This is a genomic window from Gemmatimonadaceae bacterium (assembly GCA_037721215.1).
GTDB lineage: Bacteria > Gemmatimonadota > Gemmatimonadetes > Gemmatimonadales > Gemmatimonadaceae > UBA4720.
On the sequence record JBBJNV010000010.1, the window covers coordinates 57,672 to 114,295 of the forward strand.

A 56,624-nucleotide genomic window follows, 5' to 3' on the forward strand; every position below is an offset into this window, starting at 1 on the left:
AGCGGTCAGCATCGTCGCAATCGTGCGCGTCCAGACAGCGAGCGCCGCATCGAGGCTCAGCGACCCACCGCGCGAACCCGCACGTGTCGTCTCCACTTCGACCACGTCCACAGGGAACAGCTGCTGGCGCCTCAGGTCCTCGATTGCCGACCGTCGCGAGCCGGCCTGCAGCCGCCCTTCGACAACCCGTCCGTCCGCGCCCGCGGCACGATAGCGAAAGCTGGAGCTCAAGCCGCTTCTTCTTCGTTTACGACTCTCATCAGCTCAGCGACAGTAGTGGCACCCGACCGTACCACTCTCCAGCCAGCCGCCTGCAGAGATTCCGTCCCATTGCGCCGCGCGAGCTTCCGCAGCGCGTCCAGAGGAGCACCTCTCGCAATCAGCGACCGGTGCTCATCGGTAATCTGCAGCATCTCGTAAATGCCAACACGGCCCCGGTATCCGCTTGACGAACATTCATCGCAGCCTTTTGCGCGGCGATATTCATCAGCCGGCCCGCCGGATGCCGGGGCTCCGGCAAGCTCACTGGCTGCTGGCTGATACTGCTCTGCACATGCATCGCAAAGCAGCCGCACCAGCCGCTGCGCAATTATGCCCTGAACAGTTGCCGCTACGAGATATGGCTCGATACCCATGTCGACGAGGCGCGTGATCGCGCTTGCCGCGTCGTTGGTATGAAGCGTCGACAGGACGAGATGCCCCGTAAGCGCCGCCTGAATCGCGATCTCCGCCGTTGCACGGTCCCGCATCTCGCCCACCATGATGATATCCGGGTCATGCCGGAGAATGGAGCGAAGCGCCCCGTCGAAGTTGAATCCCGCTTTTGGATTCACCGGGATCTGAATCACGCCGTCGATCTGGTATTCAACCGGCTCTTCGACAGTGACGATCTTGACACCGGCCGTGTTCACTTCCGACAGAGCCGCGTAGAGTGTAGTCGTCTTGCCTGAGCCTGTCGGTCCCGTGACGAGCACGATCCCGTTCGTTCTTCGCACGATGGCGCTGAATCGCTGCTGCACATCAGAAGGCATTCCCAATTCTGCCAGGCCGCGTCCATGCCCCGCGTGGTCGAGTATCCTGAGAACCACGCTCTCGCCATGAAGCGCCGGCAGTGTCGACACCCGGAGGTCCACTTCCCTGTCGGCAAGCTTGAGACGCGCGCGACCATCCTGCGCAAGCCGCCGTTCGGCGATGTTGAGGCCCGCCATGATTTTTATCCGGCTCACGACAGCCGCGCGGTACTGATCTGCAAGCTGCGACACCTCGCGCAGAACTCCGTCGAGCCGATACCTGACCCGGAGTCCGCTGGCGAGGGATTCAACGTGAATGTCGCTTGCGCCGAGCCGCAGAGCGTCGAGCAGCAGAACATTCACGAGTTTGATCACTGGTGCCTGGTTCGCCAGGGCCTGAAGGTCGTCGAGAGCGAGCTCTGCGGCGTCAGACGCGTTTCCCGCCGCGGTGATCGGTTCCGCCTGCACCGTTCGGCGTGCCGACATGATAGCTGCGATGATCTCGCCGGCAGGAACATCCACAAGACGCAGCTTGCGCTGAAAGACGCGTGACAACTCATCCTCCACCCCTGAGTCGATCGGACCGCCGATCGCGGTCGCGAGGGTGCCGTCAGGATCGATGCCAAGCGGGATCAGGCAATGCTCTTCGAGATAGCGTGGCGAAAGCCGCGATGCGAGCGGACCCCCGGCTGCCTCGCGGAGATCGCGGCTGCCTGTGGTCACGGCGCGCGGCGCACCGGTGGAATCGGGCGCTGAAGGCTGTCGGAAAAAATACCGGGGGCCTGCAGCTCCATCCTGCGCCGGACGCGCTCGCGAACCTGGTCGGCGGTTTCGTCGGTGCGAATGATGTGCGGGGTGACGAAGATTGCGAGCTCGGTCCGATTGCGGCTGCGCGTCTGCCGCTTGAACAGGTTGCCAATGATCGGAATGTCCTTGAGAAACGGTATGCCGCTATCCGAATACTCGTCGGAATCACCGATCAGCCCGCCGATCACCACCGTCTGCCCATCACGGATCGTCGCGCGTGTGGAGGCCTCTCGAGTCGAAATCACGGGTGCGTTCAGCGCCGACGGGATGGTCTGTGACGTGAGCGTACTCACTTCCTGCAGAATCTGAACGCTGACGTAATCATCCTGGTTGATTGTGGGAATTATCGTCAGGTTCGTGCCGACGTCCTGAAACTGCACGGTCCGATCGATCGCGATGTCGTTGCCCAGCCGCGTCGAAACCACGAATGGGACTTTGCTTCCAACCAGGATATGCGCCTCGCGGTTGTTCGTCGCGAGGATCTCTGGAGTCGATAGAATCCTCACATTGAAGCGGGCCGCTAGCGCCCGCAAAACTGCGCGAAGCCGGTAGCGGTCGAGCGACACCACGCGGAAAACGAAGTCGTCGATAACCGATGCCGTGTCGGGCGCAAGCGGTGTTCCACTTCGCGTCGAGGTTGTGCCGGACAGAAACGACCAGTCCACTCCAAACTGCTGCGATCGCCCGAGCGCTATCTCGGCGACAAGCACTTCCAGCAGCACCTGCGGTGGACGTTTGTCGAGAGCTTCGATGGTCTCGCGAATCAGTGGAAGATTAGGCGGAACGGTGCGAATGATCAGCGAGTTGGTCGGAAGGCTTGCCACAATCGTCGTGCGGCCCACCAGATTTCCGCTCGTGCCTGCGCGACCCAACTGGTCGGTGACATCTGCCGGCGAGGAAATCGCTGGCGTCGGTACGGCTGGAGGAGTGATGGGAATGTCGCGCCTCATCTGGAACGCTTCAGCTTCACGCTGGCGGAAGGCGTCGAGGTTTCTGGAGAGGCTCCGGTCGTCGAGAGATTGAGTTGCCGACGATGTCACCGCCGACCCATAAACCTTGCCGAGTGCCGCGGCCAGATCATCGGCGGCAGCGTACTTGAGCGCGATGACGTAGGTGTTGAGTGCCTGCGCGGGGGCGCGATCGAGTGGCATCACCTGCGCCACAGCGCCCTTCTGAATGAGCGTCATGTCGTGGCTCTCGAGAATGGATTCGAGAATCGCTCTGACGTCCTCGCCACGAACCGGGGCGGCAGTGGTAAACGTGATGCGTTTGTCAGGCACGTCGCTCATCACCACATTGAGACCTAGGGTCAGCGCAAGCGACCGGATGACGTCGGAGAGTCTTGCGTCGACAAAGTTGAGTGCCGTTCCCTGTGGGCGGACCGGCGTTTGCGCGTGCATCCTGGCGACCGGCAGGCACCAGAACCCTGCGGCAAACGCAATGCCCAGTCTCGACAGGCGACGACGGGTCATCTTCCGGGAGCCTCTCTGGATTGGATCTTCAGCTCGTGACGACCCGATGGCCCGCGCACGACGACGGAGCCGCCGGTAATCCGAATGATGCGATACTGTCCCACCTGGTCACCCTCGCGATAGAGTCTTCCGCTTGCACCGGCCGAATCGGACTGAATCAGAGCGGTGGACCCGCCAGGCCCGGTCATCGTTCCGAATACCTGTGGCAACGGGGTTTCGACAATCATCGCAGCATTGGCGGCTTCGCTCATCGACGCCACATCCCGCTCGTCGCCTGCGCCGGGGGGAGTATAGCGCACGCGCGGCGCCGCGCGAGTGGATGAGAAAATGTTCGCATCGACGATGACTCTGTTCTCGACCACACTGGGAACGACTGACACGGATCGCGGTCCGGGCGCAGGCGAAACCAAATCGGGAGCTTTCGCGGCTGCCGGCAACGGTGGCTGCCAGATCCAGAGGCCTACTCCCGTCGCAGCCAGCGCAGCGGTGAGCACGGTCAGTACTAACTCGATTCTCCGCATCCTCATCGCCCGTCGCTCATTCGATCACCGATGGCGCGCGCAGCGTGAGGGAGAGCTGGAGCAGACCATCGCGGAGAGAGGAATTTGAAACGATCGTCATCTCCCTGATCTCCACGACCGGTGTTCCTGTTTCGAGCAACGAAAGGAATTCCGACACGCCGTGCACGTCACCGACCGCCGAAAGAGACGCTGGAATCATCGGCAGAATCGTACCGGTGGTATCCGGCGCCCCGGCGACATCGAGCCGGTTCACTGAAACGCGTGACCGGAGAGCATAACCCTGAACCGCGGATTGAAGCGACGCAGCCGCTAACGCCGCAGTACGGCCCGTGACGATGCTGCGAGCACCCGCCGATGATTGCTCACGCGTCGCCAGCAGACTGAGAAGCTCGTCTTCACGATCGACCAGTGACCGCAGTCTGTTCAGTTGCCCGACGCTCGATGCGATCAGCGCCTCGCGTTGCGACCACCGCCGCGCCAGTGGCAGCACCCCAAACGCGATGAGCAGCGCGAGTGCGCTCACAACGACACCGGCGATTACGGTTCGTCGCTCACGCGCGGTCAAATCAAGGTACGGCACGCAGGGCAATCGAGAACGTTTCGTAGCTCCTGTTGCCCTCTCGGAATCTCGAGCTCGCCGAAAGGAATCGTACATCCTCGAAGATTTTGTCCGCGGCCAGTGCCGGTATCAATGCACCTGCATCTCGCGCCGTGCCCTCGATCTGCCACACGAGTCCGTCCGCCCGCACACTCATCACTGTCGCACCAGCGGGGAGACGGCGGCTAAGTGCCGCAAGAACAATGACGGGGCTGACCCTTGCCGCGGTCACACTTCGAGTAGCGGCCAGCTCGACATTCAGCGACGCGAGTCTGGTCTGCAGCGATGCCCCCTTCGCGGCGCGTGGCGTGACCATCGCGATTTCCTGCTCCACGGCGGCAAGCTGTCGCGATCGCGAACGGTCGAGCGCTGCAAGCACAAATGCAACAGCCAGCGCGAAGTTCAGCGCCCCGCGAGTGACGCCGGCCATCCGGCGCCGGCTGATTCTCGCATGGCCGGAATTGGACACGAGCATCTGGTCGGGGGAGTCATCGGCGCCAAGAACGGCCCCGAACGCCGAAGCGAACTCGGGCGCGACGCCGCGAATCGCCGGAGGATTTTGTTGCTGACCCTCCGCAGGTCCGCTTCCAATGCGCCGCGCCGACACGAGCGCACCCCCACGCAGCTCCGCGGTCGCGCGCTCGTCGGCTGCTGCAGGCAGCTGGAACGTTCCATCACGCACGCCTCCTCGCCGCAGGGCGCGGGCAAGCGATACCGGGCTTGCCTCGACGGTATCGACAGGAGCCCATCGCTCGAACGCGGTGACCCACGATTCAACCAGTCGTGCATCAGCGGCAAAGACAATATCCGAACCACCACTGACCGACACCACCACTTCGCCGCTCTCGATCGGAAAGAAACGATCGGGTTCCAGCGTCAGAATGTTTCGCCTTTCCATCGTGGATACGGGCGGAAGTTTTACATGCTTCACGTGCAGAAACTCAATGCCCACAGACAGCGCGATCCCGGAGATATTGCCAAGGTGCTGACGAAGGATGGCGACGCCATCGGCTGGTGCAGTCGGATCCCACCGGAGCTCGAAGCTCTCGAACGGAGCGCTCAGCCAGCGGCTCACGGTCACCGCGCGCACCCGGTCGCCCGTCAGTTCGAGACCGACGCGTCTGCTCACAGGTCCCGCTCGCGCCAGCGTACCAGCACCGCCGAGTTGCCTTCGATTGCATATACTGCCTGAATTTCGTGAGTCAGGGGATGCCCAGCCAGCCACCCGCGAGCGACAATCATGATTCGGGATGGTTCGTTCTGGAGGCTGCCGGCCGCGGCAGCGAGAACTGTGTCCGACGCCGTCATGCGGTTGATACGTCCGTCGCCATCGACGGTAAGATATGGTGCTGCAGCGAATGCGAGCCGTTCCGGTACGCCCCTTATCGTGCGAAGCGTCTCCAGCGTTCTGAGAGGGCGCGACACAGGCATCTGTGGAAAGGAGAGATCCGTGCGCGAAGTGGTGTACCGCCGGGAGGCATCTGCGCCATACTCATCGCCGCCAACCCACTCCCGGATACCCGCCGCAGCTGCCGCAGCTTCACCGGGGCCGACGAAAAACAGGAAGAATCGCGTCAACTGCGCTTCACTCGCCGCGTTAACGTCAAGCCGTGAGTTGACATCGACATAGGTCAGGTGAAAACGCGCTCCGCCCAACGCCACCTCCCCGGTTGCGGAGCCCAGTGCCTGAAGATTGTTGAGGAAGGTCTGACGGCCTTCGGCATCGGAAAAAGACTGGAGATCGGAGCGCAATGTCCGGGATGCGAACACGATACCGCTTTCAGCCGCATACCGGCCCGCGGCTCGCGCACGCAGGTTCGTTGCGGTCCCTGTCGCCGAGCGCGCAGCACTCGCGACCCCTCCGGCGATCATGCCAAGTACCACGATCAACCAGAGCACGAGCATCAGCGCCACTCCCCGTCGCTCAGCCGCCTTCATTGCCCGTTTCCATTGAGGTTACAACCACCGTGGGGGCGCCGATCTCGCGGTTGTCCCGGTCGAAAAAACGCAGCTCGACTGCATGGGGCACCCGGCTGCCCGCTTCCCACGTTCCGATCCACTCGAAGTTCGAAACCGGTGCCATTACCCGAACGCGCATTCCCCTGATCGCCGCCACGACGGAGACTATCGGAAGTTCTGGCGTCGCCTCCAGTGGAGAAGCCGAAAACCGTAATCCGTCTGGCGTCGGCTCGAGCACGACGTTCCATAGCGCGCCGGCACCATAAGGAGGAGACACGCCTCGTGAGACGAACTGAAGGCGATCGTCATTAAGACCACTGCCCTCACCCCGCGAGAGCAAAAACGACGAAGCAACAGGCGCGGACGCGGATGCGGGATGCCGCAATGCGTCCACCACGATGCTGCGCAGCAATGCCAGCGACTCCACGTCCTGACGATGCATCTGAATGCGACCACCGGCGTCCAGCCCCGCCTGCAGTGAACCGTAGGCAAGCAACGCCACGACCCCGCTTACCACCATGGCGATCGTCACCTCGATTAGCGTAAAACCCCGCTGGTTGCTCATTGCGCGTCAATGAGCCGGTGAAGCACGAACTGTGCTCCCCCCTGCATCGTGACAGTCACAACCACATTCTGCATGCCACGGGGCCAGGGCTTCAGCTCTATGCTTCTTGAAAAACCAGCCGGCGCCGGGTTCGATGCGCTCGCATCCAGAGCCTTCTGGCCAGCTTTCACGGCCTCAACACCTTCCTCCGCATATGCAACCGCCGTCACCCAGGTCTGGGCATCCCTCGTGCTTCGATTCGTGGTCTGGAACAGCTCGAGAAATCCAACCGATGCGAGGCCCAGAATTACAAGGGCGATAACCGCTTCAAGAAGACTCATTTGGGGCTCTCCGCGCGATGTCCAGGCAGACACGTCAGCGGATCGAACACAAGGCCCGGAGCAACGCCGGAGTCAGCCTCCGTTAGACACAGGCCGAGCGGAGTAATCCTTAGATGGACGTTGCGGTCTGGAGGCGCGTCGAGTTCGCCGCTCAGGATCACTTCGTCATCTGCCCTCTCCGCTCCCGCCACCTGCCAGCCACCCGATGCATCGATGTCCAGTCTCACGGTTTGCGCGCGCTGCATGGCGGCGCGGCGCGCTGACGTAATTACGCGCTGTAAAGACTCATCAGGTGACGGGGGGCGCAACACAAGCGATGGGGCGACGATTGCTATCGCGAGACCCATGAGCGCCAGCACCACTACGAGCTCCAAAAGCGTAAAAGCGGCGCGGCGCCGTGTGGCAATGGCTCTCACGGACGTGCGACACAACGGCCGCCAAGGGTCACCAGACGGGGTCTGCTGCCAGCAGATCACCGACGGCGTCGGCGGGAATCGGCGCGGAGAAAAGGTATCCCTGACCCTGCTCGCAATCGAGCGAACGCAACTCCCGCAACTGCTCTGCCGTGCTGATACCTTCTGCCTCGGCACGGACTCCCACAATGCGCGCAAGTGTAAGAATCGTACGCACCAGGCGCGAATTCTTCTCGTCGATATCCATGTTGCTGACGAACAACCGGTCAATCTTGATGGCATCGATTGGAAGGCCGTGCAGATAACTCAGCGATGAATAGCCGGTACCGAAATCGTCCAGATAAACCTGCGCGCCGAGGCGTTTTATTCCGGCGAGAATGGCGGTGGCGTATCGCCCCTTGTCGATAATAGCAGATTCGGTGATCTCGAGCCTGAGGCAGTGTGCGGCAACACCACTTCGCGCAATGGCCCGGGATATCTGATCCAGCAAATCCGGCTGTGAGAATTGCTTCACTGACAGATTGACGCTCATTGTAAGCTGAGCATCGACGCGCATCGCCTGCCAGACCATCAGTTGCCTGCAAGCTTCGGCAAGCACCCACCGGCCGACCGGAACGATCAGTCCGGTTTCTTCAGCAATCGCGATGAATTCCGCGGGGGGAACGAGCCCGCGTTCCGGGTGGTCCCACCGCAATAGCGCTTCGAGCCCGGTAATGCGCCCGGTGCGCAGGGAAACCAGTGGCTGGTAATAAAGGCGGAACTCCCGGCGCACTACGGCGCGTCTGAGGTCGGATTCCAGCTGCACGCGCGTCAGAGCGTCGGTATGCATGGCGCGGTCAAACATTTCGTAGCGAGCGCGGCCCGCGGCTTTGGCGCGATACATCGCCATGTCGGCACTGCGCAGCAGCTGCTCCGGCTGATCGTGTGCCATCGAGCTCGTCACGATCCCCATGCTGGCGGATGTGGCCACTTCCGCGCCAGCGAGACTCACAGGAAACGACAGGGCTTCTTCGATGCGCTCGGCCACGATGCCAGCGTCGCTGGGCTCCGCAATACTTTCAAGAAGAATCGCGAATTCATCACCGGAGAGGCGGGCGACCGTATCCTCAGGCCGGAGGCACGCTTCGAGCCGCCGGGCAACAGCTCGAAGCAGCTCGTCGCCCGCGAAATGACCGAGCGTGTCATTGACCTCCTTGAAGCGATCGAGATCCAGGAACAGCACCGCAAAAAGATCGTCAGGGTGCCGCGTCACCCGCCGCATCGCATGCCTCAGCCGCTCGGTGAACAACGACCGATTGGGTAGGCCGGTAAGGGGATCATGAAGCGTGCTGTACAGAAGGTGTTCCTGCGCCTGCCGCTTCAGAGACAGATCGCTGCGAAGCTCGAGTTCGGTCACGAGCGCCGCCGCCACATCCGTCAGACTACTGAGCTCCAAGTGCGTCCATCCGTGCGGCGATGAGTCAATCGCGCACAGAGTTCCGATCACTTCACCGTTCGAGGCGACAATCGGAGCTGCGGCATATGCAACGCCGTCGGGAGTCTGAGGCTGCGCACCTGTGCTTCCGCCGAACTGGATCTCGATATTGCTCGCGGCGACGAGCCGGCCCGTGGCGACTGCCTGTCGTGAGTACTGAAGCGCCAGCGGCACCTTCTTCCAGATGCGCGACCGGCCCGTCAGGCCGACGCTGCTTTTTACCACATGCTGGTCCTGGTCCAGCATCGAGACGATCGCGGACGGAGCATGCATGACTCCCGCAACCAGGCGCGCGACCCTGTCAAACGACTCTTCGGGGAAGGCACCATACGGAGCCTCCGGGCGGATGCCCACCGAATTCTCCCGGTCGTGGTCATCCGTTCCTGGGCGTTGCGACGTGCCCTTGGGGTCGGTCATCGGGGGCGCAGGTGCACTGCTTTCTGGTCCGGGTTCATTGCCAGCTGTAACCCGTGGGAGGGTCCGCGGAAAGGCGGAGCTTGATGCAGCGAGCCGCCAATGTAGTGCCAGATTCGGGAATATCAAAGCACCTCAGAATATTGCATCATGAATGTGATCTTTGCCTATAGAAGACCCTTTATCCAGCCCCCGTCCACCGCTATTGACGTCCCAGTGATGTAGCTTGCGCGCTCCGAGGCGAGGAAGGCGGCCAGAGCAGCCAGCTCACGGGGCTCACCAAGACGGCCCATCGGAATCTCGGCTTTCCAGCCGCCGAGCGCTTCACTGACCGACGAGCCTTCGCGCGAGGCGATTGCCGTCGCCAGCTCCTCAACACGATCGGTGCGGGTGTAACCCGGCAGAATGTTATTGACGGTAATTCCCTGGGGCGCAACTTCGTTTGCCAGGGTACGCGCAAAACCCGTCACCGCCGAGCGAACGCTGTTCGAGAGCATCAGACCGTTGACAGGCTGCTTGACCGCAATCGACGTCACATTAATGATCCGCCCCCATTTTCGCTCCTTCATGCCGGGCAATACGCCCCGCGCAAGATTGACGGCGCTCATCAGCGTCAACCGAACTGCGGCGTCCCACATTTCTGCGCTGAGCGATTCAAAAACGCCGCCCGGCGGCCCCCCGGCATTGGTCACGAGAATATCGATGCGGCCAAACTTTCTCAGCCCCTCGTCGACAACCCTCGTCACGTCCGTTGGAACCGATACGTCCGCTACTACGGAAAGGGCATCTACGCCCGACATTTTGACAATGGCGTCACGCGTGGCATCAAGAGCCGGTTCCCCACGTGCGCAAAGAATGAGGTTTACACCTTCTCCCCCCAATTCTTCAGCAATCGCCCGACCGAGGCCTTTGCTCGCCGCCGCAACCAGAGCGACCTTACCGCCTAGTCCAAGATCCATCGTTTATTTCCGCAGGTAGTCGTCTGTCTTGTTAAGCCAGTCTTCCCTCGGCGGGCTGAAGATGTCGACATCCAGAGTGTCTTCAAGCGCCTCTGCCATATGCGGCACGTGCGACGGGATGTGGAGTACTTCACCCGCACTGACGACGACCTCCTCCATCTGATCTTCGCCGAGGCAGAACCGGAGTACCCCTTCGAGGATGTATGTGAGCTGCTCGTTCATGTGGGAGTGCTTTGGAACGATGCACCCCTTCTTCAGATAGACGTGCGCCAGCATCATGCTGTCGCCGGTAATGAGACGGCGGTCCAGGAGATCGGTGACTCGCTCTCTCGGCATCGCCTCCCATCTGTAGTGCGTAACGCCTGAATTCAGTTTCTCCACATTATCTCCATCGCGGGGTCAGCAAGCATATATCGATTGCCCAAATGACGACGGGCTCCCTTGCGGGAGCCCGTCGAAAGAAACGTCCAGATTTCTCAGGAGGCCGTCAGAACCCGCTGACGTTGAGGCGACCACCAGTCACAGTCTTGCCCGCGAGTGACGCGGTTGGCACGGCGCTGTTGAGGATCGCAGCCTTGATCGTCGCAGCCGATGACCCTGGATGGTATGCGGCATACAGCGCCGCGGCCCCACTGACACGCGGAGTTGCCATCGAAGTTCCGCTATAGCTCGAATAGCCGGAAACAACCTTGCCTTTGGAGCTTACGGGAACAGTAGACCAGATGCCGCTTCCCGGGGCGCCGATATCGATCGTCGTCACGCCGAAATTCGAGAACGAGCTGATTGCTCCGGTATTTGTGATCGAGGCCACGGAGATCACGTTCGCGTTTGAGTACGAAGCGGGATAGCACGCGGTCGTCTCGCAATTGTATGTGCTGTTACCGGGAGCCGCAATGAACAGGATACCTGCAGCATTGGCGCGACCGATCGCATCCCCCAGTGCCTGAGAGAACCCGCCGCCGCCCCAGGAATTGCTGGTGGCCACGAGATTGAGACCGTGACGCGTCTTAAGATCTGTGAAGTAGTCAACCGCCTTGACGGCGTTCGCGGTGGTCCCGCCGTTGCGGCCGAGGAATTTTGCATTCATGAGCTTGACGCTCCAGCAAACGCCGGCAACGCCTGAACCGTTGCCACCCACACCGCCGATCGTGCCTGCGACGTGCGTGCCATGATCGTCGCCTGAACCATCGAATATGGAGCTGTTGCTACCGTCAAAGTCCCAGCCGTACACGTCATCCACGTAGCCGTTTCCGTCGTCATCCGCGCCATTGCCCGCGATCTCGCCAGGATTTGTCCCCGCGTTGGCCGCAAGGTCTACGTGATTGTACATATAGCCTTCGTCGATGATTCCCACGTAGACAGCACTACAGTTGGTCTTTCCGGCCGCCCATGCCTCGCCAGCCTGACTTCCCCACTGATTCGCGGGCGCCGTGGCATCGCCGTACATCCCCCAGAGCGACCCGTTGGTGTAATAGCTGTCATTCGAGGTCGCGTTATGCTGGTAGATGTAGTTTGGCTCGGCGTATTCAACATCTTCCGAGCCGCGCAGTGCGGCGATCGCGGCTGGAACTGCCGCCGATGTGTGCACGATCGTCAATCCCTCGCTGTCGCCAGAACGCCGCATCATGGCAGTAAGAATCCGCTCGCCAGCCTGCCCATTTGCCCGTCCCAGCGCCGCCGCACGGCCCTCGGCAGAGGTACCCTCGCGGAACTTGACAATCACCTCGCCCGGTACAAAATCGGATCCCTCTCCAGCGGAGAGGCTCGGCGCATCGGGGGCATTCAATGCCGGACCGGTGGGTGCTGGCGCGTCACTGCACGCTGCGAGCGCACCAAAGGTGGCAACAGCGAAGGCAAACTTTTTGTTCATCGACGATTCTCCGATCAGGGTGGCAAAGCGACCATATCTGCCAGACTAAAGCACAGACAGGGACAGCGCGTTTTGAAACGCGTTTATGTTATCGGCCGCACACAGTGCGACCGCTAAGGGCTTGCGTTGTTGAATCGTCGTGCCGGAGGGTCAAGCGACGATCGGCCGGCAAAACCATGCCGGCCGATCGGTCCGTTTAACCGTGACTGTACAATAATCGGCCCAGGAGCCCTTCGCAAGACATGTGTTCCGATGGAAAAACCAGTGGTCTGCCGTTACGAGAGGCGGGTCGAAATAAGGCCGCGTAGCAGTTACTTGATGCTGAAATCCTTGGTGCCGGCGGACTGTCCGTCGAGCATCACTTCGACCTTGTAGTCGCCCTTCGGCCATGCGCTTGATTTCTGCATGTGGAACTCGTGCCGCGTTTCGCCGCCCGAGGGCGATATGGTCTGCGTCGACTGGCTCACAGGTTGCCCGTCCTTGTAAGTCCACTTTGCGTCGAGCTTGGCGCCGGTCGACGCCCCGTCGGTCTCGACGACCGCGTAGATAGTGTCGCGAACCTTGAAGTCTCCGGTCTGGTCCTTCAGCGTCATGTCAGAGTTCAGACCTTTGCCAATCTCGATGTCGTTCACACGCAAGGCCCCCGTACCCGCCGTTGCAACGCCACCAGCCGGTTCAGCCGTCGCGGCCGGCTCCGTATAGGCTCCATCGGAGTCACCCTTCTTGTTACACGCAGCGGCCAGCGGAACGATCAGGGCTATCAAAAGCGCGCGGTGCGCCGCGCCATGGGTGAATCGATACATGATTTCTCCTGGAATTGATTTGTCAGGCGTCCGGAATCGTGAACTGCTGGCCCGGGTGGATGAGATCGGGGTTGTCGATCTTGTCACGGTTTGCTTCAAAAATGCGATTCCACTTGCTGCCGTCGCCGTAGAAATGCTTAGCGATCTCGCTTAGCGAGTCTCCACTCTTGACGGTGTAGGACTGACCCCCCCCACCCATGCCATACTCGGGCGTTTCGGAAGAGCTGCCACTCGAGACGTCAGAGAAGTCTGCCGTGCGTTCCCCGCCCCCTGCCGTCGAACTCGTGTCCGATCCGACGTCGGAAAAATCAGCGTCATCGTCCTTTTTCTTCCGATTGAGAATGCCGCCGTCGGGATTGTCACCGAATATCCCGCCTGGCTTGTTATCGAAGATTCCCATCGCTCCCCCGTAGTGTGAGTCCGGGCATTCATGCCCGGCTTATGCCATGACAAGCACGTTGCGTACCAGTCATGTGGGAGTGAGGAATGATCGTAGCAAGTCGCGCACTGCCGGCCACTCCGTATCAAGGATGCTGTAGTAGACGCTGTCCCTGAACCGGCCCTCCTGAGCAAGCATATGTTTACGAAGAATGCCCTCTTCAGTCGCGCCAATCCGGAGTATCGCCGCGCGGGACTGGGTGTTGAGAACATCGGTCTTGAGCTCCACACGCACGCAATCCCATACTTCGAAGGCATGCCGAAGCATGAAGTACTTCGCTTCGGAATTGACATACGTGCGCTGCAACGCCGGGGTGATCCACGTCCATCCGATCTCGGCCCGGCGGTTCGCCGCGTCGATGTTGCCGAAGCGCGTGCTGCCTGCGACTCTTCCAGACGGCTTGTCGATGGTAACGAACGGAAGTGCCGTACCCTGGCGCTGCTCACGCAGCGCCGACTCGATGTACTCGGCCATTCCCTCCCGGGTTTCCGCTCGGGTGCGTGTCAGCCTCCAGAGGTCATCATGAGCGCCGGCTTCGCTCAGGGCGTCGAGATGGGCCAGCGACAACGGCTCGAGCCGGATTCGATCACCGTCGAGCGCGACTGGCTGGACAATCACGCCGGCTTGGGCATCGCATTCATTGTCGTCGTCGGATGCAGTCGATGAAAACCTGTTGCCGACTGGTAGGCATGCGCCACTGCCATGAGCTTCGCTTCCTGAAACAGGCCGCCCAGAAATGTCAGTGATACCGGCGTTCCGTCGTCCCGGAACCCATGCGGAAGAATTACCGCCGGATGGCCAGTGAGATTGGTCGCCACGAGCTGTGACAGATTGGCCGCACTGGTGGGGGTCACGATGACATCCACTTTTTTCATCAGCTCATGCCACGCGGCGATAGCGGTGCTGCGGAGCCGGTTCGCGTTTATGTAGTCAACGGCTGGTATGAACCGCGCTGTCCGAAATGTGTTTGCCCAGTCGTTTCGACCTTGCTGGACGAGCTCACTGTCCCGGTTCGAGCGCGTGAGATCATCGAACGCCGCGGCTGCCTCCGCCGTGAGGATGATGCGCATTGAATCATAGGGAAGGTCCGGCAGCTCGACGGGAATCAGCGATATGCGCATTGACCGCAGCACTCCGAGCGCAGCGTCGTCGAACTTTTTGCTGCCATGAAGCGTACGTTTTTCATCCTTCGGGTCGAGTATGGGAAGATCGAACGCACTTTTGACGTACCCAATCCGCAGACGCGACGGATCGAGCGCGGCATCCCAGTTGAACGACGCCGGAATAGCGCTCAGATCCTTGCCGTCGGGACCGTGGATGGCATCAAACACCAGCGCACAGTCCTCCACGCTCCTGCAGATCGGCCCGAGTTTGTCCATACTCCAGGAGAGTGCCATCGCTCCGGACTTCGGAACGCGGCCAAACGTCGGGCGCAGCCCGGTAGTGCCGCAACGCGTCGACGGCGAGGAAATCGAGCCAAGCGTTTCGCTTCCTATGGCGAATCCCACCAGTCCGGCAGCAGTGGCCGACGCGGGGCCCGCCGACGAGCCACTCGAGCCCTGATCGAGCTTCCATGGATTTTTCGTCGTCCCGCCAAACCACACATCGCCCTGCGCCAATTCCCCAAGGGTCAGCTTGGCGACGAGAATTGCCCCTGCGCCATCGAGGCGCTCGACGACCGTCGCGTCGTCATCGATAACCTGGTTCCTGTAAGGGCCAGCGCCCCATGTCGTCTTGTGCCCGCGCACAGCAAGGAGATCCTTTGCACCCCATGGGATCCCATGTAACGGCCCGCGGTATTTTCCGCGCGACATCTCAGCGTCTGCAGTTCGCGCCTGCGCCATCGCTCGCTCCTCCATCAGCGTCACGACGCACTTGAGTGCCGGATCGTATTTCCTGATCCGCGCGATATACATACGGGTCAGTTGGGTTGCCGTGATCCGGCGCAGCCGCATCATCTCCGACAGCTCGGTCACCGGCAGAAAAGCAAGCTCATCGAGATTACCGGGAACAGCCCGGGGTGAGACGCGTGCACGCACCATCGGCCGCTTCGCGTCGCGCGGAACCCGCATTCCCGCCGGAACCGGATTGAATATGAGTGCCGGGGAGGTGGAATTCGCGATCTGAGCCTTGTGCAGCGTCTCGATGCGTGAGTGCTGCTGCTTGAGTCCCTCGAGCATCATTGTCCGCTCGGCGTCATCAAACTTGAGCCCCGCCATTTCCTCGGCGGCAGCAATCGAGGCGTTGGTGATTTCCGCTCCGTTGGCGACCGCCGCCCACAAAACCCCGGGGAGAAGCGTGCCTCCAAGGCCGATACCGGCGAAATAGGTCATGAAGGAACGCCGGTCGTACTCGCGGGTGGTATCCATTTGGTGATTAACCTGTTAATTGGTAACTAAGCGGAATTCCGGGGAAGTTACGCGAAACGCATCGGGCGCGTTTTTTGAATGGCACTACTCTCCACGACCTTCATCAGGCTGGGTAAACATGCGCAAACCTGCAATTCTTCTGGTCGCACTGGTGGTCCTGTCAGCCTGCGACGCTTCGACTCGATCCCAGGGTCTGCCTTCGCCAGTGTCGGCGGTGTCGGACAATCCTGACAGCGTCTTCCAGGCCATGGATCACCGGCACGGAGACATTGTCGGGATGGACCCAATGGCAATGGCCCACCAGTTCGAAGCGCTGCCGGAAGGGGGCGACATCGTTCTGGAACGTCAGGCGCATGACGATTTCGGCATCAGCCAGATCCGGCTGCATCTCCTGCAGATATCCAAGGCCTTCAAGCGCGGGAATTTCACCATTCCGGGATTCATTCACGCGCAGGCTGTGCCGGGTGCGGAGATGATGGCGGAGAAATCCGGAAAGATCGACTACATGATTGAAGACTTGCCGAGTGGGGGTGCCATACGCATTCGCACGAGTGATCCTGAGGCGTTGCGGGCCATTCATTCGTTCATCGCATTCCAGATTGCGGAGCATCGGACGACGAAGTAAACCGGGGATGCGGGGAGTGGGGCGTTCTGGACACCGAGACCACCGGGACCACCGAGAACGGAGGGCTGGGAGTTAGGGGAGCCACAGCGCGCACCTGCGTAAATTCCAGGAGCGCGCCACCAAAGTCAGCCAATGCTTACTGGAACGCCTCGATGTATTTGACGCCGGCTCCCGTATTGAAAAGAACGACACGCTCATCCAGGGCTACATCGCCGGCGGCAATCAGTTGTTTCAGCGCTGGGAGGCATGCACCACCTTCGGGCGCCGCGAACACTCCTTCAAGCGCGCCAATTTCCTTGACGGCTGCCATTAGCTCAGCGTCGGTGACGGCGAGCGCGGTGCCGCCGGATGCACGAATTGCATCGAGGATCATGAAGTCCCCAATGGCTTTCGGAACTCTCAGGCCTGACGCAACGGTTGCGGCATCGGGAAACATCTCCGCGAACCGCCCCCCCTTTGCGAATGCCCGTACGATGGGCGCGCATCCCGCTGCCTGAACGGTGACCATCCGCGGCCTCGCGCTGCCGATCAACGCCATCTGTTCCATCTCGTCGAACGCCTTCCACATCCCGATGAGGCCGGTTCCGCCCCCGGTCGGGTACACAATTGCATCGGGCAGCGTCCATCCCATTTGCTCGGCCAGTTCGTACCCCAGCGTCTTCTTCCCCTCTACGCGATAAGGCTCCTTCAGCGTCGAGACATCGAACCAACCCTCGGCGTCCTTTCGCCGTGCCACTTCTGCACCACAATCGGTGATCAGCCCGTCGATCAGGGTCACATGTGCGCCGAGCTGCGCGCATTCGACGACGTTTGCACGCGGCGTGTCGCGTGGCATGAAGAGGTAGGCCGGCAGGCCTGCCCTGGCTGCGTAGGCGGCAAGCGCGCCGGCGGCATTGCCCGCCGACGGTGCGGCAACCGCCTTAACTCCAAGTGCCTTTGCCATAGACACGGCGGCAGACATCCCGCGGGCCTTGAAGCTCCCGGTGGGATTCAGGGATTCGTCCTTTATGAAGAGGTGCGGCATTCCCAGCGACTTTCCCAGGCGTTCGGCGTGAAGCAGCGGCGTGAAACCTTCGCCGAGGGAAATGATGCTTTCGTCTTTGTCGACCGGCATTACTTCCCGATACCGCCACATGTCGGGGCGACGCCCGGAAAGTGCACTGGCGGTCAGTGTTCGAGCGGCACGAGAGAGATCGTAGCGCACCAGCAGTGGCTTACCGCACGCTGTGCAGAGGTTGTGAAGCTGCGCGGGTGGGTACTGAACGCTGCACGCTGCGCATTCCAGATGGGTGACGTTGTTCATCGCCGGGGCTAAGTTAAGCGAACGCATGACCGGTTGCCCAGCCTGACGACAGCGACGCCGTAATGCCGCATCCCGCGAAGGCCTCGCGCGTCATCATACCAGCGCTGCTGGTGGTGGTGCTTCTACTTGTGGCGCGCGTCGTCTCTGACTTTGCTTTTGGTGACGGATGGCGGTTCGGTCAGTTGACCGGGGTCATATTCTCGGACGACATCGCGGCGCGCTTTCCAATTGTCGGTTCGGTACGGCTGATCCTCGCCACGGTCGCGGTTGCTGCTGTCGCCGTCGCGCTCGATCGCGCGGCGCGCCGGTAACCGCGATGAGATCCTTCGGCAGCAGCCGGGTGCGAAACAGCATGCGTCAACAGTAGCATGTACGCGGGACATATCGGATTCGCGCTTGCGGCAAAAGGACTGCGGGATTCGGTACCGCTCTGGCTGCTGGTGTTCGCCGCTCAGCTGCCGGACTGGGCCGATGCGGGACTCTGCCTCGCCGGATTCCGGACGTCGACGCCGGGTGTGTATTCCCATTCCTGGCTGGCAATCGCAGCTCTCGCAAGTGTGGTTTCGGTGCTCTATTACGTGGCCTCGCGCGATGTAGCCGCCCTTGCCATCCTTGCCACCGTCGTCCTCTCGCACCTGGTCGGCGACTATGTGACCGGCATCAAGCCCACCTGGCCGGGCGGCCCGATGGTCGGACTCGGTCTTTACTCCTGTCCCGTCCTCGATTTCGTCGTCGAAACAGCGATTATCATCGGCGGATGGCTGATCTACCGTCGCAGCTTTTCCGCGGCCCGGCGTTCAACACTCGCGGTGAGACTCATGCCTGTGGTCCTCATATTGTTCCAGCTCGGCGCGGTGATTGCTTTCACGCTTTCGCCGCCACTGAGGAAGTGTTAGAAGACCGTTGTCCGTTACCCGTTATCGCTTGCTGCCATCCGATCTTTCATAACCATCAAACCATCGCGACTGACATGCCTACTGAACAGTACCACGAGCCACCCGAAGAATTATCTGACGAAACCCGCACCCTCGCGCGGATGCTGACCTCAGTCATTGAGGAAACCGAGGCCATCAACTGGTACGAGCAGCGCATTTCCGTTGAGAAGAACGCCGAGGCACGGGCCATCATGCAGAACGCGCAGAAGGAAGAATTCAAGCACTTTGGAATGGACCTCGAGTTCGTGCTCCGTCAGAAGCAGGATTTCCGCGAGATTCTCAAAGGCATCCTGTTTCAGGACGGCAACATTGTGGAGCACGGCGAAGAGGCGGAGGAATCCGTTGACTGAAGCGACGCTCCCCACGCGCGATGAGGCACTCGCGCTCATGCAGGAGTACACGACCAGCGATTCGCTGAGGAAGCACATGCTTTCGGTGGAGGCCGCGATGAGGGCGTACGCTGGGAAGTTCGGCGAGGACGCCGACACGTGGGGCCTCGCTGGACTGATGCACGACTTCGATTACGAGAGATTTCCAAACAACTCGCACTCGCCCACGGAGGAGCATCCCGCCGAAGGTGCGCGCGTACTCCGCTCGCACGGCTATCCGGAAGAGATCGTGCAGGCGATACTCGGCCACGCGACGTACTCCGGCGTGGCGCGCGAGACGCAAATGGCGAAGACATTGTTTGCAGTGGACGAGCTTACCGGATTGGTCACGGCAACAGCCCTTGTGCGTCCCTCGAAGAGCGTTCTCGAGGTCGAAGCAAAGTCCGTTCGGAAAAAAATGAAAGACAAAGCTTTCGCGCGCGGGGTGAATCGCGACGACGTCGTCAATGGAGCAGCGGATCTGCGCGTCGACCTCGACGAGCACATCGCGTTCGTCATCGCAGCGATGCAGGGGGTCGCCCCGTCGCTGGGACTGGCCGGGGCGTAACTGGCGAGCAGGGTGCCACTTACGCGCCTGCTAGTCCATCACAAACTCCCGGTTGAACGCCACGTCGAACGAAAACGTCTTCCGCTTTGACTTGGCTTCCATCACGCCGGCGATCCGCTCGATGCGCGCCGGAATCTGCATGATCTTTTCCTGCGCCTTCCGCCCAGCGTCATTGAGCCCGCCGATCTTGTCGATTGCCCAGTACTTGATCTGCTCTTCGACAATCTTCAGGTAGTCACGAGGCCCATAGATACCCGCCCGGCGGACAACATCCGCCAACTCGCGAAAGTGGGGCATGTTCACGCCCGGCATGTCGATCGCGGGCATGATCTTCGCCGCTGATTCAAGCGCTTGATTCGGATCCCGGTCGAGCACTTCCTTGAACACCGATCTGTAGAACGCGAAGTGACGTGCCTCTTCCTTTGCAACGTTGGCGAGGACATTGCCGATCATCGGCTCGAACTCCGATGCGAGCTTGCCGGTATTTGCGTGTGACATCTGAGTTGCACGCTCCTGCAGGGACGTATATACGAAGACTCGATAAGGGTCGCGGTCCCAGTCCGGCGCAAATCCGGCACGCATGTAATCGAACTGCATCTTCTCGATCACCACGCGGTCGAACACACGCGCGTCCCTGGTATAGTCGTGCAGAATCACGCCATGCCGGTCTTCCTCAGCGGTCCAGAGGTTGGTCCACGTCTGCCAGTGGCTGTCGTCGCCGAGGTAAACGGCGAGGATACGGTGAAAGTGCGGGAGCCCCTCCTCGGTGAGCAGGTTCAGTGCGAGTGCGACCCTGGCCGGAGCGCTGATTCCCTCTGCGCGCTTCTGCAGATCTTTCAGGTGACGATCCGGATCCTCGTCGGCAGGCGGATCGAGAATCTCGCTCGGAAACCAGAGCACGCGCTTTGCCTCGTGCGCAACCATGAGCTCCGCGACCACATCCTCCAGGTCGGCGAGAACTTCGATTTTCGAGAGCATCTCAGCGTCAGCAGTGTTCACGGTCACGTCGGAAGTCCGGATTGTTCGTCAAGGGTAAAAACAGCCGCCGCCTGAACGGCGGGGACTAAAGGGACGGTTCGATCACAGGCAATTTGCATTATTCGCACCCCGGAGGAAATGGGAGGAGGAGGCTATCAGCGAGAGTTGCGCACCGCAGGGCAATGGCGATCGCCCTGGCACCCGCACGTCCGCGTCAAAATGGAACAGCGCAAAGACATCGCTGGCTGGTTCAACGATTGCATGTGCGAAGGCACTGATGATAAAAGGAGACAACATGGACGAACTGAAGCGCGGCCCCGAGGACCTTCCGACGAGCGAGAGAGTTTCGACACTTGCCGGTGCGATGAAGAGCGCAATGCAGCAGAAGGCGCGGGGCGAGCATGAAACTGAGGGCGGGAGCAGTCAGTCGGTTTCCCTGAGCCAAGCCGAGGCGATCATCGAGAGCTGGCCTGCGGCACCGCAGAAGGGCGCGCGTCAGATGCTCGAACAGTACGGGGCGCCGAACGAGGCGACTCCGACGAAGCTTTTCTGGTATCGCAAGGGACCGTGGAAGCGGATCCTTGTGACGAGTGACGTGCTGGTCCATGACTTCCCCGCGCCCCATACCGATTACATCACCCAGTGGATCGACTACAAGGTTCCGGTCGAAATGGCCAGTGATATCACACGTTACGATGGAAGCTGTCTGATTGACCGAACCGCAGGCGAAGCAGGAGCGAGATGCGACTCCGAAGCCGCGAACATGATAACGCTCAACCTCATGCATGAGATAGTCCTCGGCAAGCGCACGGTAGAGGAGGCCCGGAAGGTTTACGCCGAGAACGTCGCCGGTTACACGATGGGACGTCCCGCGCCCTATGCGGAGCGTCTGCTGTTCCAGGTTCCCCAGGGAGGTACGCACGATCCCGACGATGGAATGGGCGTCGCGCCGATAATGAAGCAAGCGGCGGGAAAGATGAAGGACGCCATCACGGGAGACGCACGCGAACCAACTGACCGAAAGACCTGACCAGGCGCAGAGAACGACCTAGCCGCTGCTTGTCGGAGGATTCGATCGGTTCTTCTCAACTGCACTCGCGGGAGGCCCGTGCATCTGTCGGCGCTCCGCCGTCGCCGGTGGCCGGTCCCAGGGCATCTTCCCCACGACGAGGCGGGGGACGTTGATGAACACGACGTTGCCGGCGCGTTTCGTTACCGCATCGAGTGGTATGTAAGTATCAGTTTCAAAGATTATTCCGCGCGGCACGAGCATGTACGCTTCGTTGCCCTCCGTCGCATCGACAACATCCTTCACCTCGCCAATCTCGAGGTGATCAGAGCCGCGCACAGTGTCGCCGACATCTGCGAGAGCTCGCCCGGAGGGGGGTCCCACCGCCTGCAGAAATTCGTCCACGTGCATAACAGCGTTCCCGATCAACGGGAAGTTCACGAGCACCGCCGCCTCGTACGATGGTACGCTCTCTGACCCAATTGCGTCCGAGAGAAACGTCACGTCGTAACCATCCTCCGCCGCGTGGCGGCCAGTGCTCTCAACGCAGAGGTTGGCCGTCATCCCGGCGATCACCAGATGCGTGATGCCGAGGCGGCGCAAGTGGTCAGGCAGATCAGTGCGGAAGACATCGGTGCCCTTGTGCGGCAGGAGGATGACGTCTTCCGGCCCCGGCTGAAGGCGAGGGTGGAAATCTGCCCCCCAGCTCCCGGCCAGGAACATCTTCCTCTCGAATTGTATCCGGTTGATGCCCGTTCGGCGGTGGAGCGAGTGGTCCGCGTAGTCTTCCTCGGTGTAGGCCATCGGCCCGAACAGGACCGGAATGCCGTTTCGCCGCGCGCCTTGAATCGCACGCTCGAGGTTCTCCACCACATCGTGCAGCCGGACCGTGTTCTTCGTCAGGTCCCAGGCGGCTCCGCCTTCGGATAGGAAGTCGTTCACGGGATCGATTACGAGGAGCGCCGTTCGATCCGGCGGGAACGTGGCTCCCGTCTCTCCCTTGGCCAGATATGTTGCGCCATCCGCGGCTCCGCGGTCGGCGTCCTGTCCGAGATCCCTCATGAATGTATTCTCCGGCTGCGGGATGCCTGCTCCAACCGGTGAAAACCTAGCAAGCCGCATGCCCGCCACGTCAACGCGTGAATCACCCAGACGAAAAGTGCGTGATCGAAGAGCAGGCGCCGCGTCAGGGGACAGGCGCACACTCTGCGGCCCGCTCTATCACGTCGCGCAGGGTCCGCTCGATCTGCTTGCGGTGTCGCTCCTCATGCTGGGCGACCAACAGCGCCCACTGGTAAAGTGTCAGATCGCCGAGGAGGGGGTGAGGTCGCGTGACAGAAGCAAGGTCGAGTCCATCACCTTCGGCGAGTGCCTGGCGCAGCGCCAGGCGCGAGTTCTCGAGCGATTTGACCGCTTCCTTCAGGTCTGCCTCCCCGCTCACGTCAACCACTGCAGGGGCCTTCATCGCGCGGGTCGGGTTGGCGATCGAGAACGCATCCAGGCAGCCAAGCACAGAATCATCCGAAATTTCCGCGGCAACGCCGTTGTCGCGGGCCCAGCGCACCGAGCTGGCCATCAGGCGCGCAATCTCTCTTTCCACCATCGCCAGGTGCGTGACATTTTCAGCTACGGACCATGCGTCGCTGCTCGGACGAACGGATGCGAAGGCATCGCTCGCGCCGTCGACTGTCGCCATCAGCGCGTTTCTATTCGTATCCATGACAGCCAGCACTTCACAAAGCCGCTTTCGCATCAGCACCCTCCCCCTGCTCGATGATAGCCAGAATTTCCTCGACGATGGTCGCTCCGCGATCGCGTGCATACCACGTTCTCATTTGACGATACCGCTCGGCCTTGGGGAGCGCGAGACCCTCGGATGTCGCCCAGACCTGAAGGCTTCCAGGCCGCGGACCCCACCAGCCTCGTTCGACAAAGTCGCTGTCGAGGACGATAACCACCGGGATGGACCTCGACCCATTGGTGAGGTGGGCGTTCATGATGTCCGGGTTCGCATCGCGCCCGATAATCCGCAGGTCGATCCCGGATGACGCTTCCTTGAGCCGGGCGAGATGAGGCAAGACGTTGACGGAATCACCACACCAGTCCTCGTGCAGCACGAGCAAATTCCACTGCCCACGCAACAACGACGCGCGATGCGAGCTTTCGCTGCTCAGGCTCGCCTTTTTATAGAGCGCCTCCAACAGATTGTCGCCGTCCTTCATCCGTCTCAGCAAACCGGCAAAAGTCTCGCCCGCCTCAAAGCTCTGCCGGATCAAGCGCATGGCGTCATCCACGGAGCATGTCCACGTGCCAGATATTGTCTTCGGTGTAGGGTTGAGTCACTCGTCTGAAGCCGAAACGCGAGTAGAATGATTCAAGATACATCTGCGCGGCGATCCTGATCGCGCTTCCCCATCCGTTCGTTTCGATCCGCTGGATCGCCTCGGTCATCAACTCCAGACCGGCGCCTGAACGGCGGACATCAGGGTGAGTCACCACTCTGCCAATCGAAGCCTCGGGGTACTTTGCGCCTGGCGGGAACAGCCGCGCGTACGCGATGAGCTTTGTATCGCCATCGGTCGCGCGCCAGCCCAGCAGGTGGACGGCTGCAAGGTCGCTTCCGTCGGCGTCCATATAGGGACAGTTCTGCTCGACAACGAACACACGCTGCCTCAGCTCCATGGCGGAATAGAGATCAGCGGGACTGAGGGCGGCAAAGGTGGAATGCTGCCAGAAACTGATCGTGCCCGCGGGGGCTGTCTGATGATGCATGATCGTGGGAAGATCAACGAAGAAGTACACAGATGCGAGATCTCAGAAGCATAGCTGTTTGGCTCCTATATGCGTTCGACCCGCAACTAAAAAGCTATACTTCTGTTCCTCCGCAGCGCCGTTTTTCCTGTTCGATTTCAGTATTTTCTCCAACGGTCCCAGCATGCCAGAACCCATCTCACTGCTGCGAATCGCAGCCCTCGCCCTGATGCTTGGCGCCACGGCCTGTACCGCGTCCACCGGTGTTCCCGTCGCCGCACGGAGCAGCTCTCCAGTGATCACGACCGGCGGCGACGTAACGATTGGCCTTCATCGCGATCCTGCACTCGTCCAGCTGATTGCGCAGATCTCGCCCGCGCGCATTCGCGACACTGACTCGATACTCGTTTCATTCGGCACGCGCCACACCATGGCGGACACTCTCAGCGCGACGCGAGGCATTGGCGCTGCCCGCCGTTTTCTGCATCAGCGGCTCAGCGGCTACAGCGCTGAATGCGGCGGGTGCCTGCGCGTCGAGTACAACGATGAGATGGTCGAAGTCACACGGCACCCGCAGAAACCGAAAGTCGACATTGTAAACGTGCTCGCATGGCTGCCTGGACGCGACACGAGCAGGGTGGTGGTGATCGGTGGACACTACGATTCGTGCATCTGCAACGTCGACCGGTTCGATTTCACCTCCGACGCACCGGGCGCAGACGACGACGGATCGGGCACTGCAGCGGTGGTCGAGCTGGCACGCGTGTTCTCCCGCGCGTTCCCTCGCGGACTCGACGCCACGATAATTTTTGCCCTCTACTCGGGTGAAGAGCTTGGCCTGCTTGGCTCCACCCATCTCGCGCGCAGCCTGCACGCCTCCAACTACAGGGTCGTGGCCGCTATGACCGACGACATCGTCGGCAACGTCGTCGCGGACGATGGCCAGGTCGATTCGACGAGCGTGCGAATCTTTGGTGCCGACCCGGACAATGGGCCGAGCCGCGAGTTGGCGCGCTATGCCTGGGCGGTCGGGACGTTGTACAACCCCGCCTTTGCCGTGTTTCCAGTGTTCCGGCTCGACCGCGTAGGCCGTGGAGGTGACCATTCGCCATTCGTCACTCTTCGCGATGCCGGTCTTCGATTTACCGAACGGCTCGAGAATTACAAGCGGCAACACCTCGCGACAGATCTGCTGAAGGACGTCAACTTCGGGTACGTTGCAAATGTTGCACGGCTGAACGCGGCGGTGGTCGGTGGCCTGGCCAGCGCGCCATCGGTGCCGGACAGCGTCACTGCCCGCCGCGATCAGGCTTCGGGTGGTCAGAAATGGCTCCTCGCGTGGAAACCGGTGGCTGGTGCAGCGAGCTACGAGATTCTCGTGAGGCGCACTTCATCGGCCACGCACGACCAGGTGATACCGGTTGGCAACGTGACCTCATATCTGCTCCCGTTCCAGCTCGATGATTACTGGGCGGGCGTACGTTCAGTTGGAGCAAACGGGCACCGCTCGATTGCGGTGGTGGTGCCCCCACCGACTTATGTAACGCGATAGGATCGCTAACACAGTCGCCGCCAGCCCCGCGAATCTGGCAGCTTTGCGAAAGTCGAACCGGCGTTGCGGCTAATCTTGCACACCGAGAGCCTTGAGAAAGTTGCGCAGCCTCGACTTCAACGATGGGCGGGCCGCCGGCACTGATGCCGATACCTCCGCGACAGGAGCCCGCGGGGTGGAAGATCCGCCAATCGCTTCAAGAAATTCCGACGCGCTCTGAAATCTCGAAGCAGGGTCCTTCTGCATCGACTTCCTGATCGCCAGCCTCACGGCTAGCGGAGTATCTGCGCGGAAATGTTCGAGTGGCTCCGGATCACGGGTCAGATGAGCTACAAGGATTGCGTGATCGGTCTCGCCGGAAAACGGCGGACGTCCAGCAAAAATCTCGAACCCCACCACGCCCACGGAATAGATGTCCGCGCGCCCATCCACGTTTTTTTCCCCGAGAGCCTGTTCCGGGGGCATGTACCCCACCGTACCAAGAGACATTCCCGTGCCGGTAATGCGTTCTCCCGTTTCATTTCCCACACCGGTCAGCGCCGACGCAATTCCGAAATCCGCAAGAACAGCGTGCCCGCCAAGAATCAGAATATTCTCCGGCTTGATGTCTCGATGAACGATGCCCTGCTCGTGCGCGCACGAAAGCGCGTCAGTTATCTCGCAGAGAAGACGCACCCCATCCTCGATCGATAACCGGCCCTCGCGGCGGAGCCGTGCACGCAGGGACTCTCCCTCGAAGAATGGCATGATGTAGTACGCGAGACCACCGCGCACACCAGCAGATATAATTGGAAGAATGTGAGGATGATGAAGCAGAGCTGTGACTTTGCTCTCGCGCCTGAATCGGGCCAGCATCATCGGGCTCGTCAGTTCCGGAGGAAGGATTTTGATCACCACCCGCCGGTGCAGCTCGATGTCGGTGGCAACGAAGAGCCGGCTCATGCCGCCACTCTTCATTTCCTTCTCCACTTTGTAGACGCCCTCAAAGGCCACCTTGAGCGACTCCAGCATTTCATTTGGCGCTAAGTCCTTGTTCGTACTCAGGGGCATGGCTTCCGTCGACGGCGGCAGAGACACAGGCATAACCACAATCGCCTCCCGCAGCGCCTCGCTGAAATCCGCCGTGCCCAGCCAGCGATCCTCCGGTGCCTGCGCCATCGCCCGGCCGACCACGCGCTCGAGTTCCGCCGGCACATTGTCCCTAAGGTCTCGCAACGACTGTGGAGCCTCGGCGAAACGAAGCGCAAGCAAAGCCTCGCGAGTGGCGGCCGCGAACGGAGGGAATCCGGCTAGCATCTCATACACGACGCAACCGAGCGAGAAGATATCGCTGCGCTGATCCAGCTCGCGCCGTCCGAGCGCCTGCTCGGGACTCATGTAGGCGGGGGTTCCGACAGTAAGCCCCGTGCGAGTGAGCCGCTCGCCACCCGCGCCGACGAGCGCCCGGGCGATGCCGAAATCGAGAATGAAAACCCCGGAGGGTGAAACGATGATGTTGTGAGGCTTTATATCGCGATGGATGACGCCGCGATTGTGGGCGTACCCCATCGGCTTCATCACTTCCCGCGCAACTCGAACTGCTTCGTTGACGGGAAGCTGCCCGTGGCGATCGATCAGCAACCTGACTGACTCACCCTCCACGTACGTCATCACATAAAACGGCAGACCACCCGCCACTCCGCTGTCGATCACCTTTGGAATGAACGGGTGGTCGAAGTTCGCAATGAATTCCACTTCGCGCAAAAATCTCTCGGCAGCGACCGCGTTAGCGTATTCGGATCGAAGCACCTTTGCCGCCACAAGGCCGCCGTCGCGGCCATCTGTGCACAGGTACACAGTGGCCACTCCGCCGCGTCCAAGCTCACGCTCCACCCGATATCTCGCGGGAAGATCGTAAAGAGTCTCTGCGCCCTCACCAGCGGGCCTATCGCCTTGCGTCACGATGAGGGCCTCATGTCATGTAAGGACTTCGATGTCCATCGGTGCCGAACGGCCGAGGCGGCGAGTCTACTCGGAACATCGCCGTACCTGTGGTTGCATATTATTGCGCAAGCTGCCCGGGCCAGCAACCCTCTTTTACTCATGTCCTTAACAAGGTCGATATAATGCAGCCGCGTACGGCTCCGATGATCGGACGAGAAGCTGAGCTGGCGCTCATGGAGGCGGTTCTTCGCGCCGCAACATCGGGCAATGGGTCGACGATGTTCGTGTCCGGCGACGGCGGCGTTGGCAAAACCCGCATCCTGGCCTCCGCTGCTGAGAAAGCCACCCGCGAAGGATGGAACGTCGTGCTCGGCAGAGCATATGCCGTCGAAACGGGCATCCCATACTCGCTCTTCGCCGACGCACTACTGCCATCGCTGAGACAACTGGAACCCGGCGCGCTGTCTGTTCTGTCGCGCGGGGGAACCGCTGAGCTCGCATATCTGTTTCCCGCCCTGTCGTCATCAGGAAGCCGAACAAGCGCGGGCGCGGGCGCTGATCCATCGGAGCTCAAATCGCGATTGCTCTGGAATTTCACGCAGTTCCTCGGACGGTTTGCCGCGCGACAGCCGCTGTGTCTGGTACTGGAGAATCTGCAGTGGGCCGACGCCGCCTCGCTCGAGCTTTTCCACTTCGTGGCCCGTCAAATTTCTGGACACCGCATCGCGCTCCTTGCCTCATACAACGAAACAGAGCGCGATTCGAATCAGATGCTGCGCACCACCGAGCAATCACTGGTGAAACTCGGCGCGGCGACGTGCTGCCGCGTCGGACCGCTGGCCCAAACCGATGTCGGCGAAATGCTGCGCGAGATGTTCGGTGTCGATCCCGATACCATCCGGCAATTCACGGCTCTCCTCTATGGATGGACGCGTGGCAATCCCTTCTTCGTTGAGGAAACTCTCAAGTGGCTCGTCGAATCCGCGGTGCTTCGCGAGCAGGACGGCCGGTGGACAGGGTGGGAGGTAGAGTCGCTTCAGCTGCCGCCAACAGTGCGCGATGCCGTTGCGTCGCGGCTCGGCCGGCTGTCGGCATCTGCGCGTGAACTCGCAAACCTTGCTGCGGTTGTCGGGACGCGGGTGACATTCGCGCAACTGGTTGCGCTGTCGCGAACGTCCGACGCACTCGTTGCCGAAGCGGTGGACGAGCTCTGTGCCGAACGCGTACTAGTCGAAGTCGAGGGCCCCGCCGGTCCAGCCTACGATTTCATGCACCCGATCATGCAGCAGGTGACCTATTCGTCGCTTGGCCACGCCCGCTCACGCCTTCTTCATGCGGCCGTTGCGGAAGCCCTCGAGAAATACTACGGAAAGAAATCCCTTGCCCACGCGGGTGAGCTTGCATTCCACTTCACCCGCTCCACATCGATGGCGCCCAAGGCCATCCAGTACCTCGGCGAAGCGGGACGCATGGCGCTTCAGACGTACGCGAATCGTGAAGCTGCGGATTTTCTCGGATCGGCACTCGAGCAGATCGACAACCTCGATGATGGCTCGATCGACCGGGACGAAATTGTGAGGAGTCTGGCGAGAGCCCGCCAGAGGCTTGGCAACTATGAAGGTGCGCTGGCGCTGTGGGAGACGGCGCGTCAGAAAGCGGTCGCGGCGGGGAACCACAACGCCGTCACGGTGATCGAGCATCGAATGGGCCTCGCATGTTATTGGGACGGGCGGTACGACGAGGCCCTCGCCCATTACACGGACGGGCTCAACGGCGTCGGCGGCTCGCCCGACAACGCCGTAGTGATGCGGCTGCATCTCGCCAGGGGCATGTGCTTCCAGGATCTGGGAAGACTCGATGATGCCAAAGCGGAAATGGAGTGTGCATTGCAGGCCGCGGAGGCCGCCAACAGCACGCCGCTGCTGGCTCGCGCACATCGGGCGTTGCTGCTCCTCTATGCATGGACGGGGCCCGCCGATGTCGCCCTTTTCCATGGCAGGAAAGCAGTCGAGCTGGCGGTGAGCTCGAAAGATCTGATGCTGGAGTGGACGGCGCACTGGGGCATGGCAGTACTTGCCGGCCTCACCAGCGACGCCGCGGGCATGATCAAACACATTCGCGAGAGCGAGCACCTCGCGGCACGGCTTAAATCACCCCTCCTCGCGCTGTGGTCTGCGGAGCTCTCAGTGCAATACGCGTCCACCACGGGAGACTGGGATGCGGGGTTGGCGACCGGCGAGAGAACGATCGCACTCGCTCGGTCGCTCCGTCAGCGCGCCCTGTTGCCGCGATTGCTGGTATGGACCGGGCTAATCCATTTGTGGCGGAGTGATCTCGCCAAGGCGAAAACTTACTTCGATGAGGCGTGGCAATTGTCGGGGGCGGGATCAGACGATTCCCGGATCAACGTGCCGACGCTGGCACCGACACACATGGGCTTGGCTGCCTATTACCTCGAGACCAACAATTTTGCCGAGGCGATAAGGATCGGCGAGGCGGGTATGGAGATCGCCGACAGGTCCGGATATCTGGCATGGTCGCTTCAGTTCCTGCTGCCGGTGGTCGGTGAAGCGTCACTCTGGATACGAGACTTCGAACGCGCCGAACGCCATTCCGTGAGAATGAGGCGTGACGCCACTCGTCTTGGCAATCGGCTCGGGCTGGCAATGGCAGACGCATGTGACGGAATGCTGCTGTTGCTTCGCGATGCAAACTCCGAGGCAGCGATTCCACTTCTGCGGGCTGCTGCGGAAACCCTCGAATCGATTCCCTATCCCGACTCAGCCGCGCGCGTCCGCCGCATTCTCGCGTGGGCGCTCCGCGACAACGGCGATCGCGATGGCGCAATGCGTGAGTTCAGACGCGCGCACGACGTCTTTGCTAGGCTGCACGCAGCGACTGCACTCACCGAAGTGCGTGAGGAAATCAGGAAACTGGGGGTGCGTCCGCCGTCGCGCACGCTTGTCGCCGGCGCGGGGGGCCTAACCGGGCGTGAGCTTGAGATTGCACGCATGGTGGCCCGCAGAAAATCCAACCGGGAAATAGGGAGTAAGCTCGACATATCTGCCCGGACGGTGAGCACCCATATGTCCAACATCTTCCTCAAACTCGGCGTCGCGTCCCGGGGGGAACTGGCGGATGTGATCCGTACCAGATTTCCGGAGGTCGATTCACCATGAGAAACTGACTACTGCCCAGACCTTCCCTGCGTCGCACGTGCCTGCCGGACAATCTCCTTTACCTCGGCCAGCAGCTTCGGTCCATTATATGGGATCCCATCTTTAATCGTCCACTCAACGCCGCCAGTGCGAACCTCTTTCCCGTCTTTGATGTCCTCGATCCCGGTTGGGTAGAGAACCTTGAGATTCTCCAGCGGATTCCCCTTTACTACTATCAGATCGGCGAGATATCCAGCGCGCACCCGGCCCAGCCGCGCTTCTTCGCCGAGGATCTTCGCATTGTTACCGGTTGCATGCTGGATGACCTTTATCGGGCTGAAGCCGGCCTCTTCGTGCAGCTCGAGCTCGCGAATGAGCCCGAATCCGTATAGCTGATAGATGAATCCCGCATCATCGCCGGCACCGATGAGGCCGCCCCGACGCTCGAATTCGCGCAACGCGTTCATCCATATCCGGTAGTTCTCCTTCCAGAACGTTTCGTCGGTCGACGTCCATCCAAAGAAATACGAGCCGTGGTTGGCGGCGTCGGGCCGGAAATATTTCTCCAGCGTCGGGTGCAGATAATCCTTGAACCATGGCTGGGTCTGCGCGCGCTGGAGGTCACGGCTCGCCTCGTAGATATCAAGGGTCGGCATCCAGGCAACCCTGGCCGCGACCATGCCATCCAGAACCTTCAGGAGCTTGTCGGGATCGGCCTCCCGCCACAGCCGTCCCGCATATCTGAACCGATCGACTTCGTTCCGGTAGTTATAGGTCGCGGGAAACCTCTGACCGCCGTCAATCAGCGCAGCGTCGGGAATGCCATACCAGTGCTCGATGCTCGTCGTGCCCAGCCGTATGTCGTCCCAGGCATTCGTTTCCTCGACGCCGGCATGGTGGGCAACGCGAAGCCCGACTTTCTTCGCCTCGTCTTCCATCGCCGTCATCAAGTCTCGATCGATTCCAGTGCTCTTGATTCCATCGGCGCCCATACGCTTCAGTTCGCGCACGCGCGCACGAGCCGCTTCAGGCGTGCGCGGAAAAGGCGGTGCGCCGAACCGCGCGTAAACGAAAATGCGGGGCGATGCGATTTCCCCGCGCTGGCTTCGGCCGCGTAGCGCAATGAGTTTGCCTGTGTCATCAGCGCCTACTTCGCGCACGCTGGTGATGCCGCAAGCCAACCAGAGTTTTAGCTCATAGTCGAGAGGCTGAGGAATGCCTCCGCGTTCATCCTGGACATGCGCATGCCCGTTGATCAACCCCGGAAGCACGTAGTTTCCCGTCGCGTCGATCTCGGTATCGCCCGACGGCCGCTTTGCCGTGCCGGATTTCAAAGCGACAGGATCGAGCCACACGACATCGGTAATGCGATTTCCTCGAACGACTATATCTGCCGGGCCCGACGCCGGTGTGCCGTTTCCGTCGACAATTGTAGCGTTGCGGATCACCAGGCTGGCCGCTCGCGAGCCGCTCACGGGACCGCGCGATGTCGTCTGGGCATCGGCACCATCGGCCATGCCCGACGCACCCGCCACCAGCGATGCGAGCGCAATACTGCGCCGCCAACGGACAAGGCCTGAAAAACGCAATCGAAATCTCCTTTTGGGGTCGAAAGAATCTACATCCCGGAAATGAAAAAGGGCCGGCTTTCGCCGGACCTTGCCATGAGATGCAGACCAGTCCCGCTTCAGGCGTCGAGTTTGAACACGAAGGCCTGCTGTACTACCTGAGACACATTGGTCTTGCCAATCTGAGCCGGACGAAAGCGCATCCGGCTGAGCGCATTCTTCACCGCGCTGGTGAATTGAGGGTTTGAAGAGCTGAGCACCTTGAAGGTAGCCGTCTCGACCCGGCCGCTTTCGTTGACAACGAACTGGGCGAGCACTTGCCCCTGAACCCCTGACGACCTGAGACCCTCTGGATAGGCCACCGACGTTCCCGAGATTGCGGTGACCTGACGCTCGACCTCAAACTCAGCGTAGTTCTTGTTGGTGTCGACACCGCCCGCTGCACCCTCCTTGGTGCCGCTGCTGCCCGCCACTCCATCCGAGCTTCCACCACGGACGCCTTTGCCGGAAAAATCGGCTTCGTTCGTCGCCTTCGCTGAAAGGTCGATAGTCGGAATCGTGGTGGGGATGTTGACCGGCGCCTCGAGAACCTTGAAGCCCTTGGGCGGAGCGATCTCAGCCTTGGGCGCTGGCGGAAGCGGAGTCGGCCGGTGATCGCTTGGCGGTGGCGGCTTCTTCGGCTTCGCTTTTGGCGGGGGTGGAGGCGGCTCATCCTTCTTTACTACCGGAGGTGGGGGCGGCTCGGCAGTCTTGACGAAATTTACCTTCTGTTGCCGCTTCTCGTTGACATCAGGCACACCGGCACGAGCCGTGGCGTAGACCGCAAAGAGCACCAGCGACGAGTGAAAGACAACGCTCGCGACGGTGCCGCCGGCCATGCGCTGTTTTTTTGATTGCGATTCGAGCAGCATCATTGCGGAAAGCTCCGGGGTTGAACAACGTCGTAACTATAGGCAAACGCCCGGCCATAAAGTGCTTTATTTCAAATTTATGCAGGCATTTGTCCCGAAGTAATAAGGGGTTAATCGTCAGTTAATGGAACCGCCATCCATTGCCGAAAAGAATTGGCGGCAGCCGCACCGTGTGTTTTCTTTGTATTTCGCAAACCCACCACTGAAGCCTCAACAGATAATGACACGCCTACGAAAACCTCTCATCCTGGCAGCGCTGGTTGTAGCCACTGGCTGCGGCGAGTCCGCCACCGGGCCGGTCGCATTGCCCGCGCTCCGGCACGACCCGATTCTGTTTGTCCATGGCTACGGCGGCAACGGCGGCAACTGGCAAGATCTCAAGGCTTTGTTCAAGGCCGACGGCTGGCTGGATCAGGAATTGTATTCCTACAATTACAGCTTTACGGCATCCAATGCCACGAGCGCTGAGGAGATTCGTGCGCAAGTGGACGGAATCATCGCCAGCACAGGCGCTGTAAAAGTGGATATCGTGGCCTTCTCCATGGGCAGCATCTCTTCGCGCTACTATCTCAGGAATCTCGGGGGGGCGTCGAAGGTGGAGGCGTGGGTTTCGCTCGCCGGACCGAATCACGGAACGGATACCGCCGATAACTGCAGCTTCACGCCGTGCAGGGAAATTCAGATCGGTTCCCCGTTTCTCGCGGCGCTCAACGTGGGAGATGAAACCCCAGGATTGACCCGTTACGCCACATGGCGTTCACCCTGCGACCTGACAATCAATCCCGATCAGAGCGTCCCGCTTTCCGGCGCTACAAACAATGAAAGCGCGTGCATCAACCACATCGAATTTCTCGTGCACGCACCTACCTACAGGCAGGTGCGGGATTTCGTGGATTAACTCAACAGCCGTCTACCTGCCGAAGCTGAATCCAATAGAGCCGTAGGTTCGGTTGTCTGCGGGCTGAGCGCCATCGAACTGGTTGAAGGTGTCGACCGTTCCGCCGCTCACCCGCCCTATCTCCGCGACTATTCGAAGTACCTGCGACGTGAACCATACGCTGCCGAAGACGTTGTTCCGTTTCAGCTTCTGGGTGAGCATGATCGGGCCTCCGCTACCTCCCTCCGATGTGGGCCGCGGCGCCACACTCACTCGAATCGCAGCGTTGTTATTGTAGGTATCCTGCCCGAATCCCCCACCAACTCCCAGAAACAGGAGACTTTTGCCGGCTACGGCACGCCACGATCTGGAGCGAACCTGCAGACTGTCAAGGAACAGCATGTCCTCCCCCGACACACCAGCGATGTCTACCCGCGGCAACTCACGCTCCAGAAAGCTGATGGACACACCGGGAATCAGCGCGGTTTCCTGCACGAGGCCGAGCTTGCCCCCATATCCCAGCTTCCACGCCCCGCCGGGCAGGGTGACATCGAAGGCACCCTGCGTGTAGTTCGGGACATATGAAGCACTGACGAGCAGATCGAGGCCGCCGACGTTGGTAAGGCCGAGCGGCAGCCCTCGGAAAATTCCCAGTGCAAGGTCGCCCGTGACGAAACCCGCCGGCTTGTTGTCGAGCGAGTACGTGCTCGACTGAGCGCCACGGGTCGACGGAACCACCCGGTCTACCTCGGGAAGCGACGCCCGTAACGCGTTGCCACGCAGGCCGATCGAAAAATGACCGAGGCCGCCCAGCGTGCCCGTGATCCCCTGAGTCGCACTTCCTCCTGCAAGGACGGCCCCAAGCTGCGGCGCCGTGTACTTGAAGAGATCGATCGCTTTCTGGCAGGCGTCCTGCGCGATCTTTGTGTTGTTCGGAGTGCCGCCGGCGTTGAACGATCCGGAAGGGCACTGCGGGTCGATCCCCTGCGCCAGGCTCACCGAACCGGAAATAGCGGTCAGAAGAGGTGCAAGGACGAATGCGGCCAGACGTGATCTCATTGGTTAACTACCCTGACTCTGCACATGTGGTGACACGACGAACGGAATACCCGGCTCGTCACCTGCTGATCCATGCAAACTACGTGCAGCATTAACCTGCATGCTCCGGACCCTGACGGGGTGATCCCAATCCAGCGCCACTCAAAGCCTGATCCAGATCCGAGATCAGGTCACTTACATTTTCGAGACCGATGTTGAGACGGACCAGACGGTCTCCGTAGCCGGTTTCGTAGCTTCGTTTCAGATCAAAGCCAGGAACGGCGAGGCTCGTGACACCACCCCAGCTGAAACCCACCTTGAATAACGCGAGGGCATCGATAAACCCGAGGATCGTGTCCCGCTCGGTGCCTTCGACGAATACTATCGAGAACAGGCTTGCCGAGCCGGTAAAGTCGCGCGTCCAGTTTGGGTGACCCGGACAGGAAGGCAGAGCGGGGTGCAACACGGTTGCGATCGCCGGATGAACTGCGAGCCAGCGAGCAACCTCGAGCGCGCTTATCTCCAGCGCCGACAGCCTGACAGCCAGCGTCTGCATACCGCGCAGCGCGAGTGAGCAGTCATCGGGCGACACGCCGAGCCCGAGCAAGCCGTGCACTCGACCCAGTTTTTCGTAAAGGGCCATGTCCCTGACTGTCACCGAGCCGAGGATCAGGTCACTGTGCCCGCCGATGTATTTGGTGATTGCCTGCATCGTGACATCGACTGAGTGGGCGAAGGCATCGAAGTAGATCCCCGCCGCATACGTGTTGTCGAGCGCGACAAGTGCACCGTGCCGGTGTGCGACTTCCGCGATAGCCGGGACGTCCTGAACCTCCATCGTGATCGAACCCGGACTTTCACACCAGATCAGTCGCGTGTTTGGGCGCATCCGCGCCTCGAGTTCAAATCCCTCGAGAGGGGGATAGTATTCGACCTCGACGCCGAACCGCCGGAGCACGTGATCCAGAGCGCGATTGGGGCCATACGCGCTGTCGGGGGCAAGCACGTGGTCTCCCGCGCTTGTAAATGCGAAGTAGATGAGTGCGATCGCAGCCTGGCCACCGGGAGTCAGAAATGTCCGCTCACCTTTCTCCAGTTCCGCAATCCGCGACGCCAGCTCACGTGTCGTCGGCGTCCCGAAGAGCCCGTAGCTGTAGCCCGCTTCATGCCGCCAGTCGTCCTTTACGTCGGCGGCGCGAGGGAAAACGGTGGTCGAGCCCCGAAACACCGGTGTGACGAGTGACTCGAATCCCTCCGCGTATTCCGCATCGGAATGAATCAGCTTCGTCGTCCAGTGCGTCATGATGGGTCGCGTCGCCCGTTATTCACTACTCGTTCGCGCTGCCAGTATCCGCGGGTAACTAGCGTCGCGCACGATTCCGGCGTGCGATGTTGGCGCACACGTTGCTGAACGCTCTCGATCCTTCCGACCGCGGCTTGAACCGGTCCCAGTTCATGAACCGTATGTCCTCCTGGCTCGGCATGACCCCTTCTCTGACGACAGCTCCGTTAGCCGAATAAAACGACTCAGTGAGCCGCTTGATGCGCACCGGGGTGCAGCGGATCAACGCGACTTCCGTCATCGCCATGTATGGCCGCCGGCTTTCGAGAGCGTGCAGTTTTGCGTAATCCCATCGGGTGCGAGTCATGTACGAGCCGTCCGCGTTCCTGCTCGCGTTGGCGGTATCGAAAGCGACACTCACGTTGGCATCCTTGTACACCACGGGCCACGGCGCCTGCGCCTGCATGGACGACGCAGCAACCGTCAGGGCCGCGCCAGCGACCATTAACTGCAGAACAAGTTTCATCTGTGAGATCCCTGTAGTTGGTACCGCTACGGTGCCGCCGGCAAAGTAAAACTGAACGCGGCGCCGCTCTGTGGAGGACTCTCTACCCAGATGCGGCCACCGTGTGCCTCCACAATTCCTTTCGCGATCGACAGCCCAAGACCAGTGCCCAGTTTTGCGGTGGACTTTGCCTGCCAGTACCGGTCGAATACGTGGGCCAGATTCTCCTGCGGAATGCCGGGTCCGGTGTCGACGACGGTGAAATTCACCTCCGCACCGGCAGCCTTTGCCTGAATCCTGATCTCTCCACCCTTTGGAGTAAATTTGATGGCGTTACCGATCAGATTGGCAAATACCTGCAGCACCCGCTCGCGGTCGGCTCGCGCGCTGCCGGCGCCTGCTTCCACATCCGTCAGCACGTTTATCTGGCTTGCGCCCGCAAGGGGCGAAGCCGACTCCATGGCTTCGAGCACCAGTGAGTTAACGTCCACCGAAACCGGATCGACGGCCAGACCCCCTGCCTGAATACGCGCAACATCGAGGAGATCCTTGATGAGGCGGTTTGCCCGCGTCGCCGCGCGCTGAATTACCTCGAGCTGCCTCCGCGCCATCACCCGGCGATCTGTCGCAGGCGCAACTTCCAGAAGAAAGGATGCCGCCATGTGAATCGTATGCAGCGGATTCCTCAGGTCGTGAGACACGATCGCGACAAGGTCATCGCGTGCCCTCGTGGCTTCCTGAGCAGCCTTGAAAAGGCGGGCATTTTCCAGCGCCACCGAAGCAAGCTGCGCAAGCTGGGTCAGAACGGCTTCGTCAGATTCATCGAAGTCCCCCTCTTTTTTGTCCCACAGCTGAATCACGCCGAGCATCTGTCCGTCGCGCCCCATCAAATCCGCGGAAAGCGTACTGAAAGGCCGCATAGCCATTTCCGACGGCGGAAGCGTGGGTATGTCCTGGCCGGCGGCAAGCGCGGCAATTATCTCCGGCGTCAGCGCGGGCATCGAGTCGCGCGTGGCATCGGCCCAGGAAGTGAGCTCGTGCTCGTTTTCGCCAGGCGCAGTCGCAAGCCACAGGGCTGTTTGTCCTTCGAGAACCGCATTCGACGTTGCGTTGCCATCTACAGCGAGCCGGGTTTCCGCTCGTTTCGCGTTCAGGATGCGTCGCGCATTCTCAGTCGTTGCCTGGAGCATGGCGTCGACGGCGAGCGTGGAGTTGATCTCGATTGCTGCCTGCGCTACTGACCGCAGCTGCATCGCATAGCGACGCAGCTCTCCGTCTGCCCGGTTAGCCTCGATCTCAGCTTGATGGACACGCACCACGCTTCGCAGACTCTGGCCCAGGCGCTCCGGCGTCAACATGCTCTTGGGTATGTAATCGGCAGCCCCGGCTTTCATCAACTCGACCGCTGTCTGCTCGTCACCAAAACCCGTCAGCATGATGAAGGGAATGAGTATTCCCTTCGCTCGCGCCTTCCGTACAACCTCGAGGCCGTCGCTGCCGGGCATACGGTAGTCGAGGATTGCGCAGTCGAACCGCGCCGCTTCGAGATGCCGAATTGCGCTATCCGCGTTGTTCGCTTCAACGACGGAAACGTCTATTGCCGAGGCCTTGAGCGCACGCCTCACTGCCATGCGGTCGATCTCATCATCATCCACTACGAGAACACGCAGCACGGTATCCATGAGTCGGCCTTACGGCATCTCCACCAGCGTCCAGTACTTGTTCAGGGCGGCCATCCGTTCGCAGAAACTGCTGAACGTCACTGGCTTGAGGAGATATCCGGCAACATTCAGGTTGTATGCATCGATCTTGTCCTGATCGTCGTTGGAGGTCGTCAACACCACCACCGGCGTGCTCGACAGATCGGCGTCGGCGCGAAGCGCTTCGAGAAATTCGATGCCGTTCATCTTCGGCATGTTGAGATCGAGAAGGACGAGACGTCTCTCTTTCGGCACGACGTCGCCTCGCAACATCTCGAGCGCCTCCAGGCCGTTACCGGCGACGAACAGAGGGTTCGACACGTGATTTTTCTCGAACGCACGCCGAACGTTCATCACATCGACTTCATCATCCTCCACCAGCAGGATATTCAACACGCGCTCGCCCATCGCCTCACTCCTCGGTAACCTCATTCCTCGGCCAGGTGAAATGGAAAGTCGAGCCCAGTCCGACATCAGATTCGAGCCAGACACGCCCTCCTTTGGATTCGACCATTTTTTTCACGACCGACAAGCCGATACCAGTGCCTTCCACTTTATCGCGGGCTTCCAGCGTGTGAAATATGGCAAATATCCGATCGTGGTATTGCGGCGCGATTCCCTGCCCATTGTCGCTCACCGTGAACTCCACAAGCTCACCCGCATCGGCCCAGCGAATACTAATCACGGGGTCAATCCTGCCGGTGTGCTTGATAGCGTTGCCGATGAGGTTGAGCAACACCTGTTGCAGGGGAACCCGCTCTGTGTTTACGACCGGCATCCCGGGAATAACATCGGTTACGACGTTCGGCCCGGGAGCGAGCAGGTCGATCACCTCGGCGACCAGCAATCCGGTGTCCACTGCCTCCGGCCGGGCTCTTACACGCCCTGCCCGCGAGTACTGAAGGATGCCGTCGATCAGAGCTTCCATGCGGTGAACCCGTCCGCGCAGCATTTCCATCTGGCTCTTGCTCTCACCGTTCAGTGCTCCTCCCAGATCCTCCTCGATCCACTGTGAGAGGTTGGCAATCCCGCGCAGCGGGGCTTTCAGATCGTGCGAGGCGACATAGGCAAACTGGTCGAGCTCCTGATTGCTGCGGGCGAGTGCCGCAATCAGCTGCTCGCGCTCGGCGTCGGCTTTTTTTCTGGCGGTGATGTCGCGGAGAACGCCGATGAACGCCGGGGTCCCGTCAATATCCGTCCGGGTGATCGTCAGCTCCGAGGGAAACTCGGTGCCGTCGCGCCTCATGGCCGGAAGCTCCAGGCGCTTCCCGAGGATATGAGCGGTGCCGGTGTTCAGGTAGCGTCCCATTCCTGCACGGTGCGCCTCGCGCAGCCGCTCCGGAACGATGAGATCGCCGAGCGGCTTCCCAATGGCCTCCTCGTAGGTATATCCGAAAGTTTCCTGAGCGGCGCGGTTGAATTCGAACACAATTCCATCCGCATCGATGCTGATGATGGAGTCGAGTGTCGACCTGAGCACAGCCGCCTTGCGTTCCTCACTCTCGGCGACGATGCGGTCTGCGCGTTTTCGTGCGGAGATATCGGCAAATGCGACCACCGCCCCGCGTAACTCGCCGTTTTCCTGTATGGGAGATGTAGAGTACTCGACTGGCATTGCAGTTCCATCGTTCCGCCAGAACACCTCTTCATCGTTCCGCGCGCTCTGGCCTGTGCGCGATGCGGAATTCATCGTGCATTCAGCCAGCGGGTACGCGGATCCGTCGGCCCGGTGGTGATGAATGGTCGCGTGCATATCGCGGCCGACGAGCGCGTCCGGCGCATAGCCAAGCATCGCCGCTCCCGCGCGATTGATGAAGGTACACTCGCCCTTTGGGTTCATGCCGTAAAAACCGGCTTCGGTTGAATTGAGCAGCGCCGAATTCTGACTCGCCAGCGCCTGTTGTTCGGCGAGCTGCCGGGCGAGCACGGATTGCTGGGTTTCGAGCGTGTTGGACTGTTTCTGAAGTTTTGATGACTGACGCTCGATCAGCTTCTGCTGTGCCTCACGATCGATCACATCCCGCCTGATCGAGCGGTTGATGAGTAGTGAGATGAGAAAGGCCATGAAGCTTCCAACCGCAATCACGATAACCGCGAGTCGCTGGTCGGCTCGGAGATCGGCGGTGCGGCGCGCCAGCAACGCGCGCTCTTCGGCCTCCATCATCTCCAGCAGGGCACGGGCGTGATCCATCACCATCGTCGACTGGCCGGTACCGAGCAGCAGGCGCGCCATCTCGAATCCCTGGGTTCGCCTGATGAGTATGATCTGATCGCTGAGCTCGACTCTCTCCCGCGCAACACTCTCGAGGGTGTCGAGCCGCTGTTGCTGGAGTGGATTGTCGGCGGTCATCCTGCGCAGCCTTGCCAGGGACGCGGACACCTCCTTTACCGCGGTGTCATACGGGCCCAGGAACTCGTCCTTGCCGATTGCGACAAAGCTTCGCGATCCGCTCTGGACATCCTTGAGCGCCGACAGCAGCTGCTCCTGTTCGAGCAGTACCCGGCCTGTTTTTTCGACGAGCGCCGACGAGTTCGATGCGCGCTGAACGGAGTACACCGAAATGGCGCCGACGACCAGGATCAGCAGCGCGGCGACCAGACCGGCGCCGATCTTGGAACGCAGGGAGGGAATGAACGGCCGGGGGGGTCTTGGTGATGGCATGATGGCCGGGGGGAATATATCGGAGGGGCTATTCCGTCGCAGTCAGTGGGAGGGGGGTAGCCGGTGACTGACTGTGGACATGCAAACCTGCCGGCTGCTGCGAGTCGGATGAAGAAGCACCCGCGCGTTCTCGAGACGGAAGGACTCGGATTTGCTGAAACGTGACGCCGACAAATGCCCGTCACCCGGATCGCAGGTCGAAAGACAATTCCCATGATGCCGCTTGTTCATTATGACATTCTGACGCGACCACTCGAAGGCGCCCTCAGGCGCTGGAGAGCGGCTTTGTGGAAACTCGTTCCCGCATACACGGCAAGCGGACACGAGTCGCGGGATTCTCTGCGAAGCAAAGCGAGGGGTCTTGAGATCGGCGTTGGAACCGGGGGCAGCTTCCCGCATTACCCGGCGGCTCTGATCATCGCAACCGACGTATCACCTGCCAACATGGTGACCGCAAAGCAGAAGCTTTTCGAGGGAGCGGCGGAATCGAGTGGGGCGTGCGTATTGCTGGTCGTTGCCGACGTATCAAGCCTCCCGTTCCGCGACGCGACGTTCGACTGGGGCGCCGAGGCGCTGGTATTCTGCGAAGTACGTAATCCCGTCGAAGGCCTGCGAGAAGTGAGCCGCGTGCTTCGCGATGGAGCGCCGTTCCTGATGCTCGAGCACGTTCGCCCCGGTGGCGTGCTCGGCGCAATTGCCGCAGCAGTCACGCGAGTGACAGCACCATTATGGGGAGAGCATTTTGATCGCGATACAATAACGGCGGTTCGCGACGCCGGCCTTCGTATTTCCAGCACGGCGTGGCTCTGGCGCGATGCGGTCTTATTGCTCGAAGTCCTCTCACCGAAAGCTTTGGGAGAAGTTCCGACGTCTGATTTGCGCGCTCGGTTGTCAGACGGTGAATAACCGAGGTTATTGGGATGAACGTGAGAATGCTATTGTTTCGTCATGACAATTCTCGCCATCGCCGTGGGCGGGGCTCTGGGTTCGGTCCTTCGGTACCTGCTGGCGGGAACGGTGCAGCGATCCAGCGCGGCCGGATTCACTTACGGCACGCTCGCGGTGAATGTCGTGGGCTGCCTCATTGTCGGACTTCTGGTGCCGCGCTTCACGAATGCTGAACCTTCCTCGGCGCTAGGCGGCCTGCTCATCGTGGGTTTTTGCGGAGGGTTCACAACGTTTTCTGCATTCAGTATCGAGACGGTGGGCCTCGCCAGCGAGGGAGAATATCTACGAGCCCTGCTCTACGTGTTTCTGAGTGTTACACTTTGTCTGCTTGCCACCGCCAGCGGGCTCGCGCTTGCACGCGCCCTCTTCCGCTAATGACTCCGCCTGGGTTACCGAAGTGACGCTTCTGCTCATCCGTTGAGAAGATGATCGGGTCGATCGGCGAGAATCACATCCTGGTCCCTCTAGCGGGGTAGAGACTCAAAGCCTGAACGATTAGCCACGAAATAGCGCTTCCGGAGCCGTGGAAAGCACTTCATATTCGCTTTAGCATATATGAGACTTCTTCATCCGGGTACTCCGGGCAGCATTGACGATGTCGAGACTCTGTTCAAAGCGTTCGCCGATCCGACCCGCCTCCGAATTCTCAACATTCTGGTGGCGGGCGAACTCTGCGTCTGCGATATCGTGACGATCCTCGACCTGCCGCAGCCGATGGTTTCGAGACACCTCGCGCTGCTCAGAAACGCGGATCTCGTTGAGGTGACGCGGGAGTGGAAGTACGCGCACTACCGCCTCGCCGGCCCCGCGAACACCGTCCACCGGACGCTCATCAACTGCGTGCGCTCCTGCTTCGCGGGAATCGACTCTCTCGGCCGCGAGCGCGACCTTGCATCACGCCAACTCAAGGAGAGGGAATCCGACCCATGCTGAATCGCACTTACGCTCTCATCTCCGACATCCACGCGAACCTACCGGCGCTTGAAGCGGTGCTCGGCGACATCGCCGGGGGAACGCCAGCGGGAGTTTACCACCTAGGCGACCTCGTCGGTTACGCGCCGTGGCCGAACGAATGTGTCGCCCGCCTGAGGAACGACGGGATACCCGGAGTCGCCGGCAACTACGACTCCACGGTCGCCACCGACTACAAACATTGTGGATGCAGAGCTGACACTCCGCGCGATGAGGAACTCGCGCACATCAGTTATGAGTGGACACGCCGCGCAGTATCGGGAGAGACTAAATCATTCCTGGGCGGACTTCCGTTCCGCATCGACATTCGGCCCGGCGGCGGGCATCTGGCCGGTCCGACGATCATGCTCTTTCATGCGACGCCGGTGAGCAACCTCATTTACGTCACTGAAGATCGTTCAGACGGCTTTCTACAGAAAATGGCACAGCAGGCTGGTGCCAGATCGGGAGACGTAATCTGCTTCGGGCACACTCACGTGCCGTGGCACAGGGTTGTCGATGGGATTCATTTCATCAACACCGGCAGCGTGGGGCGGCCCAAGGGAGGTGATCCACGTGCCTGCTACGTCGTTCTCGATATGGCGGGTAACGTTCCAGTCGTCGGCTTTGCACGTGTCGAGTATGATATCGAACGAGCAGCGGAGGGAATTGTCGAGGCCGGACTGCCGATTGAGTTCGCGGAGCATCTTCGCGCCGGCGGGAAAAAAGAATGAATGGCCACGCCGATGCCCGACGCTGGATCGCCGAGCTCATCGGAACGTTCTTTCTCGTTTTTGTGGGCCCCGGTGCTGTCATGGTGAATGCAGCGAGCCAGGGAATAATCGGTCACGCGGGTGTCGCAATCGCCTTCGGTTTTGTCGTAGTGGCGATGATTTACGCGGTCGGTCATTTGTCGGGAGCTCACCTCAATCCGGCAGTAACGCTGGGTTTCTGGTCGGTGCGACGCTTTCCTGCTCGTGAGGTGGTTCCCTACGTCATTGCTCAATGTGTTGGGGCAACGCTGGCATCGCTGGCGTTGTACGGAATCCTCGGCGACGTCGGGAGCATGGGGGCGACAATCCCTTCGATTTCGACCGCGCGGGCGTTCGCCGTGGAATGGCTGTTGTCCTTTGCGCTGATGTTCGTCATCATGGCGGTCGCGACGGATGCGCGCGCGAAGGATGGATTCGCGGCTCTCGCAGTCGGGCTCACCGTTGGCTTTTGCGCGATGATGGGCGGCCCGCTTACCGGCGCGTCGATGAATCCAGCGCGATCACTCGGGCCTGCTATCGCCGGAAATGTGTGGGTCGATCACTGGATCTACTGGGTTGCGCCGATTGCAGCGACTGTTATCGCCGCCCGCGTCTATGAGTTTCTGAGGCCCGTAAAATACAGGGGTCATCACGCGATTCACGGCGTTGCAGGGGTGATTGCGAAGTGACCTGAAGCGCGGGCCGCGACGACATTTCACCTACGGCGTTCAGGCGAATCTGCATGCCCCCTCACTCCATCCGCTTCAGCTCCCGGTAATCGCCACTCGTTCGCAGTGTAAGAGTGAGCGGCTCCCGCGTGCGGTTGCGCCAGAACCATCCGTGCATTCCGTCGAAGGCCGCGACCAGCACTCCCGTATCAGACGCCTTGCCCTGGCCCTTTGCGTAACCGTGATACTTGATTGCCGGCGACGCCGTTCGGTCTGCGTGTGTGTCGTAGTTCACGACGCCACGGTCGGTCGACCAGGTATAGTTCACGCGTGCGCCCTTCTGCATCGACAGCTTTATTTCCTTGCCTTCGTTTGGTCGCAACGTGACGCTTGCCTCATCGGTCTTCGGAGCGATAGCCGAAGCCGCCGGCGGCGGCGCGACTGCGGGAACGGCAGTGTTCGGAATCGATCTTGGGGGCAATGACCCAACCGCGGCGTTTGCAGCTCGCGGCGGGGGGGCGCCCGGGCTAGCGCCGGGGGTCGACCGCGGGGCAGTCACACCGACCGTAGCCGGTGTCGCTCCGGCCGCGACATCGGCAGCCACGTCGGCTGCTGCTTCCTTCGCCAACTGAACCTTGATTTCGCCCATCTCCGTCAGCCCCAGCGCGCGGCCAATGCCAGTTGCATCCACACCGTACTCGGCCGGCAGCACCACCGTGACCAGCAGCAACAAGGCCACTACTGCCGCCAGCGCCGTGGAGCGGAGCAGTTTTCGGGACGAGGGAAGAGTCGTGTACGACGAAGGGATTTCTGCAGGAGCGGCGGCGCCTTCCGCCGCCGGTACTGAGTTTATATCTGACATAAAGTCGCCCTATCCTTTCTGAGTGAGGTAGTAACCCGCGAGCTGATAACCCATCAGCAGAAAGCCGGCACTCATGAGGGCAACATTGCCCGTGTATGCGTGACGCACGAAGCTGCCCGTACGCCGCCAGTAAGTCATTGCGATGAGGATCGCGCTGAGCGCAAGCAACTGACCGATCTCCACGCCGACATTGAACGCAATCAGATTCGCAAACAGGCCGTCCGGCGAAATCCGGAACTCGAGAATCTTGGTGGCCAGTCCGAAGCCGTGAAACAATCCGAATACGAGCGTCGCCGCCTTGGTGTTCGGCTGGAAACCGAACCAGCGGCGGAACGCGCCGAGGTTGTCGAGCGCCTTATAGACCACCGACAGCCCGATGATGGCATCGATCAGGTACGCGCTCACGGTCACGCCTGTGAGCACGCCAATCAGAAGCGTTGTCGAGTGACCGATTGCGAACAGGGTCACATAAACGCCGATGTCCTTCAGCCGGTACAGAAAAAATATTACGCCGAGCAGGAAGAGCAGGTGGTCGTACCCGGTTACCATGTGCTTGGCGCCGAGATAGGCGAACGGAATCGGAAGAATTCCGGAGACATTCTGGATATAGCCCTTGTCGCCCGCCGCAACGCCGTGGGCGAGTGCCTCGGCGGGCGCCAGCAGAAGCGTCAGCAGGCCTGTAATGAGCAGGATCAGAAGCACCTGCGTGCGGGTATCGGCAGCACGTAATCGCTCCATCGGGTCAAGTCTCAGCCGCACTGTATTTCCGCAAACCCTCAACGAGCCGTCTTGTTTCGGGACGACCAGTGAATGGATCGAATTCTCCAGCCGTCCCGGGTTCGGGAAAGCACCATCGACTCGGCACCAACGGAGTTGATTGTCCGCGTTTTGTACTGACCTTGAGTAGTACTCGTCCCCACCGTCCACGCAACGTCGCCCACAATGTGGATCTTCAGGGGTGCGCGAACACCCGCCACACCTTTTGCAAAAGCGATGTCTCCCGCAAGATGGTGGGACCGATACTCCGCCCGTGTTTCCACGCCGCCGCTTTCAAGAATCATTACATCTGGAGCCAGGAGCGCAAGCGCAGCCGCGCTGTCGCCCGTCGCAAGCGCGGTGTGATACCTGTTGACGACCGTCGCAACCGCAGCGGAGTCGACGCTGTTTCCACTGACCTGGCTTTGCGCCAGCACAAAAGCCGGACGAAGGACTGACTGCGCGCCAAGAAACATCGGCGCGGCAAGAAGGATGACGCGAGGGAGTCGCGTGCGGAAGCGTTTTTTCATGTGACTCGAGCCAGAGAAAGAGTTAAGAACACAAGTGTGATTTTTTGTACCCGGAATGCCGTATGATGTCGCCCTGACGCTTCTGCTTTATCGCGCTGCTTGCGGCTCTACCACCAGCTTGCCTCGCACCATGTTCATGCCGCAGGCAAAGGTGAACTCCCCGGCCTTGTCCGGCGTAAACTCGATCGAGGTGGTCTGGAACGCCGGCAAGTTGCGGGCAATGCCAAAATCTCCGAAGACAACCTGTTCGGTGCACGAAGCTGATTCGTCCCGATAGAAATCGAGCTTCACGGGCATACCCTGCTTCACCGCAATGACATCGGGCGAGTAGCCGCCCTTGACGGTGATCTTGATCTGCTGCACGCCGGTCTCGCTGATGCCAACCGCAACCGTCTCCCGCTCGCCGAAGAAATACCAGAGCACTCCGGCGATGAGCACGGCCGAACCTGCAAGCACACCCATTTCCATGGGATCCATTATATCGCTCCCGTGGCAATACCCGGCGCGCGAAACCGCCGCAGTCTCAGACTGTTGGTCACCACCGACACGCTCGACAACGACATGGCAGCACTGGCAATCACTGGCGAGAGCAGCCAGCCGGTAATCGGATAAAGAACTCCCGCCGCGATAGGGATCCCCACGACGTTGTAAATAAACGCCCAGAACAGATTCTGTTTCACGGTGCGGATAGTCGCCCGCGAAAGTGCGATCGCGGTCACCACCCCACGCAGGTCGCCCCGGAGCAGCGTGATGTCCGAGGCCTCGATGGCGACGTCGGTACCGGTTCCAATTGCGATACCTACATCTGCCTGCGCCAGTGCGGGCGCATCGTTGATGCCGTCGCCGACCATTCCGACCACAGCTTTGCCCTCCTGCAGCCGCTTCACCTCGCCCGCCTTCCCTTCCGGCAACACCTCGGCGAGAACCCGACTGATGCCAACCTGTTTCGCCACAGCGTCGGCTGTGCGCTTGTTGTCGCCTGTCATCATGACCACGTCGAGCCCCATCTGCTGCATCGCCTTCACTGCACCCGCAGATTCCGGCTTTATCTGGTCGGCGACCGCGATAATCCCGGCCAGGCGACCATCGATAGCGACATACATCGGTGTTTTTCCGTCGGCAGCAAGCCCCGATGCCCGCTCCTCGCCATCGCCGAGGTCGACGTTGCCGTCACGCATCATTTTGATATTGCCGAGCATGAGCATCCTGCCATCGACGGTGGCTTGGAGCCCGTGTCCGGGCACTGCGCGAAACTCATCAGCCTTCCCAGGCAGGATGTTTCGCGCCTCTGCACCGCGCACGATTGCCTGGCCAAGCGGGTGCTCACTTTGCCGCTCAGCGCTCGCGACAAGGCGCAGTAATTCTTCCTCGGGCGTCCCGTCCATCACGATTACGTCGGTCAGCGCTGGCTCGCCTTTGGTAATCGTCCCCGTCTTGTCGAGGATCATGGTGTCGAGTTTGTGAGCCGTCTCCAGGCTTTCACCACCCTTGATGAGAACTCCGTTCTCTGCGCCGCGGCCTGTGCCCACCATAATCGCGGTGGGCGTGGCAAGGCCGAGTGCGCACGGGCAGGCGATGATCAATACCGCAACGAAGTTCACGAGCGCCATCGTGAAGCGGATGTCCACCGGCGCAAGAATGAACCAGATGGCGAACGTCGCTATCGCGATGCAGATGACTACAGGAGTGAATATCCCGCTGATGACATCGGCGAGGCGAGCGATTGGCGCTTTTGACCCCTGTGCGTCCTGGACCATTTTCACGATCTGCTGAAGCGCGGTATCACGGCCGACCTTCGTGGCCTCGAACTGGAATGCGCCGGTCTTGTTGAGCGTCGCGCCAAATACCTGGGCGCCGACAGTCTTCTCCACGGGGATGCTTTCTCCCGTGAGCATCGATTCGTCGATAGCGGAGCTGCCCTCGAGCACCACTCCATCCACTGGGATTTTCTCCCCCGGTCGGACGAGAACGGTGTCGCCCGGCAGTACCCGCTCTACTTCGATCTCGGATTCCATGCCGCCGCGGATGACGCGTGCGGTTTTTGCCTGGAGTTTAGCGAGGCGCTGGATTGCCTCGGAAGTCCGGCCCTTGGCGCCAGCCTCGAGCATGCGGCCGAGCAGTATGAGGGCAATGATGACGCTTGCGGCCTCGAAGTAGACGGGAACCATTGCTGTCCCGGACATGCCTGCCATTCCCGGCATTGGGTCGGAACCGGTGCTCCCCGCGAAGAACGATGGATACACGGTGGCGGCGATCGAGTAGATGTACGCGGCGCCCGTGCCGATGGCGATCAGCGTGTTCATGTCGGCGGCGCGATGTCTGAACGCAGCCCACGCACCGCGATAGAACTGCGCGCCGCAGTAAAAGACGACCGGCGTCGCGAGAGCGAGCTGAAGCCAGTTGACTCCGCCGAAGTTGAGGGCCGCGACCCGTCCGTGTGACATGGCGATGACGAGAATCGGCAGCGACAGAATGGTAGCTATCCAGAATTTCCTCCGGATTTCCTCATACTCCTTGCGCCGAGCCTCTTCCTCGGACCCTTCGCCGGAACCCATGTCGCGCGTTCCAGGCGTGTCGCGAACAGTATACCCGAACTCCTCTATCGCCGTGTGTATCGCGCGGACATCGGTCTCTCCCGTGAGATACTCTACCCGTACCTGCGAAGTACCGAGGTTGAACGATGCTTCAACGACACCGCGGATGGCGTTGAGATGTTTTTCGAGTGGCTGCGCCGAACCTGACGGCCGCGCAGAATCATCGACTATAAAATCGGCGCGGGCGGTACCGGTAGTTCCATAACCAACATCTTTCACGGTCGCGAAGAGTTGCTTCAGCCCCGTCGCGGCTGGATCGTACTCGACAGTCGCGCGGGATGTCGCGAAGTTGACGTTGGCTTTTCGAACGCCCGTGCTCTTGTTGAGCGACTTCTCGATGCGGTTGGCGCACGCCGCGCAGGTCATCCCGGTGATCGGGAGATCTACCCGCTCACCTTCGCCGTCGGGAGTCGACCGCGTATGGCGCTGGTGATCGGACGCGACGGTCATCGCCCGCTCCGGTACATGAGGTCGACGAGCTCGTCGTACATCGCGTTCGCCTCATCATCGCCCGCGCGAATCGCTGAGGCGGCGCAATGTTTGAGGTGATTGCGCATCAGCTCGCGGCCAACAGCGCGAAGCGCTTCGTGGACAGATGATATCTGGATCATGATGTCGGCGCAGTAGCGATCGTCCTCGACCATCTTCTGGAGTCCGCGCACCTGGCCCTCAATGCGGCGGAGCCGTTTGAGATTGCGGTCTTTCGCGTCGGAGTCCACGGCAATCGCCTTCCGGCCTTTGTGATCACCGGATGCCGGGAGGCCGCAACCACAGCGCGCGACTACCGCTTCCCACGGCGAGCGATCCGGCTCCGAGCGCGGCAGAGCCGGGCCTGAGGCCGACTTTCGGGGCCCACGGGAGGTTGCGGCCACCCTTTGTCGCGTGTCCGATTTACTGTCCGGCATGTTCAGCCAACCACCTCGAACCCCGCATCGGCCACTGCTTCGGCTATGCGGTCGCGGGAGAGACTGGCAGGATCGTAGCTCACCTTCACCGAGCCGATATCCACGTTTTCGACATTGACGCCGTCGAGCGCGTTGAGGGATTTTGATACAGCGGCGACGCAGTGACCGCAGCTCATTCCCGAGACCTTGAGTTCCAGTTTTTCCATTGATTCCCCTTGTTTTTGCGTGATACCCTGGGTGGGTATGCAGTGAATCATTTTATCATACCCCCATACCCTATGTCAAGTGGCGATCGATCGCGCATTCGCAAGCGCTGGCAAGCTGGGCATATTTTATGCCCCTTAAAGCGTCATCGATATCATACCGTCCATATGGAACATGAGGATTCTATGCCGTCACTGATCAAATTCGCCCGCCTTCTGGCAATCGCAGCCGTCGTTGCAACGGTTGTCGCCGCGTGCAGCAGCGGCGACTCCGCGGATGCCGACACCGGCGCTGTTGCAGCCGAGCCCGCGATGATGGACACTGGCATGGCGGCGATGCCAGGCATGAACGACGCTCCGGCGAAGGACGCCGATCAGGAATTTCTGCGGATGATGGTCGACCATCACGAGGGCCTGCTGGTCATGGCCGACTCGGCTCTTAAAAAAGGTACGAGCGCCCAGGTAAAGGCGGATGCGCAGAAACTCAAGACCGATCAGACGGCCGAGAGGCAGAAGATGCTCGGGATGCTCAAGACCGATTACAGCGATGATCACATGGCGATGGTGATGCCGAGCAGCAACACTATGATCGCAGCGGCGGCACGGAAGACCGGGGCCGAGTACGACCGCCAGTTCCGCGAGAATATCATAGCGCATCATCGTGAAGCACTTACGATGATCGATAGATTCCTGCCCCGGTTCACAAAGCCCGCGAACCGGCAGATGGCTGAGAAAATGAAGGCAGCGCAGGCCAGAGAGATCGCAGACTTCGAGAAGAAGATTCAGCGGGGGGTTTGAGGCCAGCCGCGTCGGTGGCATGATCCTGCCGGCGCCATCTCACGCCTTTGAACTATTCCCTTTCGTTTGACCGCTCAGGGCGCGCCGTCCGTGTGGAGTCATGCCCCGCGGCTTGTACACTGCCAGCACCGTGGCGATGACCAGGACGAGCAGAGCGAGGGAGGCGTGGAACATGGGGGACGCATTGCGTACCGCGCCAAGATCCGCACCTGGGTCGGCGGCCACGCCTGCCATGGAGCGAAAAGTCTCCATATAAGTCAGCAGGATGATCGTGGCGACGACGGTTATCAGGAGCTTGAACACCAACCAATAGTGTCGGAACAAGCCCCACGCGGTTCCCAGGGATTGCACAATCCCGGTCAACAAGGACGCGACGGCCATCGGGACGAGGACCAACCAGGCGGCCGGCTCCATCACCAGATAGACGCCACGAACCGTCTGAGCGGCCTGGCTGGTCAAGCCGACGACGGCGAGTGCGAGGAAGACAACGACCGCGCCGAGCCATCCGACTGAGGAGGCGACATGGGCGGTGAGTGCGAACTTGCGCACGCGGGGTGGCATGATCATACGCGGCCACCCAAGGGCGATGCGTGGCCGCCAAAGTCGTGGTTTATTGTAACGGCGCGTGGGGTCGCGCCGCCCCCGCGTGTATCACCATATGATGTGTGGCGGCGTGGGCCGTGGCCCTCGCGGCCCCTGGTGAGCAACAGGATGACAAACAGCAGGACAACAACGAGGGTGATGGCCCCAAATACTTTCACCCAGCGTGGTGTGCGCATGTCCTCGCCGGTATCGGGATCCGCGGGTGGGTCAGCCATGTGCGTCTTCTCCTTGTCGCGTGTCGGAAGAACGTAATGTTTCCTGCTACGAGGCGCTCCGGTCCGCAGGGCGACTGTCTGACGCACGGCAACAGGCGGAACGCCTCGTTGCGCTCACGGATAGTTCAACCTCTTCACTCGCTTTGCTAGCCGAAATCAGCTTCGAAACGGGGAGAGAGGATGTGACCCGTTCGATTCTTGCCAGGTTGTTCGAGCGCGGGCGGACACAGTACGTCTAGCCTGCCCTCGATCGTGGGGATTTTCGCCATCCTCGGAGATACTGACAACCAGTTGCTCTGGACGGCCAAGGCATTCGAGGAGCGTTCCAATGCCATGGCCTACCGCAAGTTTGATTCGGGCCCGTGGAAGAACGACCCCCGGTTTCGTGCGCTCCTGGCACGGTCTGGACCGAAATAGCCAGGCGGCTCACCCGTTGCAACTCGGCGCCCAGGATTTGAGCGGCGATTGAGGACGGTCGGAAGGGGCAGCAACTTACAAGCGTGTAGCTTGTTCAGATGGACGTCGCTCAGTTCGTTGAACGGATTCTTTATTTCATTTAACTCGATTAATGCATCTTGGGATGCGATTTGGAGACCATGGAAGCTCCACTTGCCCACTGCCGGCTGAAAATTCGCGGTTATCATACCTGGGTTCATCTGGGATGCAGCGAAGCCGAGCGATCAATGACCCAGGAAGTGGTGTTTGATGTCGGGATCGGCTTCACGACCCCTCCGTTGGGCGCCATAACGGACCGGCTCGAAGACACGCTCAATTATGCTGCCCTTTGCGAAGCGCTCGACGCCACCGCTCGCAGTCAGCCCTACCAGCTGATCGAGGCGCTTGCACGATCCGCTTACGATGCCCTCAAAAAAATAGCGGGCCCAGGCCCGCTGATCGAAGTGACCGTGCACAAGCTCCGCCCTCCGATTGAGAATCTGCGAGGGGGCGTGCGCTTCTCGTATGGAGATATCCTGCCCTGAAACCCGCGCTCCTGGTTCTAGGGCTGGGCTCGAGCGAGCGGCATGCGGTCGGTTGGCTGCGACGCGCGGTCTCGCTGCTCAAATTGCAAGGCGGGCTGAGAATTCGCGCGGTCTCGGCGATTTACGAATCAGATGCTATGCTGCCGGAGGGCGCACCTGAATCCTGGAAGGTTCCTTACCTGAACCTGGCTCTTGCCTGCGAGACGCGGCAAAACCTGAGTCCGCTCGAAGTGCTGGCGCAGCTCAAGCATCTGGAGAGAGTTCTAGGTCGGCAGCAACGCACGCGCTGGGCCCCGCGCGAAATTGATATCGATATCCTGGCGTGGGATGGCGTGGAGCTCGACACGAACGATCTTGCGCTTCCGCATCGCGGCCTGCTCGAGCGCCCTTTCGCGCTTTTACCCTTGGCCGAAGTTCATCCAGACTGGGCTGCATCCCGGCCCGACGCCGCGACCCTCATCCGACGCTGGCGCCTGGCGCCGCTATCAGAAGTTCCGTTTCGCACGCGCCGAACTCTGCATCGCCTCACCGAATTGATGGCGGTGCTCAATCTCACGCCCGACTCCTTTTCGGATGGGGGAAGGTTCGAAGGGGGTGGCGGGAATGGCGAAATTTCCGAGGCGGCGGTTGAAAAAGCGGCGCGCGCGGCGGTCGAACTGGGTGCCACGGTCCTGGATCTGGGCGCCGAATCCACCAGACCGGGCGCAACCCCCGTGCACCCGGCGGAAGAATGGCGAAGGCTCGCCCCCGGACTTCGCGCCGTGAGCGCTCTTCGCGACGGCGTCACGGAAAACGCCTGCGCCGTGAAGATCAGCATCGACAGCCGCAATCCCGAAACTATCGCGCGCGCACTTGAAACAGGCATAGTGGATTGGATCAACGATGTAACGGGCTTTGACTCGGCCGCCATGCGCGACGTCGCCCGCGTCGCAACAGGCACGAGCGTGGTGCTCATGCACTCGCTTGGAGTGCCTCCGGATCGGCTGGTGACTTTGCGCACCGGAGAAGACCCCGTGATGGCAATCCTGGACTGGGGCAAGAACAAGCTTGCCGAGCTTGGGCGCGCGGGCATCGATCCTCAGCGCGTGATCCTGGATCCCGGCATCGGTTTTGGCAAAACGCCTGAGCAGAATCTCGCGCTCCTGCGAGGAGCCGCGCGCCTTCACGAAATTGGCGCGCGCCTCCTGATCGGACATTCGCGCAAGTCGTTCATGGCTCATTTCGAATCACCCGGATTGCATGCTCCGTCCGACCGCGAACTCGAAACCGCGCTGATCTCGACTCGACTGGCCGATCAGGGCATCGAGTACCTTCGCGTGCACGACATAGCGTTTCAAAAACGCGCGCTGCGACTCTCGGCAGCCTGGGAAGGAGTGGCACGTTGGTGACCGCGCGCCCGCAGGCCGTTGGCAACGACGATCAGCGAGCTTCCCATATCGGCGGCCACCGCCATCCATAGCGTCGCCACACCGGTCAGCGCGAGAATCAGGAACACCGCCTTGATCGCGATCGAGAAGAAAACATTCTGTTTGATAATTCCAAGCGTTCGGCGGGAGATCCTTATCGTCTCCGCTACTCGTGAAAGATCGTCCGACATCAACGCGATGTCCGCCGTCTCGATGGCGACGTCGGTACCCGCAGCGCCCATTGCTATGCCAAGCGTCGAGGCGGCAAGCGCGGGGGCGTCGTTTACGCCGTCACCGACAAAAGCTGTCCGGTGGCCCCCGTTCTCCAGCTCGTTGACGATTCCGATTTTATCAGAAGGCAGAAGACCGGCATGGAACTCCGTTATGCCGAGCTCGGCGGCTGCAGCCCGCGCCGTCCCCTCGTTGTCGCCCGTCAGCATGATGACCCTCGAAATACCGGACGCACGCAAGGACGCGACTGCAGAGCGCGCATGGGGACGCACCTTGTCTGCAATCGCCACAAAGCCAAGGGGCCTTCCGTCTCGGACGACAAGCATCGCGGTTTTCGCTTCACGTTCAAACCGCGCGAAGACCGCCTTCGTTTCTTCGGTCTGAAGTCCGAGTTCCCCCGCAAGGCGCTCGTTGCCAATGTGAATGAATTGTCCGTCCAGAACCGCGCGAGCGCCAAGTCCGGGCATCGCCTCGAAATCATCCGCTTCACCGGCGGTGATTCCACGGTCGCGGCCATGGGCGAGGATCGCCCGCGCGAGGGGGTGCTCGGAACGGAGCTCGATGCTGAGCGCAACATCGAGCACCTCTCTCTCAGTGCTTGCTCCGAGGCCGACCACATCGGTCACTGACGGTTTGCCCTCCGTCAACGTTCCGGTCTTGTCGAAACACACTACTGAAATCGTTCCCGCGCTTTCCAGATGCACGCCGCCCTTGATCAGAATCCCCCTGCTCGCCGCACCGGTAAGCCCGCTTACGATCGTGACAGGCGTAGAAATCACGAGCGCGCAGGGGCAGGCGACGACCAGCATCGCGAGCGCGCGATAGATCCACGTTTCCCACGTGCCTGCTCCGAACAACGGCGGCAGGATCGCGATAAGCAATGCGCCAATTACCACCGCTGGCGTATAGATCCGGGTGAATCTGTCAACAAAAGTCTGACTCGGCGCTCGCGTCGCCTGAGCATCTTCTACCGCGTGCACTATCCGAGCAAGCGTCGTGTCGCTTGCCGGCTTCGTCGAACGAACATCAATTGTACCGTGGCCGTTGAAGGTGCCCGCGAAAACCTCTGCGCCTTGCTCCTTGTCGACCGGCATGGATTCGCCGGTGATCGCGGCCTGGTTCACGCTCGAGCGACCCGTGATGACTTCGCCGTCCACCGATATTTTTTCTCCGGGCCGAACGACTACTGTTTCACCGACCGCAACATCGGCGACGGGAACGCGAAGCTCGCCGCCACTCCGCCGTACCGTCGCTTCAGCGGGCGACAGATCCATCAGCGCCTTGATCGCGTTTCGCGCCCTGTCCATCGAGAACGATTCGAGCATCTCCGCGACGGAAAACAGAAACAGCGTGGCGGCCGCCTCGGCCTGCTCTCCGATCAGCCACGCGCCTACGGCTGCAATGGCCATGAGGAAATTCATGTCGAGCGAGCGGTTCCGCGCCGCCCTCAGTCCCTGGGGGAATACGAACCATCCGCCCGCAACGCTGGAGATTCCGAGGGCGGCGATTCCGATCC

60 protein-coding genes (2 of these 60 cut by a window edge) are annotated in these 56,624 nt (G+C 60.8%); 17 read left to right on the forward strand and 43 right to left on the reverse strand.

What is annotated here, in order from left to right:
• The 18 genes from WKF55_06865 to WKF55_06950 all read right to left on the reverse strand — a co-directional run.
• Positions 1–231, reverse strand: partial view of a type II secretion system F family protein gene (locus tag WKF55_06865; GenBank protein MEJ7759298.1) — the 5' portion only. Its footprint begins 969 nt before the window's first position; the window shows 231 of its 1,200 coding nt (coding positions 1–231); it begins with the start codon at positions 229–231; its stop codon lies off the left edge, out of view.
• Positions 228–1,733: a GspE/PulE family protein gene (locus tag WKF55_06870; GenBank protein MEJ7759299.1), complete on the reverse strand. Its 1,506-nt coding sequence runs from the start codon at positions 1,731–1,733 to the stop codon at positions 228–230. Before WKF55_06870 ends, WKF55_06865 begins: the two co-directional genes overlap by 4 nt.
• Positions 1,730–3,289, reverse strand: coding sequence for a secretin N-terminal domain-containing protein (locus WKF55_06875; protein MEJ7759300.1), 1,560 nt, complete (start codon positions 3,287–3,289; stop codon positions 1,730–1,732). Before WKF55_06875 ends, WKF55_06870 begins: the two co-directional genes overlap by 4 nt.
• Positions 3,286–3,810, reverse strand: coding sequence for a hypothetical protein (locus tag WKF55_06880; GenBank protein ID MEJ7759301.1), 525 nt, complete (start codon positions 3,808–3,810; stop codon positions 3,286–3,288). The genes WKF55_06875 and WKF55_06880 overlap by 4 nt, the downstream gene beginning before the upstream one ends.
• Positions 3,811–3,826: 16 nt before the next feature.
• Positions 3,827–4,390, reverse strand: coding sequence for a type II secretion system protein GspM (gspM, locus tag WKF55_06885; protein ID MEJ7759302.1), 564 nt, complete (start codon positions 4,388–4,390; stop codon positions 3,827–3,829).
• Positions 4,377–5,537, reverse strand: a complete 1,161-nt coding sequence (locus WKF55_06890) for a PilN domain-containing protein (GenBank protein MEJ7759303.1) — start codon at positions 5,535–5,537, stop codon at positions 4,377–4,379. Before WKF55_06890 ends, gspM begins: the two co-directional genes overlap by 14 nt.
• Complete coding sequence (locus tag WKF55_06895) at positions 5,534–6,346, reverse strand: hypothetical protein (GenBank protein ID MEJ7759304.1); 813 nt, start codon at positions 6,344–6,346, stop codon at positions 5,534–5,536. Before WKF55_06895 ends, WKF55_06890 begins: the two co-directional genes overlap by 4 nt.
• Complete coding sequence (locus tag WKF55_06900; protein ID MEJ7759305.1) at positions 6,333–6,932, reverse strand: prepilin-type N-terminal cleavage/methylation domain-containing protein; 600 nt, start codon at positions 6,930–6,932, stop codon at positions 6,333–6,335. The genes WKF55_06895 and WKF55_06900 overlap by 14 nt, the downstream gene beginning before the upstream one ends.
• The gene (locus WKF55_06905) at positions 6,929–7,252 is read right to left on the reverse strand and encodes a hypothetical protein (GenBank protein ID MEJ7759306.1); all 324 of its coding nucleotides are present in this window, start codon (positions 7,250–7,252) and stop codon (positions 6,929–6,931) included. The genes WKF55_06900 and WKF55_06905 overlap by 4 nt, the downstream gene beginning before the upstream one ends.
• Positions 7,249–7,668, reverse strand: coding sequence for a GspH/FimT family pseudopilin (locus WKF55_06910; protein MEJ7759307.1), 420 nt, complete (start codon positions 7,666–7,668; stop codon positions 7,249–7,251). Before WKF55_06910 ends, WKF55_06905 begins: the two co-directional genes overlap by 4 nt.
• 28 nt (positions 7,669–7,696) lie before the next feature.
• Positions 7,697–9,556, reverse strand: coding sequence for an EAL domain-containing protein (locus tag WKF55_06915; GenBank protein MEJ7759308.1), 1,860 nt, complete (start codon positions 9,554–9,556; stop codon positions 7,697–7,699).
• 164 nt (positions 9,557–9,720) lie between these two features.
• Complete coding sequence (locus WKF55_06920) at positions 9,721–10,512, reverse strand: SDR family oxidoreductase (protein ID MEJ7759309.1); 792 nt, start codon at positions 10,510–10,512, stop codon at positions 9,721–9,723.
• 3 nt (positions 10,513–10,515) lie between these two features.
• Entirely contained in the window at positions 10,516–10,893 is a 378-nt protein-coding gene (locus WKF55_06925) for a cupin domain-containing protein (GenBank protein ID MEJ7759310.1), read from the reverse strand.
• Positions 10,894–10,999: 106 nt separating this feature from the next.
• Positions 11,000–12,382 (reverse strand): S8 family peptidase, encoded by a 1,383-nt coding sequence (locus WKF55_06930; protein ID MEJ7759311.1) that lies wholly within the window; start codon positions 12,380–12,382, stop codon positions 11,000–11,002.
• A 311-nt stretch (positions 12,383–12,693) separates the two neighbouring features.
• Positions 12,694–13,185, reverse strand: a complete 492-nt coding sequence (locus WKF55_06935; protein MEJ7759312.1) for a hypothetical protein — start codon at positions 13,183–13,185, stop codon at positions 12,694–12,696.
• 22 nt (positions 13,186–13,207) lie between these two features.
• Positions 13,208–13,585 (reverse strand): LysM peptidoglycan-binding domain-containing protein, encoded by a 378-nt coding sequence (locus WKF55_06940; GenBank protein ID MEJ7759313.1) that lies wholly within the window; start codon positions 13,583–13,585, stop codon positions 13,208–13,210.
• A gap of 69 nt (positions 13,586–13,654) precedes the next feature.
• Positions 13,655–14,242 carry a GNAT family protein gene (locus WKF55_06945; GenBank protein ID MEJ7759314.1) on the reverse strand — a complete coding sequence of 196 codons (588 nt, stop codon included), beginning with the start codon at positions 14,240–14,242 and terminating at the stop codon, positions 13,655–13,657.
• On the reverse strand, positions 14,239–15,993 hold the full coding sequence (locus tag WKF55_06950) for an amidase (protein ID MEJ7759315.1): 1,755 nt from the start codon (positions 15,991–15,993) through the stop codon (positions 14,239–14,241). Before WKF55_06950 ends, WKF55_06945 begins: the two co-directional genes overlap by 4 nt.
• 118 nt (positions 15,994–16,111) lie before the next feature.
• Here WKF55_06950 and WKF55_06955 point away from each other — a divergent pair, with 118 nt between their 5' ends.
• On the forward strand, positions 16,112–16,618 hold the full coding sequence (locus WKF55_06955) for a hypothetical protein (protein MEJ7759316.1): 507 nt from the start codon (positions 16,112–16,114) through the stop codon (positions 16,616–16,618).
• A 136-nt stretch (positions 16,619–16,754) separates the two neighbouring features.
• On the opposite strand, the gene WKF55_06960 is transcribed toward WKF55_06955, so the two are convergent.
• Complete coding sequence (locus WKF55_06960) at positions 16,755–17,948, reverse strand: threonine synthase (protein ID MEJ7759317.1); 1,194 nt, start codon at positions 17,946–17,948, stop codon at positions 16,755–16,757.
• 35 nt (positions 17,949–17,983) lie between these two features.
• On the opposite strand from WKF55_06960, the gene WKF55_06965 reads away from it, so the two are divergent.
• The 4 genes from WKF55_06965 to WKF55_06980 all read left to right on the forward strand — a co-directional run bounded on the left by WKF55_06965 (position 17,984) and on the right by WKF55_06980 (position 19,792).
• Positions 17,984–18,232 carry a hypothetical protein gene (locus WKF55_06965; protein MEJ7759318.1) on the forward strand — a complete coding sequence of 83 codons (249 nt, stop codon included), beginning with the start codon at positions 17,984–17,986 and terminating at the stop codon, positions 18,230–18,232.
• 57 nt (positions 18,233–18,289) lie between these two features.
• Positions 18,290–18,817 (forward strand): metal-dependent hydrolase, encoded by a 528-nt coding sequence (locus tag WKF55_06970; GenBank protein MEJ7759319.1) that lies wholly within the window; start codon positions 18,290–18,292, stop codon positions 18,815–18,817.
• Between the two features lie 74 nt (positions 18,818–18,891).
• Positions 18,892–19,206, forward strand: a complete 315-nt coding sequence (locus WKF55_06975) for a hypothetical protein (GenBank protein MEJ7759320.1) — start codon at positions 18,892–18,894, stop codon at positions 19,204–19,206.
• A complete protein-coding gene (locus WKF55_06980; protein ID MEJ7759321.1) occupies positions 19,199–19,792 on the forward strand; it encodes an HD domain-containing protein in 594 nt (197 codons plus the stop codon). The genes WKF55_06975 and WKF55_06980 overlap by 8 nt, the downstream gene beginning before the upstream one ends.
• A gap of 30 nt (positions 19,793–19,822) precedes the next feature.
• Here the strand turns inward: WKF55_06980 and WKF55_06985 are convergent, their stop codons facing one another.
• Positions 19,823–20,797 (reverse strand): acyl-ACP desaturase, encoded by a 975-nt coding sequence (locus tag WKF55_06985; protein MEJ7759322.1) that lies wholly within the window; start codon positions 20,795–20,797, stop codon positions 19,823–19,825.
• Between the two features lie 268 nt (positions 20,798–21,065).
• On the opposite strand from WKF55_06985, the gene WKF55_06990 reads away from it, so the two are divergent.
• Positions 21,066–21,800 carry a hypothetical protein gene (locus WKF55_06990; protein ID MEJ7759323.1) on the forward strand — a complete coding sequence of 245 codons (735 nt, stop codon included), beginning with the start codon at positions 21,066–21,068 and terminating at the stop codon, positions 21,798–21,800.
• An 18-nt stretch (positions 21,801–21,818) separates the two neighbouring features.
• Here the strand turns inward: WKF55_06990 and WKF55_06995 are convergent, their stop codons facing one another.
• The 4 genes from WKF55_06995 to WKF55_07010 form a co-directional block, all read right to left on the reverse strand.
• Complete coding sequence (locus WKF55_06995; protein MEJ7759324.1) at positions 21,819–22,841, reverse strand: cysteine hydrolase; 1,023 nt, start codon at positions 22,839–22,841, stop codon at positions 21,819–21,821.
• 124 nt (positions 22,842–22,965) lie between these two features.
• A complete protein-coding gene (locus WKF55_07000; GenBank protein ID MEJ7759325.1) occupies positions 22,966–23,532 on the reverse strand; it encodes a DinB family protein in 567 nt (188 codons plus the stop codon).
• A complete protein-coding gene (locus WKF55_07005; GenBank protein MEJ7759326.1) occupies positions 23,513–24,073 on the reverse strand; it encodes a thioredoxin family protein in 561 nt (186 codons plus the stop codon). The genes WKF55_07000 and WKF55_07005 overlap by 20 nt, the downstream gene beginning before the upstream one ends.
• The gene (locus WKF55_07010; GenBank protein ID MEJ7759327.1) at positions 24,066–24,581 is read right to left on the reverse strand and encodes a GNAT family N-acetyltransferase; all 516 of its coding nucleotides are present in this window, start codon (positions 24,579–24,581) and stop codon (positions 24,066–24,068) included. The genes WKF55_07005 and WKF55_07010 overlap by 8 nt, the downstream gene beginning before the upstream one ends.
• A gap of 133 nt (positions 24,582–24,714) precedes the next feature.
• Here WKF55_07010 and WKF55_07015 point away from each other — a divergent pair, with 133 nt between their 5' ends.
• Positions 24,715–26,082, forward strand: coding sequence for a M28 family peptidase (locus WKF55_07015; GenBank protein ID MEJ7759328.1), 1,368 nt, complete (start codon positions 24,715–24,717; stop codon positions 26,080–26,082).
• 69 nt (positions 26,083–26,151) lie between these two features.
• Here WKF55_07015 and WKF55_07020 read toward each other — a convergent pair whose 3' ends face one another.
• The gene (locus WKF55_07020) at positions 26,152–28,023 is read right to left on the reverse strand and encodes a serine/threonine-protein kinase (protein MEJ7759329.1); all 1,872 of its coding nucleotides are present in this window, start codon (positions 28,021–28,023) and stop codon (positions 26,152–26,154) included.
• A gap of 164 nt (positions 28,024–28,187) precedes the next feature.
• On the opposite strand from WKF55_07020, the gene WKF55_07025 reads away from it, so the two are divergent.
• Complete coding sequence (locus WKF55_07025) at positions 28,188–31,184, forward strand: AAA family ATPase (protein MEJ7759330.1); 2,997 nt, start codon at positions 28,188–28,190, stop codon at positions 31,182–31,184.
• A gap of 8 nt (positions 31,185–31,192) precedes the next feature.
• Here the strand turns inward: WKF55_07025 and WKF55_07030 are convergent, their stop codons facing one another.
• Positions 31,193–32,752: an amidohydrolase family protein gene (locus WKF55_07030; GenBank protein MEJ7759331.1), complete on the reverse strand. Its 1,560-nt coding sequence runs from the start codon at positions 32,750–32,752 to the stop codon at positions 31,193–31,195.
• A gap of 98 nt (positions 32,753–32,850) precedes the next feature.
• Entirely contained in the window at positions 32,851–33,645 is a 795-nt protein-coding gene (locus WKF55_07035) for a TonB family protein (protein MEJ7759332.1), read from the reverse strand.
• 217 nt (positions 33,646–33,862) lie between these two features.
• On the opposite strand from WKF55_07035, the gene WKF55_07040 reads away from it, so the two are divergent.
• Positions 33,863–34,540 carry a triacylglycerol lipase gene (locus tag WKF55_07040; GenBank protein ID MEJ7759333.1) on the forward strand — a complete coding sequence of 226 codons (678 nt, stop codon included), beginning with the start codon at positions 33,863–33,865 and terminating at the stop codon, positions 34,538–34,540.
• A 12-nt stretch (positions 34,541–34,552) separates the two neighbouring features.
• Here the strand turns inward: WKF55_07040 and WKF55_07045 are convergent, their stop codons facing one another.
• From WKF55_07045 to WKF55_07070, 6 genes are all read right to left on the reverse strand, one after another.
• Positions 34,553–35,578 carry a hypothetical protein gene (locus WKF55_07045; GenBank protein ID MEJ7759334.1) on the reverse strand — a complete coding sequence of 342 codons (1,026 nt, stop codon included), beginning with the start codon at positions 35,576–35,578 and terminating at the stop codon, positions 34,553–34,555.
• A gap of 91 nt (positions 35,579–35,669) precedes the next feature.
• Positions 35,670–36,860 carry a cystathionine beta-lyase gene (locus WKF55_07050; protein ID MEJ7759335.1) on the reverse strand — a complete coding sequence of 397 codons (1,191 nt, stop codon included), beginning with the start codon at positions 36,858–36,860 and terminating at the stop codon, positions 35,670–35,672.
• A gap of 58 nt (positions 36,861–36,918) precedes the next feature.
• Positions 36,919–37,365: a surface-adhesin E family protein gene (locus WKF55_07055; protein MEJ7759336.1), complete on the reverse strand. Its 447-nt coding sequence runs from the start codon at positions 37,363–37,365 to the stop codon at positions 36,919–36,921.
• A gap of 26 nt (positions 37,366–37,391) precedes the next feature.
• On the reverse strand, positions 37,392–39,026 hold the full coding sequence (locus WKF55_07060; protein ID MEJ7759337.1) for an ATP-binding protein: 1,635 nt from the start codon (positions 39,024–39,026) through the stop codon (positions 37,392–37,394).
• A 9-nt stretch (positions 39,027–39,035) separates the two neighbouring features.
• Entirely contained in the window at positions 39,036–39,476 is a 441-nt protein-coding gene (locus WKF55_07065) for a response regulator (protein ID MEJ7759338.1), read from the reverse strand.
• The gene (locus tag WKF55_07070) at positions 39,457–41,706 is read right to left on the reverse strand and encodes a PAS domain S-box protein (protein ID MEJ7759339.1); all 2,250 of its coding nucleotides are present in this window, start codon (positions 41,704–41,706) and stop codon (positions 39,457–39,459) included. The genes WKF55_07065 and WKF55_07070 overlap by 20 nt, the downstream gene beginning before the upstream one ends.
• A gap of 174 nt (positions 41,707–41,880) precedes the next feature.
• On the opposite strand from WKF55_07070, the gene WKF55_07075 reads away from it, so the two are divergent.
• The 5 genes from WKF55_07075 to WKF55_07095 all read left to right on the forward strand — a co-directional run bounded on the left by WKF55_07075 (position 41,881) and on the right by WKF55_07095 (position 45,046).
• Positions 41,881–42,612 (forward strand): class I SAM-dependent methyltransferase, encoded by a 732-nt coding sequence (locus WKF55_07075; protein MEJ7759340.1) that lies wholly within the window; start codon positions 41,881–41,883, stop codon positions 42,610–42,612.
• 42 nt (positions 42,613–42,654) lie between these two features.
• A complete protein-coding gene (crcB, locus tag WKF55_07080) occupies positions 42,655–43,029 on the forward strand; it encodes a fluoride efflux transporter CrcB (protein MEJ7759341.1) in 375 nt (124 codons plus the stop codon).
• Positions 43,030–43,209: 180 nt separating this feature from the next.
• The gene (locus WKF55_07085; protein ID MEJ7759342.1) at positions 43,210–43,587 is read left to right on the forward strand and encodes a metalloregulator ArsR/SmtB family transcription factor; all 378 of its coding nucleotides are present in this window, start codon (positions 43,210–43,212) and stop codon (positions 43,585–43,587) included.
• Positions 43,581–44,339, forward strand: a complete 759-nt coding sequence (locus tag WKF55_07090) for a metallophosphoesterase family protein (GenBank protein MEJ7759343.1) — start codon at positions 43,581–43,583, stop codon at positions 44,337–44,339. The genes WKF55_07085 and WKF55_07090 overlap by 7 nt, the downstream gene beginning before the upstream one ends.
• The gene (locus tag WKF55_07095) at positions 44,336–45,046 is read left to right on the forward strand and encodes an MIP/aquaporin family protein (protein ID MEJ7759344.1); all 711 of its coding nucleotides are present in this window, start codon (positions 44,336–44,338) and stop codon (positions 45,044–45,046) included. Before WKF55_07090 ends, WKF55_07095 begins: the two co-directional genes overlap by 4 nt.
• Positions 45,047–45,107: 61 nt before the next feature.
• Here WKF55_07095 and WKF55_07100 read toward each other — a convergent pair whose 3' ends face one another.
• The 7 genes from WKF55_07100 to WKF55_07130 all read right to left on the reverse strand — a co-directional run bounded on the left by WKF55_07100 (position 45,108) and on the right by WKF55_07130 (position 50,878).
• Positions 45,108–45,887 (reverse strand): hypothetical protein, encoded by a 780-nt coding sequence (locus WKF55_07100; GenBank protein ID MEJ7759345.1) that lies wholly within the window; start codon positions 45,885–45,887, stop codon positions 45,108–45,110.
• A gap of 9 nt (positions 45,888–45,896) precedes the next feature.
• Complete coding sequence (locus tag WKF55_07105) at positions 45,897–46,646, reverse strand: HupE/UreJ family protein (GenBank protein ID MEJ7759346.1); 750 nt, start codon at positions 46,644–46,646, stop codon at positions 45,897–45,899.
• Positions 46,647–46,663: 17 nt separating this feature from the next.
• A complete protein-coding gene (locus WKF55_07110; GenBank protein MEJ7759347.1) occupies positions 46,664–47,173 on the reverse strand; it encodes a nuclear transport factor 2 family protein in 510 nt (169 codons plus the stop codon).
• A gap of 87 nt (positions 47,174–47,260) precedes the next feature.
• Complete coding sequence (locus WKF55_07115; protein ID MEJ7759348.1) at positions 47,261–47,650, reverse strand: cupredoxin domain-containing protein; 390 nt, start codon at positions 47,648–47,650, stop codon at positions 47,261–47,263.
• Positions 47,650–50,217 carry a heavy metal translocating P-type ATPase gene (locus WKF55_07120; GenBank protein ID MEJ7759349.1) on the reverse strand — a complete coding sequence of 856 codons (2,568 nt, stop codon included), beginning with the start codon at positions 50,215–50,217 and terminating at the stop codon, positions 47,650–47,652. The genes WKF55_07115 and WKF55_07120 overlap by 1 nt, the downstream gene beginning before the upstream one ends.
• Positions 50,214–50,486 (reverse strand): metal-sensitive transcriptional regulator, encoded by a 273-nt coding sequence (locus WKF55_07125; protein ID MEJ7759350.1) that lies wholly within the window; start codon positions 50,484–50,486, stop codon positions 50,214–50,216. The genes WKF55_07120 and WKF55_07125 overlap by 4 nt, the downstream gene beginning before the upstream one ends.
• 188 nt (positions 50,487–50,674) lie before the next feature.
• The gene (locus WKF55_07130; protein ID MEJ7759351.1) at positions 50,675–50,878 is read right to left on the reverse strand and encodes a cation transporter; all 204 of its coding nucleotides are present in this window, start codon (positions 50,876–50,878) and stop codon (positions 50,675–50,677) included.
• Between the two features lie 183 nt (positions 50,879–51,061).
• On the opposite strand from WKF55_07130, the gene WKF55_07135 reads away from it, so the two are divergent.
• Positions 51,062–51,673 (forward strand): DUF305 domain-containing protein, encoded by a 612-nt coding sequence (locus tag WKF55_07135; protein ID MEJ7759352.1) that lies wholly within the window; start codon positions 51,062–51,064, stop codon positions 51,671–51,673.
• A 39-nt stretch (positions 51,674–51,712) separates the two neighbouring features.
• On the opposite strand, the gene WKF55_07140 is transcribed toward WKF55_07135, so the two are convergent.
• Positions 51,713–52,240, reverse strand: a complete 528-nt coding sequence (locus tag WKF55_07140; protein MEJ7759353.1) for a hypothetical protein — start codon at positions 52,238–52,240, stop codon at positions 51,713–51,715.
• Positions 52,237–52,491, reverse strand: a complete 255-nt coding sequence (locus tag WKF55_07145; protein ID MEJ7759354.1) for a hypothetical protein — start codon at positions 52,489–52,491, stop codon at positions 52,237–52,239. Before WKF55_07145 ends, WKF55_07140 begins: the two co-directional genes overlap by 4 nt.
• Positions 52,492–53,087: 596 nt before the next feature.
• Between WKF55_07145 and WKF55_07150 the strand changes: the two genes are divergently transcribed.
• Positions 53,088–53,471, forward strand: a complete 384-nt coding sequence (locus tag WKF55_07150; GenBank protein MEJ7759355.1) for a dihydroneopterin aldolase — start codon at positions 53,088–53,090, stop codon at positions 53,469–53,471.
• 23 nt (positions 53,472–53,494) lie between these two features.
• Positions 53,495–54,859 (forward strand): dihydropteroate synthase, encoded by a 1,365-nt coding sequence (gene folP / locus WKF55_07155; protein MEJ7759356.1) that lies wholly within the window; start codon positions 53,495–53,497, stop codon positions 54,857–54,859.
• Here the strand turns inward: folP and WKF55_07160 are convergent.
• Positions 54,805–56,624, reverse strand: partial view of a heavy metal translocating P-type ATPase gene (locus WKF55_07160; GenBank protein ID MEJ7759357.1) — the 3' portion only. It continues 400 nt past the right edge of the window; only the last 1,820 of its 2,220 coding nucleotides appear in the window; its start codon lies off the right edge, out of view — the gene reads right to left on this strand; the stop codon is at positions 54,805–54,807. The two genes, folP and WKF55_07160, sit on opposite strands and share 55 nt — an antisense overlap.

Bases quoted from the DNA above. Each gene is read 5' to 3' on its own strand.
- WKF55_06875 (MEJ7759300.1), bottom strand. From the start codon at position 3,289: ATGACCCGTCGTCGCCTGTCGAGACTGGGCATTGCGTTTGCCGCAGGG.
- WKF55_06880 (MEJ7759301.1), bottom strand. From the start codon at position 3,810: ATGCGGAGAATCGAGTTAGTACTGACCGTGCTCACCGCTGCGCTGGCT.
- WKF55_06895 (MEJ7759304.1), bottom strand. From the start codon at position 6,346: ATGAAGGCGGCTGAGCGACGGGGAGTGGCGCTGATGCTCGTGCTCTGG.
- WKF55_06900 (MEJ7759305.1), bottom strand. From the start codon at position 6,932: ATGAGCAACCAGCGGGGTTTTACGCTAATCGAGGTGACGATCGCCATG.
- WKF55_06905 (MEJ7759306.1), bottom strand. From the start codon at position 7,252: ATGAGTCTTCTTGAAGCGGTTATCGCCCTTGTAATTCTGGGCCTCGCA.
- WKF55_06915 (MEJ7759308.1), bottom strand. From the start codon at position 9,556: ATGACCGACCCCAAGGGCACGTCGCAACGCCCAGGAACGGATGACCAC.
- WKF55_06920 (MEJ7759309.1), bottom strand. From the start codon at position 10,512: ATGGATCTTGGACTAGGCGGTAAGGTCGCTCTGGTTGCGGCGGCGAGC.
- WKF55_06930 (MEJ7759311.1), bottom strand. From the start codon at position 12,382: ATGAACAAAAAGTTTGCCTTCGCTGTTGCCACCTTTGGTGCGCTCGCA.
- WKF55_06935 (MEJ7759312.1), bottom strand. From the start codon at position 13,185: ATGTATCGATTCACCCATGGCGCGGCGCACCGCGCGCTTTTGATAGCC.
- WKF55_06940 (MEJ7759313.1), bottom strand. From the start codon at position 13,585: ATGGGAATCTTCGATAACAAGCCAGGCGGGATATTCGGTGACAATCCC.
- WKF55_06950 (MEJ7759315.1), bottom strand. From the start codon at position 15,993: ATGGATACCACCCGCGAGTACGACCGGCGTTCCTTCATGACCTATTTC.
- WKF55_06955 (MEJ7759316.1), top strand. From the start codon at position 16,112: ATGCGCAAACCTGCAATTCTTCTGGTCGCACTGGTGGTCCTGTCAGCC.
- WKF55_06960 (MEJ7759317.1), bottom strand. From the start codon at position 17,948: ATGCGTTCGCTTAACTTAGCCCCGGCGATGAACAACGTCACCCATCTG.
- WKF55_06965 (MEJ7759318.1), top strand. From the start codon at position 17,984: ATGCCGCATCCCGCGAAGGCCTCGCGCGTCATCATACCAGCGCTGCTG.
- WKF55_06970 (MEJ7759319.1), top strand. From the start codon at position 18,290: ATGTACGCGGGACATATCGGATTCGCGCTTGCGGCAAAAGGACTGCGG.
- WKF55_06975 (MEJ7759320.1), top strand. From the start codon at position 18,892: ATGCCTACTGAACAGTACCACGAGCCACCCGAAGAATTATCTGACGAA.
- WKF55_06990 (MEJ7759323.1), top strand. From the start codon at position 21,066: ATGGACGAACTGAAGCGCGGCCCCGAGGACCTTCCGACGAGCGAGAGA.
- WKF55_06995 (MEJ7759324.1), bottom strand. From the start codon at position 22,841: ATGAGGGATCTCGGACAGGACGCCGACCGCGGAGCCGCGGATGGCGCA.
- WKF55_07000 (MEJ7759325.1), bottom strand. From the start codon at position 23,532: ATGCGAAAGCGGCTTTGTGAAGTGCTGGCTGTCATGGATACGAATAGA.
- WKF55_07015 (MEJ7759328.1), top strand. From the start codon at position 24,715: ATGCCAGAACCCATCTCACTGCTGCGAATCGCAGCCCTCGCCCTGATG.
- WKF55_07025 (MEJ7759330.1), top strand. From the start codon at position 28,188: ATGCAGCCGCGTACGGCTCCGATGATCGGACGAGAAGCTGAGCTGGCG.
- WKF55_07035 (MEJ7759332.1), bottom strand. From the start codon at position 33,645: ATGATGCTGCTCGAATCGCAATCAAAAAAACAGCGCATGGCCGGCGGC.
- WKF55_07040 (MEJ7759333.1), top strand. From the start codon at position 33,863: ATGACACGCCTACGAAAACCTCTCATCCTGGCAGCGCTGGTTGTAGCC.
- WKF55_07045 (MEJ7759334.1), bottom strand. From the start codon at position 35,578: ATGAGATCACGTCTGGCCGCATTCGTCCTTGCACCTCTTCTGACCGCT.
- WKF55_07050 (MEJ7759335.1), bottom strand. From the start codon at position 36,860: ATGACGCACTGGACGACGAAGCTGATTCATTCCGATGCGGAATACGCG.
- WKF55_07055 (MEJ7759336.1), bottom strand. From the start codon at position 37,365: ATGAAACTTGTTCTGCAGTTAATGGTCGCTGGCGCGGCCCTGACGGTT.
- WKF55_07060 (MEJ7759337.1), bottom strand. From the start codon at position 39,026: ATGGATACCGTGCTGCGTGTTCTCGTAGTGGATGATGATGAGATCGAC.
- WKF55_07065 (MEJ7759338.1), bottom strand. From the start codon at position 39,476: ATGAGGTTACCGAGGAGTGAGGCGATGGGCGAGCGCGTGTTGAATATC.
- WKF55_07070 (MEJ7759339.1), bottom strand. From the start codon at position 41,706: ATGCCATCACCAAGACCCCCCCGGCCGTTCATTCCCTCCCTGCGTTCC.
- WKF55_07075 (MEJ7759340.1), top strand. From the start codon at position 41,881: ATGCCCGTCACCCGGATCGCAGGTCGAAAGACAATTCCCATGATGCCG.
- crcB (MEJ7759341.1), top strand. From the start codon at position 42,655: ATGACAATTCTCGCCATCGCCGTGGGCGGGGCTCTGGGTTCGGTCCTT.
- WKF55_07085 (MEJ7759342.1), top strand. From the start codon at position 43,210: ATGAGACTTCTTCATCCGGGTACTCCGGGCAGCATTGACGATGTCGAG.
- WKF55_07090 (MEJ7759343.1), top strand. From the start codon at position 43,581: ATGCTGAATCGCACTTACGCTCTCATCTCCGACATCCACGCGAACCTA.
- WKF55_07095 (MEJ7759344.1), top strand. From the start codon at position 44,336: ATGAATGGCCACGCCGATGCCCGACGCTGGATCGCCGAGCTCATCGGA.
- WKF55_07100 (MEJ7759345.1), bottom strand. From the start codon at position 45,887: ATGTCAGATATAAACTCAGTACCGGCGGCGGAAGGCGCCGCCGCTCCT.
- WKF55_07110 (MEJ7759347.1), bottom strand. From the start codon at position 47,173: ATGAAAAAACGCTTCCGCACGCGACTCCCTCGCGTCATCCTTCTTGCC.
- WKF55_07115 (MEJ7759348.1), bottom strand. From the start codon at position 47,650: ATGGATCCCATGGAAATGGGTGTGCTTGCAGGTTCGGCCGTGCTCATC.
- WKF55_07120 (MEJ7759349.1), bottom strand. From the start codon at position 50,217: ATGACCGTCGCGTCCGATCACCAGCGCCATACGCGGTCGACTCCCGAC.
- WKF55_07130 (MEJ7759351.1), bottom strand. From the start codon at position 50,878: ATGGAAAAACTGGAACTCAAGGTCTCGGGAATGAGCTGCGGTCACTGC.
- WKF55_07135 (MEJ7759352.1), top strand. From the start codon at position 51,062: ATGCCGTCACTGATCAAATTCGCCCGCCTTCTGGCAATCGCAGCCGTC.
- WKF55_07140 (MEJ7759353.1), bottom strand. From the start codon at position 52,240: ATGATCATGCCACCCCGCGTGCGCAAGTTCGCACTCACCGCCCATGTC.
- WKF55_07145 (MEJ7759354.1), bottom strand. From the start codon at position 52,491: ATGGCTGACCCACCCGCGGATCCCGATACCGGCGAGGACATGCGCACA.
- WKF55_07150 (MEJ7759355.1), top strand. From the start codon at position 53,088: ATGGAAGCTCCACTTGCCCACTGCCGGCTGAAAATTCGCGGTTATCAT.